Source organism: Pseudoxanthomonas dokdonensis (assembly GCF_001431405.1).
GTDB lineage: Bacteria > Pseudomonadota > Gammaproteobacteria > Xanthomonadales > Xanthomonadaceae > Pseudoxanthomonas_A > Pseudoxanthomonas_A dokdonensis.
On record NZ_LDJL01000002.1, the window covers coordinates 57,672 to 113,597 of the forward strand.

At 64.6% G+C, this 55,926-nt stretch carries 56 protein-coding genes, 1 tRNA gene and 1 pseudogene (2 of these 58 running past the window's edge); 12 read left to right on the forward strand and 46 right to left on the reverse strand.

Annotated elements, in window-relative coordinates; translation table 11 throughout:
* From fdhD to ABB29_RS01535, 6 genes are all read left to right on the forward strand, one after another.
* Positions 1–200, forward strand: the 3' end of a protein-coding gene (gene fdhD / locus ABB29_RS01510; protein WP_057656854.1) for a formate dehydrogenase accessory sulfurtransferase FdhD. Its footprint begins 610 nt before the window's first position; only the last 200 of its 810 coding nucleotides appear in the window; its start codon lies off the left edge, out of view; the stop codon is at positions 198–200.
* A 357-nt stretch (positions 201–557) separates the two neighbouring features.
* On the forward strand, positions 558–3,584 hold the full coding sequence (locus tag ABB29_RS01515; protein ID WP_057656855.1) for a TonB-dependent receptor: 3,027 nt from the start codon (positions 558–560) through the stop codon (positions 3,582–3,584).
* Between the two features lie 97 nt (positions 3,585–3,681).
* Complete coding sequence (locus tag ABB29_RS01520; RefSeq protein WP_057656856.1) at positions 3,682–5,220, forward strand: tryptophan halogenase family protein; 1,539 nt, start codon at positions 3,682–3,684, stop codon at positions 5,218–5,220.
* 3 nt (positions 5,221–5,223) lie between these two features.
* On the forward strand, positions 5,224–5,934 hold the full coding sequence (locus ABB29_RS01525; RefSeq protein ID WP_057656857.1) for a SapC family protein: 711 nt from the start codon (positions 5,224–5,226) through the stop codon (positions 5,932–5,934).
* Positions 5,921–6,934 carry a cupin-like domain-containing protein gene (locus ABB29_RS01530; protein WP_057656858.1) on the forward strand — a complete coding sequence of 338 codons (1,014 nt, stop codon included), beginning with the start codon at positions 5,921–5,923 and terminating at the stop codon, positions 6,932–6,934. Before ABB29_RS01525 ends, ABB29_RS01530 begins: the two co-directional genes overlap by 14 nt.
* Before the next feature lie 23 nt (positions 6,935–6,957).
* Positions 6,958–8,472 (forward strand): tryptophan halogenase family protein, encoded by a 1,515-nt coding sequence (locus ABB29_RS01535; RefSeq protein WP_057656859.1) that lies wholly within the window; start codon positions 6,958–6,960, stop codon positions 8,470–8,472.
* Positions 8,473–8,512: 40 nt separating this feature from the next.
* Here the strand turns inward: ABB29_RS01535 and ABB29_RS01540 are convergent, their stop codons facing one another.
* The 4 genes from ABB29_RS01540 to ABB29_RS15995 all read right to left on the reverse strand — a co-directional run bounded on the left by ABB29_RS01540 (position 8,513) and on the right by ABB29_RS15995 (position 12,214).
* Positions 8,513–8,941: a hypothetical protein gene (locus ABB29_RS01540; RefSeq protein WP_157062446.1), complete on the reverse strand. Its 429-nt coding sequence runs from the start codon at positions 8,939–8,941 to the stop codon at positions 8,513–8,515.
* 81 nt (positions 8,942–9,022) lie between these two features.
* On the reverse strand, positions 9,023–10,477 hold the full coding sequence (locus ABB29_RS01545; protein ID WP_083487338.1) for an efflux transporter outer membrane subunit: 1,455 nt from the start codon (positions 10,475–10,477) through the stop codon (positions 9,023–9,025).
* 7 nt (positions 10,478–10,484) lie between these two features.
* Positions 10,485–11,666, reverse strand: coding sequence for an HlyD family secretion protein (locus ABB29_RS01550; RefSeq protein ID WP_057656862.1), 1,182 nt, complete (start codon positions 11,664–11,666; stop codon positions 10,485–10,487).
* Positions 11,666–12,214 carry a DUF3302 domain-containing protein gene (locus tag ABB29_RS15995; protein WP_083487339.1) on the reverse strand — a complete coding sequence of 183 codons (549 nt, stop codon included), beginning with the start codon at positions 12,212–12,214 and terminating at the stop codon, positions 11,666–11,668. The genes ABB29_RS01550 and ABB29_RS15995 overlap by 1 nt, the downstream gene beginning before the upstream one ends.
* A gap of 774 nt (positions 12,215–12,988) precedes the next feature.
* Here ABB29_RS15995 and ABB29_RS01560 point away from each other — a divergent pair.
* Positions 12,989–13,345 (forward strand): DUF6694 family lipoprotein, encoded by a 357-nt coding sequence (locus ABB29_RS01560; RefSeq protein WP_157062447.1) that lies wholly within the window; start codon positions 12,989–12,991, stop codon positions 13,343–13,345.
* Here the strand turns inward: ABB29_RS01560 and ABB29_RS16630 are convergent.
* Both ABB29_RS16630 and ABB29_RS16245 read right to left on the reverse strand, forming a co-directional pair.
* A pseudogene (locus ABB29_RS16630) lies at positions 13,282–13,532 on the reverse strand (site-specific DNA-methyltransferase); the annotation flags it as partial. The gene ABB29_RS01560 and the pseudogene ABB29_RS16630 sit on opposite strands and share 64 nt — an antisense overlap.
* 75 nt (positions 13,533–13,607) lie before the next feature.
* Positions 13,608–13,841 carry a hypothetical protein gene (locus ABB29_RS16245; RefSeq protein ID WP_157062448.1) on the reverse strand — a complete coding sequence of 78 codons (234 nt, stop codon included), beginning with the start codon at positions 13,839–13,841 and terminating at the stop codon, positions 13,608–13,610.
* Positions 13,842–14,233: 392 nt separating this feature from the next.
* Here ABB29_RS16245 and ABB29_RS01565 point away from each other — a divergent pair, with 392 nt between their 5' ends.
* A complete protein-coding gene (locus ABB29_RS01565) occupies positions 14,234–14,674 on the forward strand; it encodes a hypothetical protein (protein ID WP_057656864.1) in 441 nt (146 codons plus the stop codon).
* Between the two features lie 143 nt (positions 14,675–14,817).
* On the opposite strand, the gene ABB29_RS01570 is transcribed toward ABB29_RS01565, so the two are convergent.
* From ABB29_RS01570 to ABB29_RS01645, 16 genes are all read right to left on the reverse strand, one after another.
* A tRNA-Lys gene (locus ABB29_RS01570) sits at positions 14,818–14,893 on the reverse strand.
* Positions 14,894–14,970: 77 nt separating this feature from the next.
* Positions 14,971–15,666 carry a 7-cyano-7-deazaguanine synthase QueC gene (queC, locus tag ABB29_RS01575; protein WP_057656865.1) on the reverse strand — a complete coding sequence of 232 codons (696 nt, stop codon included), beginning with the start codon at positions 15,664–15,666 and terminating at the stop codon, positions 14,971–14,973.
* Positions 15,667–15,711: 45 nt separating this feature from the next.
* Entirely contained in the window at positions 15,712–16,392 is a 681-nt protein-coding gene (gene queE, locus ABB29_RS01580) for a 7-carboxy-7-deazaguanine synthase QueE (RefSeq protein WP_057656866.1), read from the reverse strand.
* Between the two features lie 206 nt (positions 16,393–16,598).
* The gene (gene ybgF, locus ABB29_RS01585) at positions 16,599–17,444 is read right to left on the reverse strand and encodes a tol-pal system protein YbgF (protein ID WP_057656867.1); all 846 of its coding nucleotides are present in this window, start codon (positions 17,442–17,444) and stop codon (positions 16,599–16,601) included.
* A gap of 9 nt (positions 17,445–17,453) precedes the next feature.
* Positions 17,454–17,966, reverse strand: a complete 513-nt coding sequence (pal, locus tag ABB29_RS01590) for a peptidoglycan-associated lipoprotein Pal (RefSeq protein ID WP_057656868.1) — start codon at positions 17,964–17,966, stop codon at positions 17,454–17,456.
* 73 nt (positions 17,967–18,039) lie between these two features.
* Positions 18,040–19,356 carry a Tol-Pal system beta propeller repeat protein TolB gene (tolB, locus tag ABB29_RS01595; protein WP_057656869.1) on the reverse strand — a complete coding sequence of 439 codons (1,317 nt, stop codon included), beginning with the start codon at positions 19,354–19,356 and terminating at the stop codon, positions 18,040–18,042.
* 98 nt (positions 19,357–19,454) lie between these two features.
* Entirely contained in the window at positions 19,455–20,459 is a 1,005-nt protein-coding gene (gene tolA / locus ABB29_RS01600) for a cell envelope integrity protein TolA (RefSeq protein ID WP_057656870.1), read from the reverse strand.
* Positions 20,459–20,890 carry a protein TolR gene (gene tolR / locus ABB29_RS01605; protein ID WP_057656871.1) on the reverse strand — a complete coding sequence of 144 codons (432 nt, stop codon included), beginning with the start codon at positions 20,888–20,890 and terminating at the stop codon, positions 20,459–20,461. Before tolR ends, tolA begins: the two co-directional genes overlap by 1 nt.
* Before the next feature lie 12 nt (positions 20,891–20,902).
* Positions 20,903–21,670 (reverse strand): protein TolQ, encoded by a 768-nt coding sequence (tolQ, locus tag ABB29_RS01610; RefSeq protein WP_057656872.1) that lies wholly within the window; start codon positions 21,668–21,670, stop codon positions 20,903–20,905.
* Positions 21,671–21,700: 30 nt separating this feature from the next.
* A complete protein-coding gene (gene ybgC / locus ABB29_RS01615) occupies positions 21,701–22,132 on the reverse strand; it encodes a tol-pal system-associated acyl-CoA thioesterase (RefSeq protein ID WP_057656873.1) in 432 nt (143 codons plus the stop codon).
* On the reverse strand, positions 22,129–23,184 hold the full coding sequence (ruvB, locus tag ABB29_RS01620; protein WP_057656874.1) for a Holliday junction branch migration DNA helicase RuvB: 1,056 nt from the start codon (positions 23,182–23,184) through the stop codon (positions 22,129–22,131). The genes ybgC and ruvB overlap by 4 nt, the downstream gene beginning before the upstream one ends.
* A gap of 93 nt (positions 23,185–23,277) precedes the next feature.
* Positions 23,278–25,200 carry a potassium transporter Kup gene (locus ABB29_RS01625; protein ID WP_057656875.1) on the reverse strand — a complete coding sequence of 641 codons (1,923 nt, stop codon included), beginning with the start codon at positions 25,198–25,200 and terminating at the stop codon, positions 23,278–23,280.
* Between the two features lie 48 nt (positions 25,201–25,248).
* Complete coding sequence (gene ruvA / locus ABB29_RS01630; RefSeq protein WP_057656876.1) at positions 25,249–25,833, reverse strand: Holliday junction branch migration protein RuvA; 585 nt, start codon at positions 25,831–25,833, stop codon at positions 25,249–25,251.
* A gap of 10 nt (positions 25,834–25,843) precedes the next feature.
* On the reverse strand, positions 25,844–26,419 hold the full coding sequence (ruvC, locus tag ABB29_RS01635) for a crossover junction endodeoxyribonuclease RuvC (protein WP_057656877.1): 576 nt from the start codon (positions 26,417–26,419) through the stop codon (positions 25,844–25,846).
* Positions 26,420–26,479: 60 nt separating this feature from the next.
* On the reverse strand, positions 26,480–27,214 hold the full coding sequence (locus ABB29_RS01640; protein ID WP_057656878.1) for a YebC/PmpR family DNA-binding transcriptional regulator: 735 nt from the start codon (positions 27,212–27,214) through the stop codon (positions 26,480–26,482).
* 80 nt (positions 27,215–27,294) lie between these two features.
* Entirely contained in the window at positions 27,295–27,939 is a 645-nt protein-coding gene (locus ABB29_RS01645; protein WP_057656879.1) for an esterase/lipase family protein, read from the reverse strand.
* A gap of 105 nt (positions 27,940–28,044) precedes the next feature.
* Between ABB29_RS01645 and ABB29_RS01650 the strand changes: the two genes are divergently transcribed.
* Positions 28,045–29,208, forward strand: coding sequence for a metallophosphoesterase (locus ABB29_RS01650; RefSeq protein ID WP_057656880.1), 1,164 nt, complete (start codon positions 28,045–28,047; stop codon positions 29,206–29,208).
* Positions 29,209–29,406: 198 nt separating this feature from the next.
* Here ABB29_RS01650 and ABB29_RS01655 read toward each other — a convergent pair whose 3' ends face one another.
* From ABB29_RS01655 to ABB29_RS01680, 6 genes are all read right to left on the reverse strand, one after another.
* Positions 29,407–29,928: a GNAT family N-acetyltransferase gene (locus tag ABB29_RS01655; protein ID WP_057656881.1), complete on the reverse strand. Its 522-nt coding sequence runs from the start codon at positions 29,926–29,928 to the stop codon at positions 29,407–29,409.
* A 2-nt stretch (positions 29,929–29,930) separates the two neighbouring features.
* Entirely contained in the window at positions 29,931–30,218 is a 288-nt protein-coding gene (locus tag ABB29_RS01660; RefSeq protein WP_057656882.1) for a hypothetical protein, read from the reverse strand.
* Between the two features lie 502 nt (positions 30,219–30,720).
* Positions 30,721–32,469, reverse strand: coding sequence for an aspartate--tRNA ligase (gene aspS, locus ABB29_RS01665; RefSeq protein ID WP_057656883.1), 1,749 nt, complete (start codon positions 32,467–32,469; stop codon positions 30,721–30,723).
* Positions 32,470–32,640: 171 nt separating this feature from the next.
* Positions 32,641–32,967 carry an FmdB family zinc ribbon protein gene (locus ABB29_RS01670; RefSeq protein ID WP_057656884.1) on the reverse strand — a complete coding sequence of 109 codons (327 nt, stop codon included), beginning with the start codon at positions 32,965–32,967 and terminating at the stop codon, positions 32,641–32,643.
* A gap of 55 nt (positions 32,968–33,022) precedes the next feature.
* Positions 33,023–34,297: a cation:proton antiporter gene (locus ABB29_RS01675; RefSeq protein ID WP_057656885.1), complete on the reverse strand. Its 1,275-nt coding sequence runs from the start codon at positions 34,295–34,297 to the stop codon at positions 33,023–33,025.
* A 39-nt stretch (positions 34,298–34,336) separates the two neighbouring features.
* The gene (locus ABB29_RS01680) at positions 34,337–36,196 is read right to left on the reverse strand and encodes an ABC-F family ATP-binding cassette domain-containing protein (protein WP_057656886.1); all 1,860 of its coding nucleotides are present in this window, start codon (positions 36,194–36,196) and stop codon (positions 34,337–34,339) included.
* 189 nt (positions 36,197–36,385) lie between these two features.
* Between ABB29_RS01680 and ABB29_RS01685 the strand changes: the two genes are divergently transcribed.
* Positions 36,386–38,779, forward strand: coding sequence for a TonB-dependent receptor plug domain-containing protein (locus ABB29_RS01685; RefSeq protein ID WP_057656887.1), 2,394 nt, complete (start codon positions 36,386–36,388; stop codon positions 38,777–38,779).
* Between the two features lie 33 nt (positions 38,780–38,812).
* Here the strand turns inward: ABB29_RS01685 and ABB29_RS01690 are convergent, their stop codons facing one another.
* The 4 genes from ABB29_RS01690 to ABB29_RS01705 all read right to left on the reverse strand — a co-directional run bounded on the left by ABB29_RS01690 (position 38,813) and on the right by ABB29_RS01705 (position 41,799).
* A complete protein-coding gene (locus ABB29_RS01690; protein ID WP_157062449.1) occupies positions 38,813–39,958 on the reverse strand; it encodes an SGNH/GDSL hydrolase family protein in 1,146 nt (381 codons plus the stop codon).
* Between the two features lie 72 nt (positions 39,959–40,030).
* On the reverse strand, positions 40,031–40,558 hold the full coding sequence (locus ABB29_RS01695) for a hypothetical protein (protein WP_157062450.1): 528 nt from the start codon (positions 40,556–40,558) through the stop codon (positions 40,031–40,033).
* Positions 40,559–40,635: 77 nt separating this feature from the next.
* Positions 40,636–41,148, reverse strand: a complete 513-nt coding sequence (locus ABB29_RS01700) for a DUF1993 domain-containing protein (RefSeq protein WP_057656890.1) — start codon at positions 41,146–41,148, stop codon at positions 40,636–40,638.
* A gap of 213 nt (positions 41,149–41,361) precedes the next feature.
* On the reverse strand, positions 41,362–41,799 hold the full coding sequence (locus tag ABB29_RS01705; protein ID WP_057656891.1) for a hypothetical protein: 438 nt from the start codon (positions 41,797–41,799) through the stop codon (positions 41,362–41,364).
* A 192-nt stretch (positions 41,800–41,991) separates the two neighbouring features.
* Here ABB29_RS01705 and ABB29_RS01710 point away from each other — a divergent pair, with 192 nt between their 5' ends.
* Positions 41,992–42,462 carry a YehS family protein gene (locus tag ABB29_RS01710; protein ID WP_057656892.1) on the forward strand — a complete coding sequence of 157 codons (471 nt, stop codon included), beginning with the start codon at positions 41,992–41,994 and terminating at the stop codon, positions 42,460–42,462.
* A 30-nt stretch (positions 42,463–42,492) separates the two neighbouring features.
* On the opposite strand, the gene ABB29_RS01715 is transcribed toward ABB29_RS01710, so the two are convergent.
* Positions 42,493–44,217 (reverse strand): ABC1 kinase family protein, encoded by a 1,725-nt coding sequence (locus ABB29_RS01715; protein ID WP_057656893.1) that lies wholly within the window; start codon positions 44,215–44,217, stop codon positions 42,493–42,495.
* A gap of 142 nt (positions 44,218–44,359) precedes the next feature.
* Between ABB29_RS01715 and ABB29_RS01720 the strand changes: the two genes are divergently transcribed.
* Positions 44,360–44,653 (forward strand): hypothetical protein, encoded by a 294-nt coding sequence (locus ABB29_RS01720; protein WP_057656894.1) that lies wholly within the window; start codon positions 44,360–44,362, stop codon positions 44,651–44,653.
* 102 nt (positions 44,654–44,755) lie between these two features.
* Here ABB29_RS01720 and ABB29_RS01725 read toward each other — a convergent pair whose 3' ends face one another.
* From ABB29_RS01725 to ABB29_RS01785, 13 genes are all read right to left on the reverse strand, one after another.
* A complete protein-coding gene (locus ABB29_RS01725) occupies positions 44,756–45,409 on the reverse strand; it encodes a GIY-YIG nuclease family protein (RefSeq protein ID WP_057656895.1) in 654 nt (217 codons plus the stop codon).
* Positions 45,410–45,430: 21 nt separating this feature from the next.
* A complete protein-coding gene (locus ABB29_RS01730) occupies positions 45,431–46,153 on the reverse strand; it encodes a flavodoxin family protein (RefSeq protein WP_057656896.1) in 723 nt (240 codons plus the stop codon).
* A 162-nt stretch (positions 46,154–46,315) separates the two neighbouring features.
* Positions 46,316–46,732 carry a hypothetical protein gene (locus tag ABB29_RS01735; protein WP_057656897.1) on the reverse strand — a complete coding sequence of 139 codons (417 nt, stop codon included), beginning with the start codon at positions 46,730–46,732 and terminating at the stop codon, positions 46,316–46,318.
* 14 nt (positions 46,733–46,746) lie between these two features.
* A complete protein-coding gene (locus ABB29_RS01740; protein WP_157062452.1) occupies positions 46,747–47,904 on the reverse strand; it encodes a BamA/TamA family outer membrane protein in 1,158 nt (385 codons plus the stop codon).
* A gap of 94 nt (positions 47,905–47,998) precedes the next feature.
* Positions 47,999–49,297, reverse strand: coding sequence for a glycoside hydrolase family 2 TIM barrel-domain containing protein (locus tag ABB29_RS01745; protein WP_057656899.1), 1,299 nt, complete (start codon positions 49,295–49,297; stop codon positions 47,999–48,001).
* 82 nt (positions 49,298–49,379) lie between these two features.
* Positions 49,380–49,994: a cytochrome c3 family protein gene (locus tag ABB29_RS01750; RefSeq protein WP_057656900.1), complete on the reverse strand. Its 615-nt coding sequence runs from the start codon at positions 49,992–49,994 to the stop codon at positions 49,380–49,382.
* Positions 49,995–49,998: 4 nt separating this feature from the next.
* Positions 49,999–50,577, reverse strand: a complete 579-nt coding sequence (locus ABB29_RS01755) for a nitrate reductase cytochrome c-type subunit (protein WP_057656901.1) — start codon at positions 50,575–50,577, stop codon at positions 49,999–50,001.
* 60 nt (positions 50,578–50,637) lie between these two features.
* The gene (napA, locus tag ABB29_RS01760) at positions 50,638–53,130 is read right to left on the reverse strand and encodes a periplasmic nitrate reductase subunit alpha (RefSeq protein WP_057656902.1); all 2,493 of its coding nucleotides are present in this window, start codon (positions 53,128–53,130) and stop codon (positions 50,638–50,640) included.
* Positions 53,127–53,435: a chaperone NapD gene (locus ABB29_RS01765; protein WP_057656903.1), complete on the reverse strand. Its 309-nt coding sequence runs from the start codon at positions 53,433–53,435 to the stop codon at positions 53,127–53,129. Before ABB29_RS01765 ends, napA begins: the two co-directional genes overlap by 4 nt.
* Positions 53,432–53,935 carry a ferredoxin-type protein NapF gene (gene napF, locus ABB29_RS01770; protein ID WP_057656904.1) on the reverse strand — a complete coding sequence of 168 codons (504 nt, stop codon included), beginning with the start codon at positions 53,933–53,935 and terminating at the stop codon, positions 53,432–53,434. The genes ABB29_RS01765 and napF overlap by 4 nt, the downstream gene beginning before the upstream one ends.
* A 3-nt stretch (positions 53,936–53,938) precedes the next feature.
* Positions 53,939–54,100 (reverse strand): periplasmic nitrate reductase, NapE protein, encoded by a 162-nt coding sequence (gene napE, locus ABB29_RS01775; protein WP_057656905.1) that lies wholly within the window; start codon positions 54,098–54,100, stop codon positions 53,939–53,941.
* Between the two features lie 126 nt (positions 54,101–54,226).
* Positions 54,227–54,787: a molybdenum cofactor guanylyltransferase gene (gene mobA, locus ABB29_RS01780; RefSeq protein WP_057656906.1), complete on the reverse strand. Its 561-nt coding sequence runs from the start codon at positions 54,785–54,787 to the stop codon at positions 54,227–54,229.
* Positions 54,775–55,926: the 3' portion of a molybdopterin molybdotransferase MoeA gene (locus ABB29_RS01785; RefSeq protein ID WP_057656907.1), read on the reverse strand. The gene runs 117 nt beyond the window's last position; the window shows 1,152 of its 1,269 coding nt (coding positions 118–1,269); the start codon falls outside the window, past its right edge; its stop codon occupies positions 54,775–54,777. Before ABB29_RS01785 ends, mobA begins: the two co-directional genes overlap by 13 nt.

Here is a 55,926-nt window from a genome sequence, read left to right on the forward strand (position 1 = left end):
GCGGCTTTGCCCTGGTCAGCAGCCGGGCCAGTTACGAGATGGTGACCAAAGCAGCACTGGCCGGCATCGGACTGCTGGCCGCGATCTCGGCGCCGACCGCACTGGCGGTGCAACTGGCGGCGGATTGCCGGCTCACCCTGCTCGGCTTCGTGCGACCGTCACGCATGGTCATCTACAGCCACCCGCAACGGCTGCGATAAGCCGGCGCCGCTTGCCCTGCCGCCGATTACCCGGCGGCGGCAGCGAGCCGGCTCCGCCCGCGCAAGCGACGGTTCCGTTCAGTTTCGAGCGGGCTCAATGCCGCTGCCAGCATCCCGCTGCCTGCTGCCGGGCTCGCCCGTGGGCAGCGTCCGGCGGCCGCCACGATGGCTTGCGTTCGCTGCGATGCAACAAATATTTAACGGCTAAAAACCTTTCAAATCAATCATATACGGCATTGTCGCATTCAAGTTGACAACGCTGTCAATTGGGCGTCAAATGCCGCAGCACGATGGCTGTCCTGCGGACAACCAGTTCCACACAACTCAGATTTCGCGAATTCCGGGGAGGGAAGTTCCATGAACAAGCTGCACCACGTACCCAAGAAGCGCCTGCTGACCAGCGCCCTGATGATGGCCCTGGCCGGTCCGGCCTTTGCCCAGTCGGCCGATCCGTTGCAGGCCACGTCCACTGCCGAAACCGATGCGACCACGCTGGACACGGTGACCGTCACCGGTATCCGCGCCAGCCTGTCGCAGTCGATGAACCTCAAGCGCGACTCGCAGGGTGTCGTCGACGGCATCGTCGCCGAAGACATCGGCAAGTTTCCCGACACCAACCTGGCCGAGTCGCTGCAGCGCATCTCCGGCGTCTCGATCGACCGCGTCAATGGCGAAGGCTCCAAGGTCACCGTCCGCGGCATCGGCCCGGACTTCAATCTGGTGCTGTTGAACGGCCGGCAGATGCCGGCATCGACGATCATGGACGCCGGTCCGTCCAACTCGCGCGCCTTTGATTTCGCCAACCTGGCGTCCGAATCGATTTCCGAAGTCGACGTCTACAAGACCAGCCGCGCCAGCATCCCGACCGGCGGCATCGGTGCCACCATCGACATCCGCACCGCACGTCCGCTGGACACCCCCGGCATGCGCGCCAACATCGGCGTCAAGGGCGTCTGGGACACCTCCGACGACAACCTGCCCAATTCGCTGCAGGGCGAGGACGTGACCCCGGAAGTGTCCGGCATCTTCAGCAACACCTATGCCGACGGCAAGTTCGGCGTGGCGCTGTCGGGCAGCTACCAGGAGCGCGACTACGGTTTCAGCCAGGTCTCGGTCGGCAACGGCTGGAAGACCTTCCGTGGCGATGAGAACAACTGGGGTGCGATTCCGCAGCCGGGCGCACCGGGTTCGGAGAACATCACCAACCGCCCCGACCCGGATGATGTCTATTCGGTACCGCAGAACCTCAACTACAACATCAACGGCGTCCAGCGCCAGCGCACCAACGGCCTGTTGACGCTGCAGTTCGCGCCGACCGACACCCTGACCGCGACCCTGGATTACGCCTACTCGGAAAACAAGATCCAGACCCAGCGCAACGAAATGTCGGTGTGGTTCAACTTCGGTCCGTCGGTCAGCTCCTGGACCGATGGCCCGGTCGCCGGCCCCAACCTGTATTCGGAAATCATCGACGCCGCCAACAGCGACGCCGCGTACGGTGGCGGGCAGAATGCGACCAAGACCGAAGGCAAGTCGCTGGCGTTCAACCTCGAGTGGCGCCCCAGCGACAACCTCAACCTGTACTTCGACTACCACAACTCCAGCTCCGAGACCGGCGCCGACAGTCCGCTGGGTTCCAGCGGCGTGCTCGGCACCGCCGGCTTCTTCCGCGGCACCACCTCGGTCGATTTCTCCGGTGACCTGCCGTTGTTGAACATGGGCCTGCCGGCCGGCACCACCGCCATCGACGCGTCGAAGATGATGGTCAGCGGTTCCTCGTTCCGCAACAGCTACATGAAGTCGGAAGTCGAACAGAGCCAGTTCGGTGGCGATCTGTACTTCGAGGGCGGATCCAAGCTCGACTTCGGCGTCGGCTATACCGAAGTCAACAACCGTTCGGCCTACTCCAACGTGCAGCTCGATACCTGGGGCGGCGCGACCAATCCGGGCGACTATCCGGATGAAGTCTGGCAGCTGGATCACATGGGCCAGTACTTCGATCAGTTCTCCGGCCACAACGATCCGTTCTTCACCGATTCGTTCTTCATCTGGGACTTCGACACCGTCCGCCAGCTGGCCGAGGATGCCTGGGTCCGCGCCGGCAACGACGCCGCCGACTATCGCGCCTCGTCCGAGTTCACCACCGATCGCCGGGTCACCGAAAAGTCGAAGAGCGCCTTCGCCCAGTGGAGCAACACCTGGGACTGGAGCATGCCGTTCAGTGCCGCGGTCGGCGTGCGTTACGAAAAGACCAGCGTCAGCGCCGAAGCGCTGGTGCCGACCGCTACCGCCATCTCCTGGGGTTCGGCCAACGAGCTCAACCTGGTGCTGTCGGATCCGCAGTTCAGCCACCTGAGCGGCGAATACAGCTACATCCTGCCCAGCGTGGACCTGGCGCTGGACGTCACCGACACGGTCAAGCTGCGCGGCAGCTACAGCGAAACCATCGGTCGTCCGGGCTGGGGTGACATCCAGGGCGGCCAGACCCTGGACAGCATCGTCCGCGTCGATGGCGGCACCGGTTCGCTCGGCAACCCGCAACTGGAACCGCTGCTGTCGCACAACTTCGACCTGTCGCTGGAGTGGTACTACGGTGAATCCAGCTATATCTCGGCCGGCTTCTTCCGCAAGAACATCGACAACTACATCGGCACCACCCAGGTCATCGATGTCGGCGGCAGCGACGGCGCCACCCCGTTCAACCTGCACACGCCGGTCGGCGGCGCCTACTGGAACGAGGCGCTGGCCTCGGGTTGCGGCACTACCGACAACGTCTGCATCCGCAACTACATCTTCGACAACCACAACGGCGATCCGGGCGTGACCCAGACCGGCACCGACGATACCGGCGCACGTACCGGCACCATCGTCGGCCAGCCGGGCGATCCGCTGGCGGATTTCCGCATCAGCACCCCGGCCAACCAGAAGTCGGCGTCGCTGGATGGCTGGGAATTCAACCTGCAGCACGTGTTCGGCCAGAGTGGTTTCGGCTTTGCCGCCAACTACACCATCGTCGATTCCGGCCTGACCTACGACAACCGGATCATCGGCCAGCAGTTCGCGCTGGAAGGGCTGAGCGATTCGGCCAACTTCGTCGGCTTCTACGACAAGGGTCCGTGGCAGATCCGCGCCGCGTACAACTGGCGTGACGAGTTCCTGTCCGGCCGCTTCGACGGCGGTGGCCCGAACCCGAACTACACCGAGCCCTACGGCCAGTTGGACATGAACGTCAGCTACACGTTCAACGAGCGCCTGACCCTGTCGGTCGAAGGCATCAACATCACCGACGAGACCCAGCGCATCCACGGCCGCAACAAGAACCAGGTGCTGTACGCCACCCAGACCGGCGCGCGTTATATGCTGGGCCTGCGCTACAAGTTCTGACGGCAGGCAACAACCGTGCCCTGCGCGCGAGCGCATGGCACAAGGAGCCGCTGGAGGTTGCAGCGGCTCTTTTTTTGGTGGGTCGGGAGTTCGGCAAGTGGATGCAGTACGTTCTATCGTGATCGTCGGCGGCGGTACCGCCGGCTGGCTGACCGCCGCGGTGCTGGCCGCGCGGCATGGTCCGGCCGGCATCGGCGTGACCGTGGTCGAATCGCCGGACGTGGCCACAATTGGCGTCGGCGAAGGTACCTGGCCGACGATGCGCGACACGCTGCACAGCATCGGCGTGTCGGAAACCGATTTCCTGCGCCAGTGCGATGCCTCGTTCAAGCAGGGCTCGCTGTTCCGTGGCTGGGTCGATGGCCAGCCCGGCGATCAGTATCTGCATCCGTTCGTGCTGCCGCACGGACATACCGAAACCAACCTGGTTGACGGCTGGCTGGCCAGCGGTGGCGATGTCGCATTCGCGGATCTGGTCAGCTTCCAGCCGCATCTGTGCGCGCGCGGCAAAGCGCCCAAGCAGGCGTCGACGCCGGAATTCGCGGCGGTCGCCAATTACGCCTACCACCTGGATGCCGGCAGGTTCGCCACCTTCCTGCGCCAGCACTGCACCGACAAGCTGGGCGTGAGCCACGTCGCCGACCACGTGCTGGCGATCCACGCCGCCGACAACGGCGACATCGATGCGTTGCAGCTGAAATCCGGCGGCGCGCTGCACGGTGATCTGTTCATCGACTGCACCGGCATGCAGTCGCTGCTGCTCGGCCAGCACTACGGCGTGGCACTGATCGAACAGAAGCATGTGCTGTTCAACGACCGCGCGCTGGCGGTGCAGGTGCCCTACCGCGACCCCGGCCAGGAAATCGCCTCGCAGACCATCTCGACCGCCCGGCAAAGCGGCTGGATCTGGGACATCGGCCTGCCCAGCCGGCGCGGCATTGGCCATGTTTATTCCAGCGCCCATTGCGACGACGCCGCGGCCGAGCAGGCGCTGCTGCGCTATCTGCACGAGCACGGCGCGCCGGATGACCTGCCGACACCGCGCAAGCTGTCGTTCCAGCCCGGCTACCGGCAACGCTTCTGGCACCGCAACTGCGTCGCCATCGGCTTGTCGGCCGGTTTCATCGAACCGCTGGAAGCATCGGCGATTGCGCTGGTGGAACTGTCGGCGGCCATGCTCGCCGATCGCCTGCCGGCCGACCGCGCGGAGATGGATCTGCTGGCGCGGCGCTTCAATGACTGCTTCGAGTATCGCTGGCAGCGGGTCATCGAATTCCTCAAGCTGCATTACCTGCTCAGCCGACGCCAGGACAGCGATTTCTGGCGTGAAAATCGCCGGCCGGAGGGCATCCCGCCACGGCTGCAGGAGCAACTGCTGCTGTGGCGTCACCATCCGCCATCGCGACATGACTTCAACCAGGTCGAGGAAGTCTTTCCTTCGGCCAGCTACCAGTACATCCTGTACGGCATGGGATTCATGCCGCAGACCAAGGTCGATGCCTCATCGGCGGCGGTGCGCAAGGCGCAGGACTACTTCCGTGAAGCCGCGGCACTGGCCGCGCGCATGATCCCGGCCCTGCCGGGCAATCGCGCGCTGCTCGAGCACGTGCAACAGCAACGACTACCCAGGATCTGACCCATGCCCAACAGCGTTCTGCTCAACAACATCGATCACAAGGATCTGCGCGTGGTGACCCGCCACGGTGCTGGCCTGGGTGATGCGGTGATGTCCTCGATCACCTTTCCCGGCGAATTCCGCAGCGTGCAGACCCACTACCCGATCGTGTTCGCCAAGCAGGCCGACGGCAGCTTCCAGGCGCTGGCATTGTTCGGCTTCGAGCAGGGCCAGAACCTGTTCCTGCAGGGCGACCGCTGGGATGCCAGCTACCTGCCGATGGCGGTGGAGCGGCAGCCCTTCATGATCGGCCGCAACGGCGAGGCCCTGCAGGTGCACGTGGACATCGATCATCCGCGCATCCGCCAGGCCGATGGCGACGGCGAGGCGGTGTTCCGCGAACACGGCGGCACCAGCGAATACCTGGAACACATCAACTCCCTGTTGCTGGCGCTGCACCAGGGCCTGCAGGATTCAAGCGCGTTCGTCGCCAGCCTGCTGCAGCACGATCTGCTGGAATCGTTCGTGCTGGACGTGCAGCTGGATGACGGTTCCGATCATCGCCTGGCCGGTTTCTACACCATCAATGAAGAAAAGCTGGCGGCGCTGGAAGCGCAGGTGCTGGCCGAGCTGCATCGCGCCGGTCACCTGCAGGCGATCTACATGGTGATGGCGTCGCTGTCCAACTTCCGCCTGCTGATCGACCGCATGAACCATCGCCGTGCCAGCCATTGAGTCGCCAATAGCGGAAGTCCACGGCGTCGATGCCGCGGCGCTGCCGGACAGCGTGCTGACCTCGCCCACCCCGCTGGTGTTGCGCGGCGTGGTCAGGCACTGGCCGATCGTGCAGGCTTCGCTGCGCTCGCCCGGCGATGGTGTCGATTACATCCGCCGCTTCGCCCGTGATGCACCGATCGTGGCGATGGTGGCCAAGCCCGGGACCGGCGGCCGCTTCTTCTACAACGAAGATCTCAGCGGCTTCAATTTCCACATGGAAAAGCCGAAGCTGGTGGCGGTGCTGGAAGCGATGCTGCGGCATCTGCACGACGCCAATCCGCCAACCATCTACATGGGCTCGACCACGGTCGATACCTACCTGCCCGGACTGCGCGCCGAGAACGATGTCGTCCTCGGCCAGCGGGATCCACTTTTCAGTGTCTGGATCGGCAACCGCACCCGCATCGCCGCGCATCAGGACGTGCCGGACAACCTGGCCTGCGTCGCCGCCGGTCGCCGCCGCTTCACCCTGTTCCCGCCACAGCAGCTGGAAAACCTCTACATCGGGCCGCTCGACTTCACCCCGGCCGGACAGGCGATCAGCCTGGTCGATTTCCATGATCCCGATTACGACCGTTTCCCGCGCTTTGCCGAGGCGCTCAAGCACGCCCAGATGGCCGAACTGGAACCGGGCGACGCCATCTTCATTCCCAGCCTGTGGTGGCACCACATCGAAGCGCTGGAAGGTTTCAACGTGCTGCTCAACTACTGGTGGCGGCAGACGCCGGCGCACATGGATTCGCCGATGAACGCGCTGATGCTGGCGATCATGAGCGTGCGTGACCTGCCAGCGGAACAACGCGCGGCCTGGCAGGACATGTTCCGCCACTACGTGTTCGAAGCCGGCGACGACACCGCCGCGCATATCCCCGACGCCGCCCGCCGCGTGCTCGGCCCCATCGATGCCGATGCCGCCCGCAGCCTGCGCCTGCGCCTGCTGCAACGCCTCAACCGCTGATCCACCGAACGAGATCTACCGCCATGCCCGAGACCACCGACAGCAACGCTTGCAACCGCCCGATCCGACGCGTGGTCATCGCCGGTGGCGGTACCGCCGGCTGGATGGCGGCGGCGGCGCTGTCGCGCACGCTGGGCAAGGTACTGGACATCAAACTGATCGAATCCGACGAGATTTCCACCGTCGGCGTCGGCGAAGCGACGATTCCGACCCTGGTGACGTTCCATCGCCTGCTCGACATCAACGAGCAGGAATTCATGGCCGCCACCCAGGCCACGTTCAAGCTCGGCATCAGCTTCGAGAACTGGCGCGACGTCGGCCAGGACTACATCCATTCGTTCGGCATCACCGGCAAGGATCACTGGAGCGCCGGCTTCCAGCATTTCTGGCTGAAAGGCCGCGAGCGCCAACTGGCCAGTGACTACGGCGACTATTGCCTGGAGCTCAAGGCCTCGCAGCAGAACCGCTTCGCCCACCTGCCCAAGGGCGGCATGAACTATGCGTTCCACATGGACGCCGGCCTGTATGCGCGCTACCTGCGCCGTTTCAGCGAGGGCTTCGGCGCGCAGCGCATCGAAGGCAAGATTGTCGAGGTATGCAAGGACGACGCCAGCGGCCACATCCGCTCGCTGATGATGGACTCGGGCGAGGAGATCGAAGGCGATCTGTTCATCGACTGCACCGGCTTCCGCGGCCTGTTGATCGGGCAGACACTGGGTGCCCACTACCAGGACTGGTCGCAATGGCTGCATTGCGACAGCGCGATCGCGTTGCAGACCCGCTCGGTCGGCGAGGCGATACCGTTGACCCGTTCGATTGCACGCGAAGCCGGCTGGCAGTGGCGGATCCCGCTGCAACACCGGGTCGGCAACGGCATCGTCTTCAGCAGCCAGCATTGGGACGACGAACAGGCCCTACGGACCCTGCGCGACAACATCGAAGGCGAGGTGCTGACCGAGCCACGGGTGATCCGCTTCAAGCCCGGCCAGCGCAGCGAGACCTGGATTGGCAACTGTGTCGCGCTGGGCCTGTCCAGCGGCTTCCTGGAGCCGATTGAATCGACCAGCATCCACCTCATCCAGCGCGGCATCGTGCGCCTGCTGCAGATGTTCCCGGCCAGCGGCATCAGCCCGGCCGACGTGGCCGAATACAACCAGCAGACCCGCAACGAAATCGAACACATCCGCGATTTCATCATCCTGCATTACCACGTCACCCAGCGCCGCGACAGCGCGTTCTGGCGCGGCTGCCGCGAGATGGAGATTCCAGCATCGCTGCAACACCGCATCGATCTGTTCCGGCAGACCGGTCGCGTGTTCCGGGTGCCGAATGAACTGTTCGCGGAAAATTCCTGGGTCCAGGTCATGCTCGGCCAGGGCCTGGTGCCGGAGCAGCGGCATCCGGTCGCCGACCTGATGGACGACGGCGAGCTGGCCCGCTTCCTCGACGGCATCCGCGACCGGGTCAACAAGACCGTCGCGCAGCTGCCAGCGCACCAGACTTACGTGCAGACCTACTGCCCCGGCGAGCGCATCTAATCCGGCGTGGCCGACGCACTGGCCGGCACCACGCACGGCGCTAGGGCGCGTCCGCGGGCGCGGTACCGGCTGGCCTCGCACAGCCAGCAATCGCCTGGCCATCGTCGAAGGCAAGCTTGCCGGTGTATGGGAAATCGGCGCCGGACATGCTGTCCTGGCATGGCCTGGGGGTGATCCGCAGCATCACCCGACCGCTGGCATCGTGCGCGTTGACCAGGCGCCCGTCGGGCAGCAACTGGTTTTCGTCCACGCTCAGCGAGCGCTCGCCATCCAGCCCGCGCAACAACACCCGCCCGCCTTCCACGCTGCCCTGCCAGAACGGCTCATTGGTCGACAGCACGAAGTTGGCCGGCAGATCCGCGCCGGCCGTGTAAAGCGGCGCTGGCGGGTCGCTGGCGATGCGGTGTGGTGCCGCGGCGCACGCCGTCAAGCCGAGCAGCAAGATCGTGACGACAATGGATTGGCGCATGATCATGTTTCCTCCAGGCAATCCAGATGGCTGACGAGTATCACCAGCGCTCACCATCGCAGCGTGAACGCGTTGACATCCTCAGCGCGTAGCAGAAACATCCGCGGTGGCTATCGGCGCTGTCGTGGCCAGATCGAAATCACCGCCCAATGCCAGATGCAGACCCACGCGCCGGCTCAATCGTTCGCGCTGTACCTGCAGCAACACCACCTGCGCGGCGTACACGGCCAGTCCGCTCTGGGCCACGGCACGCATATCGATCTTGCCAACGCCGAATGCGCTCTGTTGCAGTTCCAGCGTGCGCTGGTTGTCTACCAAGGCGGCCCGCAGGATCCGTTCGCGTTCGGCCAGTACCTGCTCGGCGTCCAGCGCGTCTTCAACTTCCTGCACCGCCTGCAACGCCAGTCGCGCATAGTCGGCCAGTGCCTGCTCCTGCTCGGCATTGCGCAACTGTACCTGTGCCGACAGCGTGCCGCCGAGGAAGATCGGCGCGACCAGACTGCCGCCGGCACTCTCGATGCTGCGATCGCGGCCATTCTCCAGACCATTCAGATCGTCGGCGATACGACCGGCGTTGGCGCCCAGGGTCAGACCTGGCAGGCGCGCGGCCTTGGCTTCGCCAACCCGGTTGAATGCCGCCGCTACCCGGTGTTCGGCTGCAATCAGGTCCGGGCGCCGCTCCAATACCTGCGCCGGTATACCCGCGGGTACCGGGTCGGGCATGGTCGGTAGCGCGCCGGCTTCCAGCTCAGCGCGGGGGAATCGCCCTAACAGCACTTCCAGCGCCCGTGATGCCTGCCGATGGGCCAGGTCAATCTGCTGCACCGAGTCCTGGTACAGGGCCAGATTCGCTCTCGCCAGCGTCACGTCCTGCTCGCTGCCGGCGCCCACCTTCCAGCGTTGTTGGCTCAGCGTCACCAGCTGTTGGCCGCTATCGGCCATCGCCATTGCGATCTCGCGCTGCTGCGCGGTTTCGGCGACTAGGAACCAAGCGCGTGCCGTGGCCGCGGCAATCGATTGGCGGGCGAAGCGATAGTCGGCGCTGCTCGCATCCCGGCTGGCGACGGCGGCGTTGCGCGCATAGCGCAAGCGGCCCCACAAATCGATCTCCCACCAGACTTTCAAGACCGCGCCGCTGACCACCGCGACCAGATCGTCAATCGGCTTGCTGCTGGCACGTGCCAGTACTCCAATCGCCGGATACAACTGGCCTTGGGCAACATCAACCGCGGCATCGGCCTGTTGCACCCTGGTCGCGGCGATCCGCAGATCAGTGTTGTGGGCAATCGCTTCGGCGACCAGCGCATCAAGGCGCCGGTCGCCGAAGCTGGCGATCCAGGCGTCACTGACCTCGCCGGTGGCCGCAACGCTGGCCCACTGCGCCGGCGGCTGCGCGCCGCCGAGCGCCTGTGCCTGGATCTGCTGGTGATCCGGTGGCGACAGCGTCGCACAGCCACCGGCCAGCCACAGCCAAGCCAGCGCCAAGCCCAGCGAATGCTGCGAGGGTGCCACTGCTGGAGTGCCGGAGCGCGCCATCACCGCCTCAATGCAGCTTGAGCACAAGCCAGTCGAGCTTGGTGCCGACCCGCAGGATGACCCTGCGCACCATGTGCAGGATGGTGCCGTGATTGGTGTAGATCGCCCCCTGCCCCTGCGCGCCCATCGGAATGAACTGGTCGCTGTCCTTGCCGACCGGACGCAGGCGCACCGCGAAACGTCCTTCCGCTATCGGCGTGGCGCCCAATTCGGGCAAACGTCCACCAATGGGCAACTGTCCGGTGCCGGATGACCACACGATCGAATCGACCTTGCACTTGATGATGCGATTGGGATGCGTACGCAGGGCGATCTCGGCCTCGTTGCCAGGCTCGATGTTGGCCAGCTCGTTCTGGCTGAACATCGCCAGCACCCACTGCTCGTTCTCGACGAAACTCATCGCCGGAGCCAACGGCACCGCCACCGCGTACGAACCTTTGCGCAGCTGCAGGTTGACCACGGTGCCATCGGCCGGCGCATGGACCACTGTCTGCTGCAGCCGCCAGCGCGCTTCTGCGATCTGCGCCTGCAACTGGACCAGCGCCGCGCGCGCCTGCGCGACTTCGGACAGGTCGCCCTCCTCGGTCAGCGCCGACAACTTCTGTTCAACCTGCGCGCCCGCCGCGGAAATCGACGCCAGATCCGATTGCAGGTTCTCGACTTCGGTTTGGGCCTGTTCGAAATCGAATCGGGAGCCGGCACCGGTCGCGGCCAGTTCGCGGGTCTGCTCAAGCCGCTTGCGTGCCAGTTTCAACTTGCTGGCGACGGTCGCACGCTGCGAACGCGCACCGCCCAGTTGCTGGTCCAGTTCGCGCTGGTAGGCATGCGCACTGGCCAGTTTGGCCTCCAGTTCCGGCAGCTTGGCTTCCAGTGCCAGCGCCTGTTGCCGGTACGGCGTCGGGTCGATCCGGAACAGCACGTCACCTTTCCTGACCGGTCGGTTGGCCTCGACCGGGACTTCAATCACCCGGCCGGCAACGTTGGGTACGATCTGCACCACGTAGTTGGTCACCCTTACATCCGACGACGACGGCGCGACCACGTTCAGCATCAGGATCATCGCCACCATGCTGATGATCGGCAGCGTGATCACGATGACTTGGCTCACGATGTTCCAAGGCAGCCACTTGAGCTTGAAGAACACCAGCCAGACGAAGAACGAATATATCAACAGCAGCAGGATTTCCATCAGGCATCGCCTCCGACAGGCCCGCGCTGGCTGGCCAGCTGCGACTCAAGCGCCTGCAAGCGCAGGCGCAGCCGTTGCATCTCGGCTGCGGTATCGATCGCGCTGGCATTGGTGGCCAGCGCCACCGGCGCGGTTGCCGGTGGCGCTGCATCGGTAACCGTCAACGAGTCATCCGCAGGGTGTTCGGGTTCGACCTCGTCGGTTCCGTAGGCGAGCTTGTACAACACCGGCTTGCTGTAGGCCCACAGGAACGCGAACGGCCATAGCAGGCCGCCAAAGAACAGCGACATGATGCATAGCGCTTGGATGGCCTTGGCCTGCGGATGGCGCCGCTTCTCGGCGATCTTCTCCGGCATGATGTGCAGCAGCCAGAACGCGACAATCAACGCAGTCGGCGCGATGAACAACGCAATCCAGGAAATGACGTTGGCGATCGCGTCGGCGGTTTCACCACTGAACAACGATGCCTGCGCCGGCAGCGGCGCCACCGCCGCAATCAAGGCGCTGCTGGAGGCCACTGCCAGCAAAATCGCACGTCGATACCTCATGGAGCGGCCCATCTGCTCAACTATTACCGGCCATCGACGCCTCTCCGCGTCGCTTGCAGTTTCGCCGGACATCTTCGGAGAACGCATATCGCCCCCTTGCCAACGACCTCGATTCACGGAGTGGACTTCGCACCCAGGCGCGACGTCGCTTCAGTTCGCTCGACTGTTCCAGTTCGTCCCGCCGCTGTCACATTTGCCAGCGAAGTAAATACCCTTTGCCGTTAACTTTTGTTACGTATTTGTTAAATTCCGTGCTTCAGCTTGTGTCGTGCCGTCGCGCCAATACAGCACCAACGCAGCTCTTTTGTGTTGACTCATAACGCATCATCCGCCGGCCAGCGGACAGCGATTGCCGCTGACCGAAGAGCAGCTACCAACAGCCGCAGCGTCCTTGACGACGACAGCGTGCCGACTATCGACCAAGAATTCGAAACGGAGGGAGATGTAACAGGATGGTGGAGCGCGAAGAGTTCGAGCCTTCAGTAAAGAGATGGAACGCCACGCAAATTGTGCCTTTTCAACAAGCAGCCAGGGTCCCGGATTTCTCGGGTCGATTGCTTGGAACCGCGATAGCGGTGCACCAGTTTTCTATCTTTCCGACTCTGGCGCAGGGTGAGATGTGTCCATATAACCAGCACGGGGCCTTCGTTGGTCCGCTTATACCTCCGTTTGTTAGTCGCATCCGGGGATAACAGGCCATGCGTTACGCTATGGATACGTCGTATCACCAGACCCCTCTATTGATAGTTGGACCTCTACCTCAAGGAGTACGGGATGCTGAAAGAACCACTGCTTGCTGTTTGTTTGGCTTTCGCTGTGACCGCATGCGCAACGTCGGAAAACCCAGCCAGTCAGATTCGCCTCGATGCAACATCGGATGCGACAGCCATGAGCAGCTTTTCAGCAATGGCCGAAGCGCTTACGTCTGAGAATCGTCAAGAGCTGTTGGTCGCAATGCTCAAGCTTAATATGACTGGCGTAAACAGCGTCTATGAAGTTATTCAGAATCCTGATCTGCAATCACCTTCCATTGCACGCATAAAGGACAAAGTCGATGGGATGACTGCTCAGCAGATCATTGACCTGGCCAACCGCACATCTTCAGTTGAGGCTGAAGTAACGGCCGAGTGAGGCCTAATAACCGCCACCAGCGTGGTGCCCGAGCAGCGAACGGGTCGAGGATTCGGCCGCCCTCCTCGCAGATCCGCACCGATTCGCGAATAATCGCCGGGAAGCACCGGCGCCCTGCGTTGCAGCGGCATGTTGCCCTGCCCCACACCACGTGTTTGCGCACACGTCCTAGCCGAGGACTCCGCCCTCAGTCTCATACAGTGCGGGGACGAACTCAATCCGAGAAGAGAATCACCAGCGCCACCACAGTAGTTCGTACTACCTACCTGGAGCGTGCTACAAAAAAATTGAAAAGCCAGCGCCAACCATTCGGTGCACACACAATCGCAACGGAAGAACATGCCAGCGTGCCCAGCACCATCCAAATCGAAACGGATTTTTCGCCTCCCTCAGCACCGAGTCCGGGAAGAATTACACCAAGAATGATAGCTCCGCTCAGACTAATAGCGAAGAGAACGAACCAATAGGCCTTTGGCAAACTGTTGTTCGCGCTCATACTTGACTGGTTGTCCTGATTTGATTGGTGGGCCGTGAAGGATTCGAACCTTCGACCAAAAGATTAAAAGTCACGTGGATTTAGCCGTGGCAGCAAGCACTTAGCACCGACTATTTTACCGGTTTGATGCCGTGAAACCCGCAACTCATGGTGCACCAGCCTCCTAGTTTTACCGGGCCGAGATCCAGCTTCAGTGTCGGCCATCATTCGAGGACAGGCCACATCGTGTAACCGGTTGTGCATCAGCTTGTTAGTCGGACCCAGCCGCCATAAGATTGAGCTGCATCATGGGGATGGCGCACTGTATGCTGCACTTTGGGATAAGTCGTTTAAATGGATCCCGGGGTCTAGCTATCAGGTCGTTAGACCGCTATCAATTTGCAGGGGGAGCTGTGACATTCATCTCGTACATCATCGTGCTTGTTGGCGGGCCAATCGTTCTGACAATCAGCACGCTCATACTTGGTTTCCTAATCGCCTTGCTCTTGGCGTGGACATCTATCCGTTTCCGCGTGGCAGTTGCAGGCTTTGCATCTGGCGTTTTAGGGGTTGTATGCGTTTGGCTGTTCGGTAACTGGATCTTTGAGGGCTTCGCTCATGAGCCACGGGCTTCGCTACATCCAAGCATCGCTGTGGCTATAGCAATTGCCATCCCATTCTTCAATGACCTCAATCACACCAAGAAGGTCAAGGAAGCTACGAGCATGCTCCCAGCTCACCTCGATGAAGCTCATGCTCATGCTCAGGTCACAGGTCGCTATGCGCAATTGCTTGGGTACGTCGTTGGCGCTGTTATCACTTTCGGCTGGCTCGCGTCTCGTGTCGCGGCCTAACAGCGGACACCGCCTCGCGGCGCCGTTTAACTCGGGCGTTTGCGTGGAACATCCACTGCGTCTTCGAATACCTAAACGGGCTGTTTCGGTAAAATTCGCCGCAGCGAGGCGACGCAAAGAAGCCCACAAGGTGTTGATTTGATTGGTGGGCCGTGAAGGATTCGAACCTTCGACCAAAAGATTAAAAGTCTTCTGCTCTACCGACTGAGCTAACGGCCCACTGAAAACCCCGACGTTGCGTCGGGGTTGGCTATTCTACCCCAAGCCGTGGCCGGGGTGAAATGCGACTGGCTGAATCAGGGTACGTAGCGGGTCGGGTCGGCGACGCCGGCCTGGACGAAGCCGTCGGCGCGCAGGCGGCAGGCATCGCAGTGGCCGCAGGCGCGACCAGCGTCGTCGGCCTGATAGCAGGAGACGGTCTGCGAGAAATCCACGCCCAGGCGCACGCCTTCGCGGACGATGTCGGCCTTGCTGAGCATCTGCAGCGGCGCGTGGATGCGCAGTCCCGCGCCTTCGACGCCGGCCTTGGTCGCCAGGTTGGCCAGCTGCTCGAAGGCCTGGATGAAGGCCGGGCGGCAGTCCGGATAGCCGGAGTAGTCGACCGCGTTGACGCCACAGAAGATATCGGTCGCGCCCAGCACTTCGGCCCAGCCCAGCGCCACCGACAGCATGATGGTGTTGCGCGCCGGCACGTAGGTGACCGGGATGTGCTCGACGCCGGGGTCGGCATCCGGATTGGCCTGGGTATCCAGCGGCACGTCGATATCGGCGGTCAGCGCCGAGCCGCCGATGCTGCGCAGATCGACGTGCACGGTCTTGTGCTCGACCGCGCCCAGCGCCGTGGCGACGCGATCGGCGGCTTCCAGCTCGGAGGTATGCCGCTGGCCGTAACGCACGCTCAGGGCATGCACGGCAAAGCCCTGCTCGCGGGCCATGGCGACGACGACGGCGGAATCCATGCCACCGGACAACAGGACGACAGCTTTTTTCATGGGGTTTCTGACTTTACAGCGATAAAAGACGGTGGCCGCGGCGGTTCAGCGGCCGGGCTCATCATTCCACAGCAGCTTGTGCAATTGCATCTGGAAGCGCACCGGCAGCCGGTCGGCGACAATCCAGTCAGCCAGTTCGCGCGGCGACAGCTCGCTCTTGCTTGGCGAAAACAGCACGTCGCAGCGCTGCGGCAGCTGGTGTTGCTGCAGCATCTGCTTGGCCCATTCGTAATCGCCACGGCTGCAGAGCACGAATTTGACCTGATCGTGCGGGGTCAGCTGGGCGATGTTGTCGAGCAGGTTGCGATGCATCTCCAGCGAATCCGGGGTCTTCAGGTCAACGACCCGCGATACCCGCGTATCGACCTCGCTGATATCCAGCGCGCCGGAGGTTTCCAGCGAGACCTGGTAGCCGGCATCGCACAGCTTCTGCAGCAGCTGGATGCAGCGCTTCTGCGCCAGCGGCTCGCCGCCGGTCACGCAGACATGGCGCACACCGTGGCGGGCGACCTCGGCCAGGATGTCGTCGATATTCCACCATTGGCCGCCCTGGAAGGCATAGGCGGTATCGCAGTACTGGCAGCGCAGCGGGCAGCCGGTCAGGCGCACGAACACGGTCGGCCAGCCAGCGGTATTGGCTTCGCCCTGCAGCGACAGGAAGATTTCGGTCAGCTTGAGGCGATCAGCGGCCGGCGTGGCGACGGCGGGGGGGGCGACGGCATTCATGGGGGCAGCATTATGAGGCGCGCCACACCTGCCTGCCAGCATTCATTGCCACGCGGTTACCGCCGCGACAGGCGACGCAGGGGCAGAAATGGCGTTGGCAAGTGCGCCGGGGCTTCAGCGCCCGGGTTGCTGCGGCCAGGGCAGCGGAGCAAGCTCCGCTCTACCGGTCAGGGGTAGCGGAGCAAGCTCCGCTCTACGGGTCAGGGTCAGCGCACCTGTCCGAGTTGGATGGCCTTCAGGCGGTCGTCGGCGGTGCGGGCGATATCGCTGCCCGGATACTGGCTGATGACCTGGCCCAGGGTCTGTTGCGCGGCATCGACCTGGCCCAGTCCGTATTCGGACAGGCCCAGCTTGAGCATGGCGCCGGCAGCCTTGTCGTGGGTCGGATAGCGGTCCAGCAGGGTCTGGAACTGCTGCCCGGCCAACTGGTAGTTCTGGGTCACGTAATAGCTTTCGCCCAGCCAGTACAGCGCGTTGGGCGCATAGACACCGTTGGGGTACAGCTCGAGGAAACTGGTGAACAGCTGCGCCGAATCGGCGTAGTTGCCGGCCTTGAGCTGGTCGAAGGCCACGTTGTAGGCACTGCGTTCGTCGCCGGCCTGGGCAATGGCGCCGACATCGCCGTGGACGCTGGGCGCGGCCTCGCCAGCGGTGGCCGCCGCAGTGGCGCCAGCCGCGGCAGGTGCCACGACCGCGGCGGTCGGGGCAACGCTGCCATCGGTGGTGCCGGTGGTGCCGGCGGGAACATCCGGCAGTGCCGGGGCACCGCCTTCCAGACGATTCAGGCGGCTGTCCAGATCGATGTACTGATCCTTGCCACGCTGCTGCATCTGCTGCAGCTGGTGCTGCAGTTCCTCGACCTGCGCACGCAGGTTGCGCAGCTCATCCTGCTGCTGGTTGAGCTTGTCCAGCATCTGCAGGTTGGCGGCATTGCCGGTGCTGGCCTGGGCTTCCAGGGCGGTCACCCGGTCGGCCAGGCTGACTCGCGCCTGCGCGGGAGCGGCGGCCACCAGGGCCGCCGCCAGTACCACATGTAACGTCTTGAACTTCATGACGGCCGCTTACTTGGCGGTGTACACGATCTCGACGCGACGGTTCTGCGCCCAGCAGGATTCGCTGGATTCGGTGCAGACCGGGCGTTCTTCGCCGTAGCTGACCACCGACTGCTGGGTGCCGGAGCCGCCATTGGCCTGGATGGCCGACGACACGGCATTGCCACGGCGCTCGCCCAGGCCCTGGTTGTAGGCGCGGCTGCCGCGCTCGTCAGCGTGACCTTCCAGGGTCATGCGCGAGGACGGACGGTCACGCAGGTACTTGGCGTGGCAACCGACGATGGCCTGGAATTCCGGCTTCAGCGAATCCTGGTCCAGATCGAAGTAGACGACGCGCTGGCGCAGGCAGGCATCGGTATCCAGATCTTCCGGACCGTAGGCACCGGCGGTGGTGGTTTCGGTCGGGGTGGTCGGAACGGTGGTGGTGTCGGTCGGCGGGGTTTCCTTGACGGTCTTCTTACAGCCGGCCAGCACGGCCACGGACAACATGGAGAGCATCAAAACGCGGGTGGTGGTGTTCATGATCGTTCCTTGGTGAATACAACGGGGTTGATGACGTTAAGCGATGCACACGTAGTGAATTGTAGACAGTTTTTTAACGTTTGGCGCGATACGGCGACCAGGCCGGCTCGCGGACGTCGCCATCGGCCAGCACCAGTCGCTGGCGGACCCGCGCGTCAGCCGAAACCGCATACAGGACTCCCCGTCCGCCTTCGCGCGCAGCGTACAACACCATGCTGGCGTTGGGGGCGAAACTCGGGGTTTCGTCCAGCGAACCCGGCGACAGCGTCGACCAGCGCGGCGAACCCAGGCTGCGGTCCATCAGGGCGATGCGGTAGGTGTTGCCACTGCCCTGGGCGACGACGATCTTCTTGCCGTCGTAGGACACGTTGGCGGTGGCGTTGTAGCTGCCCTCGAAGGTCACCCGCGAGGCCGAGCCACCGCTCGCCGCCACCTGGTAGATCTGCGGCCGGCCGCCGCGATCGGAGGTGAAGTAGATGGTGCCGCCGTCGGGGCTCCAGGTCGGCTCTGTGTCGATGCTGGACTGGCTGGTCAGCTGGCGCAGCTGGCGGCTGCCGAGGTCCATCACGTAGATCTCCGGATTGCCACTGCGCGACAGGGTCATCGCCAGCTTGCTGCCGTCGGGCGAGAACGACGGCGAGCCGTTGATGCCGCGAAAGCCGGCAATCTTCTCGCGCGCGCCGGTGGTGATGTTCTGCACATAGATCGCCGAGTTGCCGCTTTCGAAGCTGACATAGGCCAGCTTGTTGCCATCCGGGCTCCACGACGGCGACAGCAGCGGTTCGGCCGAACGCACCACCACCTGCGGATTGAAGCCGTCGGAGTCGGCGATCATCAGCGCATAGCGCATGTTCTTGCCGCTGCCACTGGCGGTGATGTAGGCGATGCGGGTCCAGAACGCGCCGCGGACGCCGAGGATCTTCTCGTAGATGGCGTCGGCCATCTGGTGGGCGACGTCGCGCAGCGCGGTCGAACGGGCGGTCATCGCCAGGCCCAGCAGGCGCTCCTGCTTGGCGACATCGAACAATTCGTACTCGACCCGGTAGCTGCCCTCGCCGGCGTCAACCACGCGGCCGACGACGATGTAATCCTGGCGCAGGGTGCGCCAGGTCGGGTAGTTGATCTCGCTGCCGCGGACCGGGCGCTCGACGATATTGGCTTCCGGCAGGGTGCGGAAGGCGCCGGAGCGCTCGAGGTCGGCGCGCACCACCTGCGACACGTCGGTCGGCGGGGCGGTGCTCGATCCCTGGTAGGGCATCGGCACGATGGTGATCGGCAGGGCCGAGGCGTTGCCGCCGACGATGTCGATTTCCAGCCCCTGCTGGGCGCTGGCTGCCAGTGGCAGCAGCAGGAGGCACAGGAAGGCGAACCAGGTGCTGAGTTTGTTCATGGGCAAGCGGACACCAGTTGATGAAGTGAATAGGGATAACAGGATCAACGTGAACGTTTTCGCAAAAGTGAACGAAAGATCGCGTGAACCAGTGCCGATCAGCGGTCCTGAGCGGTGAAATTGAGGATCAGGGTGCGCGCGAACACCGGCTCGAAACCTTGATACGGCAAGGGCTGCGCCATCAATACCGCGCGCTCGACCGAGCGTTTGCCGGCCTCATCGAACGGACAGCCGCCCTGCACCTGCGCGTCGATGACCTCACCGCCGGGAATCTGGCGGATGACGATGCGGCAGCGGGTACCCAGCGGCACCGAATCCGGCCGCGTCCACTTGCTGAGGATGGCGGTCTGCAACGCCGACTGGTACTTGGCCAGCAGGTCATTGGCATTGCCGCCCTGCCCCGGCGTGGCATTGGCCTGGGCCGGCGAGGCGGTCGCCGCGGCCTGCGAACTGGCGGCCGCGGCGCGGGCCTGGGCCAGCTGGCGCAGCTTCTGTTCGGCCAGCTCGGCCTGGCGCGACGCCTGTTCGCGCTGGCGGCGGATGTCGGCCAGCTTCTTCTGCCGTTCTTCTTCCTGCTGCTTGGCCAGCCGTTGCTTCTGCTCGGCTTCCTGCTGGCGCTTGCGTTCGGTCAGGTCGATCTGTTCCTGGCGGCGCTTTTCTTCCTGTTCCTTCAGCGCTTTTTCCTGCGATACCGCCAGCGCATCGGCGGCATCCTGGTCTTCGCTGTCGGGAATGGCGATGCGTTCCTGCGCCTGCTGTTGCTGCGGCACCGGCGCGACCTGCGGCCGGGTTTCCGGAATCGGCTGCGGCGGCGGCACGGTTTCCTGCTCGGCGACTTCGGGCACCGGCTCGGGCAGCGGCTCGGGCTTGGGTGCGTCCTTCATCGCCTGCTCGGCCGAGCGGATGTCGGCGCTGGAAATCATCAGCGCGGCTTCGATCATCGGCGAACCGGCGGCCGACTCGATATGCCGTTCCGGCGACCACCACCAGGCCATGAAGAACAGCAGCGCGACCAGCAGGTGCACGGCCACGGCCAGGGCAATGGCAACCCCCAGGTTGCCATCCTCGCGCTCGGGCTGGCGATGGAAGACGTCCGCGTGCATCAATTACCCGGTTGGCTCATCAGGCCCACTTTCTTCACCCCGGCCTGCTGCAGCATGACCATGGTGTCCATGACCCGCTGGTAGTCCGAGGTGCCGGGCGCGGCGACGAACACCGGGGTGTCCTTGTTTTCGCTGACAAACGCTTTCAGCTTGGCCTCCAGCGTGGTGGCGTCGATCTGCTCGGGTTTGCCATCCTGCAGGGTCAGCGTGTAGCGGCCTTCGCCGTCAACGGTGACGATCACCGGGTCCTTCTTGCTTTCCAGCGATCGGGCCCTGGAATTGGGCAGATCGACGTCGACGCTGAGGGTCAGCAACGGCGCGGTGACCATGAAGATGATCAGCAGCACCAGCATCACGTCGATGTAGGGCACCACGTTGATCTCGGACTTGAGTTTGCGGCGCTTGCGGTTGCGCGAAATGGCGGCGGTCATGGTGGCCTCCGATTACTCGTCGGCCGAGGTCTGGCGCTGCAGGATCGAGCTGAATTCCTCGGCAAAGGTTTCGTAGCGCACCGAAATGCGTTCGACCCGGGTGGTGAAGCGGTTGTAGGCCCACACCGCCGGAATCGCCACGAACAGGCCGATGGCGGTGGCGAACAGCGCTTCGGAAATACCCGGTGCGACCGAGGCGATACCGGCCTGCTCGCCACTGTTGAGCATGTCGTGCATGGTCACCATGATCCCGAATACGGTACCGACCAGGCCGACATACGGGGCGGTCGAGCCGATGTTGGCCAGCAGTTCGAGGTTGCGTTCGAGCTGGTCGACTTCGCGGGCATAGGTCGCGCGCATGGCGCGCTGGGCGCCTTCCAGCTGGGCGCGGCCATCAAGCTTGCGCTTGTCGCGCAGGCGGGCGAACTCGCGGAAACCCGCTTCGAAAATCGCTTCCAGGCCATTGACCACGCGGTTGCGGTCGGTGGCGCCGGCGTACAGCTTGCTGAGATCGGTGCCGGACCAGAACCGTGACTCGAACTCGTCGGCATCGCGGTTGGCGCGCTTGAACACCGCCGCCTTGCGGAAAATAATCACCCAGCTGATCAGCGAACCGACCAGCAGCAGCAGCACGATTACCTTGACCGGCAGGCTGGCCTTGATCAGCAGCTCAAGGTAGTTGATGCCATTGTGGCTGGTGTTGGCGGCGGCTTCGACCACGGCGCCGGCCGCGTCTGGCGGCAGGGCTTCCACAACGGTCGCCAGTAGCGATGCAATCATCCGGTGTTCCTCAAAAAGATGCTGATTAGGTCAATGGTCGGGTTGCAGCTGCGTGAACTGTCGATACAACGGTTCAGGTAGCGGTTTGGGTTTGAACAGGCTCGCGCCGAGGCAGGCCACCTTGACCTGGGCGCTGACCAGCAACTGGCCCTCGCGCAGGATCCGTTGCCCGAACACCACGCTGGCACGCTTGCATGACTGGATGCCCACCTGCACCTGCAACAGGTCGTCCAGCCGTGCCGGCGCCACGAAGTCCAGCTGCATGGCGCGCACCGCGAATACCAGGTCATGGGCCTGCCGCAGGTCTTCCTGGGCATGGCCCATCGCCCGCAACCACTCGGTGCGCGCACGTTCCAGGAACGCCACGTACCGGGCATGGTAGACGACGCCACCGGCGTCGGTATCTTCCCAGTAAATGCGTGTCGGCCAACTGAATAGAACGCCGTTGTCGCCGTCGCTCATGCGCTGCTGCTCTCGATGCCGGGAACCGGCTCGAACAGACCGGCCGCATGCGGTTGCCGCGGTCGCAGTCCCAGGTGCAGATAGGCTTTTGGCGAAGCGATGCGGCCACGTGCGGTGCGGACCAGGAAGCCCTGCTGGATCAGATACGGTTCGATCACGTCTTCCAGGGTGCCGCGTTCCTCCGACAGCGCCGCCGCCAGCGACTCGACCCCGACCGGACCGCCATCGAAATTGTCGATGATGGTGCGCAGCATGCGCCGATCGAGTTCGTCGAAGCCTTCCGGATCGACCTTGAGCATTTCCATCGCGTCACGGGCGACCTGGTGGTCGATGTGGCCCTGTGCACGGACCTGGGCGAAATCGCGGACCCGGCGCAACAGGCGGTTGGCGATGCGTGGCGTACCGCGCGCACGGCGGGCGATCTCGGCCGCACCTTCGCCGACACAGTCGATGCCGAGGATGCGCGAGGAGCGCTGGACGATGCGGGTCAGCTCGTCGGGAGTATAGAACTCCAGCCGCTGGACGATGCCGAAGCGGTCCCGCAGCGGAGCGGTCAGCAGGCCGGCGCGGGTGGTGGCGCCAATCAGGGTGAATGGCGGCAGGTCCAGCTTGATCGAACGCGCGGCAGGGCCTTCGCCGATCATGATGTCGATCTGGAAATCTTCCATCGCCGGGTACAGCACTTCCTCGACCACCGGCGACAGGCGATGGATTTCATCGACGAACAGCACGTCATGCGGTTGCAGATTGGTCAGCAGCGCGGCCAGGTCGCCGGCCTTCTCGATCACCGGACCCGAAGTCACCCGCATGTTGACGCCGAGTTCGTTGGCGATGACATGGCTGAGGGTGGTCTTGCCCAGCCCCGGCGGACCGAAGATCAGGACATGATCAAGCGCCTCGCCGCGGCCCTTGGCGGCCTCGATGTAGATCGACAGCTGGTCGCGGACCGGCTTCTGGCCCAGGTATTCGTCCAGCCGCTTGGGCCGGATGCTGGCTTCGACAGCGTCGTCTTCGCCGGTGGCACTGGACGCAATGATGCGGTCTTGGGTCATGCCCGCATTATGCGTGAACGCCGCCGACAACACAGCCTCCGGCGCTTCAGCCGGCCAGCCGAGTTCAGGACCAGGCCAGCTGCGCTGGCCGGGCTAGATCTCGACCTGCGCGCCGAGCTCGACCAGGCGGTTGCCGGGAATGCGGAAGAAGCTGGTCGCCGGCACCGCATTGCGATGCATCAGCGCAAACAGCTTGTCGCGCCAGACCGGCATGCCGCGATGGGCGATGGCGACGATGGTTTCGCGGCTGGCGAAATAGGTCGTCTCCATCGGGTCGAAATAGATGCCGCCCTTGTCGCACGAGCGCATCAGCGCCTGTGGCACGTCCGGCGTCTCCATGAAACCGTACTTGACGATGACCCGGTAGAACTCGTCGCCGATCGAGGTGATCTTGAGCCGCTTCTCGGCGGCCACGAACGGCACCGGCATCGTATCCACGGTCAGGAACACATTGCGCTCGTGCAACACCTTGTTGTGCTTGAGGTTGTGCAGCAGCGCGTGCGGCACCATCCCGGTCTGCGCCGTCAGGAACACCGCCGTGCCCGGCACCCGCACCGGTGGCGCCAGCATCAGCCCGGGCAGGAACACGTCCAGCTGCAGGCCTTCCTTGCGGATTTCGGCGCCGAGCAGCTCACGGCCGCGACGCCAGGTGCGCAGCAGGGTGAATACCACCAGCCCCAGCACCACCGGGAACCACGCACCCTGGAAGAACTTGGCGCCATTGGCGATGACGAAGCCGACATCGACGACGAAGAACACCACGCACAATGGCAGCACCCAGCGCCGCCACTGCGGCCACAGCGCGTTGGCGACCAGCGCCAGCAGCAGGGTGTCGATCAGCATGGTCGCCGACACCGAGATGCCGTAGGCGGTGGCCAGGTTGGTCGAGCTGCCGAAGGCCAGTACCACCCCCAGCACGGCGATCATCAGGATCCAGTTGATGCCGGGGATGTAGATCTGGCCGATGGTGTCGGTCGAGGTGTGGACGATGCGCATGCGCGGGATGTAGCCCAGCTGCATGGCCTGGCGGGCGACCGAGAAGGCACCGGTGATCACCGCCTGCGAGGCGATGATGGCGGCCATCGTGGCCAGGATGATCATCGGGTACAGCGCCCACTCCGGCACCGATTCATAGAACGGATTGCTGACCGCCTCCGGATGCTTGAGCACCAGCGCGCCCTGGCCGAGGTAATTGAGCATCAGGCAGGGCAGCACCACCAGGTACCAGGCATAGCGGATCGGGCGCGGGCCGAAATGGCCCATGTCCGCATACAGTGCCTCGCCGCCGGTCACCGCCAGCACCACCGCGCCGAGGATGAACACCGAATGCCAGCCATGGGTGACGAAGAAATTGAAGGCCCACCACGGGTTGAAGGCCTTCAGCACTTCCGGATCATGCTGGATGTTCCAGATGCCGATGGCGGCCAGCGAGATGAACCACATCAGCGTGATCGGGCCGAACACCTTGCCGACTTTTTCGGTACCGAAGCGCTGGGCCATGAACACCCCGAGCAGGATCACCACGGTGATCGGCACGATGAACTGGTGCAGGCCGGGTGCCGCCACTTCCAGGCCTTCGACCGCGCCCAGCACCGAGATGGCCGGGGTGATCACGCCATCGCCGAAGAACAGCGAGGCGCCGAAGATGCCGAGGATGCCGACCACGTAGGCCGAGCGCGAGCCCTTCTTCAGGGTACGCTGAGCCAGCGCCATCAGCGCCATGATGCCGCCTTCGCCATCATTGTCGGCGCGCATGATGATCGCTACGTATTTGGTCGAAACCACGATGACCAGCGCCCAGAACACCAGTGACAGGATGCCGAGAATGGTGTCGTGGTTGCCCTGCAGGCCGAAATGCGGCGAAAAGGCTTCCTTCAGCGTGTACAGCGGGCTGGTGCCGATGTCGCCGAAGACCACGCCGATGGCACCGATCACCAGCCCCTTCAGGCCTTTGTTGCCGTGGCCGTGCGCGTCCTGCGGACCGATGCTGGAATGATTGGAATGTGGGGTGGCCATGGGCTGCCTTGGTGTTGCCAACAGGAATGCGTTGCCGGTGCGGAAGCGTCAGCGCAGGGCTGATTGCAGGGCTTTGCGGATGATGGTGGCGGCGTCATCGCCGCTGCTGGCCGAATCGCGCGCCATCCGGGCTGCGTCAGCGGGCTTGTAACCCAGCTGCTGCAGGGCGATGGTGGCTTCGGATTGCGGATCATAGGCCTGTGGGCCGGGTCCGGTTGGACCGCCAGTTAAACTGGCGGCGCGATCCCGCAGTTCCACGACCATGCGTTCAGCGGTTTTCTTGCCGATGCCGGGGATGCGGGTCAGCGCGGTGACGTCGCTGGACTGCACCATCCGCGCGAATTCGTCGACGCTGACCCCGGACAGCACCGCCAGCGCGATCTTGGCGCCGATGCCGCTGACCTTCTGCACGTCGCGGAACAGCCTGCGCTCGCTCTCGCGCAGGAAGCCGTACAGCGAGACGCTGTCTTCCTTCTGCGCATAGTGGGTAAACAACGAGACTTCGCGACCGACCTCGGGCAGATCGTAGAAGGTGCTCATCGGCGCTTCCAGCTCGTAGCCGACGCCACCGACATCAATCACCAGCCACGGCGGCGACTTGAACGCCAGCACGCCCCGCAAACGACCAATCATGGACACATCCTCACTTACGGCTCCAGGCCTGGCGCACGTCGATGCCCATCCGCGCCGCGGTTGCCCGCACGTGGCCATGGGTGATGGCGATGGCCAGGGCATCGGCGGCGTCGGACTGCAGTTTGCCGTGCAGCCCCAGCATCATCCCGACCATGTGTTGAACCTGTTGTTTTTCGGCGCCGCCCTTGCCGACGACCGCCAGCTTGACTTCCTTGGCTGCATATTCGTGGACCGGCAGATCACGCATGACCACCGCGCAGATCGCCGCGCCGCGCGCCTGTCCCAGCTTCAGCGCCGAATCCGGATTGCGGGCCATGAACACCCTTTCGATGGCGACTTCCTGCGGTTTCCATGTTTCGATGACTTCGGCCAGGCCAGCCAGCAAGCGCTTGAGCCGCTGCGGGAAGTCATCCGCCCCCAGTAGAACCAGCGGCGCATGGTACACGTAGCTGGGCCTGCCCGCCGCATCGACGTCGATGATGCCGACGCCGGTGCGCTGCGAACCCGGGTCGATGCCAAGGATACGGGTGGCGACGGGACCGGAGACCGGTGAGCGGGGACCGCTGGAGGCTGTCTTGAAAGTCACGGTTGCTCAGCTACGGACGCACGCCGACAACGTACTGGCATATGGCCCCGGGTCACGGACTCAGCCAGCGTAGGCATCGGCGCCCAGCGCTGCGTTGGAATAGACGTTCTGCACGTCGTCCAGGTCTTCCATCATGTCCAGCAGCTTGACCACCTGCCTCGCGGTGTCGCCTTCGACCGCGATGTCGTTGTCGGCACGGAAGGTCACTTCGGCCTGGTCGGCGGTGATGCCGGCGGCTTCCATCGCCTGCTTGACCTGCTGGAAATCCTCGACGCTGGTGACCACGTCGATCGAACCATCATCCGGATAGACGACGATGTCGTCGGCACCGGCCTCGATCGCCGCCTCGGTGATCTTTTCCTCGTCGGCGCCGGAGCCGAAGCTCAGCACGCCAAGCTTCTTGAACATGAAAGCCACCGAGCCTTCGGTGCCCATGTTGCCGCCGCACTTGCTGAAGGCATGGCGCACTTCGGCCACCGTGCGCACGCGGTTCTCGGTCAGGCAGTCGACGATCACCGCGACCCCGCCGGGAGCATAGCCTTCGTAACGGATTTCCTCGTATTCCACCCCTTCCAGCTCACCGGTCGCCTTCTTGATGGCACGCTCGATGACGTCCTTCGACATGTTGGCCGACAGGCCCTTGTCGACCGCCACCCGCAGCCGCGGGTTGTTGGCCGGGTCACCGCCTCCGGCGCGCGCGGCCACCCCGATCTCGCGGATGATCTTGGTGAAAATCTTGCCGCGCTTGGCATCGGATGCGTTCTTGCGGGCTTCGATGGAAGGGCCTCTACCCATGGCGTTTCCGGAACAGTGCTGTGGAGATCCAGCGATTTTACCCGCATTGCCCGGCGCCTGCCGCTGGCCGGCGTGCCGGCTCAGGCGGGCGGCGCAAAGCGGCCATGGCGGAGGAAGTGCGCCGCCTGCACCGCCGCCGGGCGCGAGAACACCAGCCCGGTGTGACTGGCGGCGACCACGCAATGGTCGGCCAGCCCCGGCAGCCGGGTTTCCCGCAACGCCACGGTGCCATCGGACGGGCCGTCGAAACGGGCCATCAGCCGGCCCATGCCGCGGGCGACATTGCCGGCGACCATGCCAACCTGCACGGGGCCCTGCCAGGGCGGGCAGCCGTCCTGCAGCAGCCGGCCACTGCGGCCAAGCAACGACGCCGACCATGATTGCCGGCCCAGATTGCGCGCCGCCTGGCTGCCACACAGTGGCGTGCCCAGGCATACCACCCGCGCCACCGGCAACTGCGGCTGCTGGCGCAATGCCTCCAGAGCCACCAGACCGCCCAGACTGTGGCCGACCAGGTGTAGCGGCGCCTGCTGCCCGCGCAGGTGTTCGATCAGGCGTGGCACCGCGATCTCCGGGCCGCCGACGATGCTGGGATAGCCAAACACCGACACCCTGAAACCCTGCGCGCGCAGCAGCCGCGCCAAAGGCGTCAGCCAGGCCTTGGCGTTCCAGATGCCGTGCAACAGCAGTATCGGGGTGTCGGTGTCATGCGGATGATCGTCCATGCCCCGTCATAGCATGGTCGCCCACGCCGGAAAACCCTGACCGCCCACACAGGCCACGGCGAGGCAATCGGGCGACAATGGCAATCTGTCATCCGGAGAATCACCATGCGATCCCACTCCTGTCGCCTGCTGCTGTTATTCATCTGCTGGGCCGGCTTCAGTACCGCCGCGGCGGCGCAGACAACGGCGGCGACCGACCCCAGCAGCGGCGAACCGGGCATCAGCGCGACACTGGATGACGGTCCATATGTGACATATGGCAACGATGAACTGATCGCGCGCTGGGTCTGCGACGGCAAGCCGATCAAACAGCGTTATCCGGCCACGCAATGGCCAGTCACCATTCCGGCACGCTGCGGCTATCCGCGCGATCTGCGGATCCGTGCACCGGCCAGCGCCGACGACCGGCTGCCGATCAGCGGCGTCGACACCGTGGTCGCGGTATCCGATATCCATGGCCAGTACGAGTTGCTGCTGCGACTGCTGCAGGCCAACCAGGTGGTCGATGCGCAGGGCAACTGGAAGATGGGCAAGGCCCATCTGGTCATCAATGGCGATGTGTTCGACCGCGGGCCGAAGGTCACCGAAGCCTTCTGGCTGTTGTACGCCCTGCAGCAGCAGGCCGCCGATGCCGGGGGTGGCGTGCACTTCCTGATCGGCAATCACGAAACCATGACCCTGTACGACGATCTGCGCTATCTCAACGACAAGTACTGGCGGGTGGCGCAGTTGCTCGGCACCAGCTATCCGGCGTTGTATGGCCAGGACACGGTGCTCGGCCAGTGGCTGCACAGTGCGCCGCAGCAGGGCCAGGTCAATGACATGCTGTTCCTGCACGGGGGCATTTCGCCCCAGTACCTGCAGCTGGGCCTGAGCCGGCAGCAGAACAATGATCGCTACCGTGCCTCGCTGGGGCTACCGCGTTACCGGGTCAAGAGCGATCCGCTGTATGCGCCGCTGTACGACGGCAAGACCAGTCCGATCTGGTACCGCGGCTACTTCCATCCCGGTGAACTGAGTCAGGCCGATGTCGATGCGATTGCCAGACAGTCGGGAGTCGAACACATCGTTGTCGGCCACACCTCGATGAACCATATCGGCAGCTATTTCAACGGCCGCGTGATCGCTGTCGACAGCAGCATCAAGCACGGCATCAACGGCGAACTGCTGTTTGTCGAACACGGCAGGATGAGCCGCGGCCTGCTCGATGGCAGCCGTGCCGTGCTGGAAGACCGCGAGTTGCCCGACAGCGACAGCCACGACGATTGATGTCGATTTGGCTGCACCGCCCCGCGCGTAGAGCGGAGCTTGCTCCGCTGCTTCCAAAGCGGAGTTCGCGCCACTACTTCCAAAGCAAAGCTTGCTCCGCTGCTTCGATTGATATCGCTGGATTCCATGACCGGGCCATGCCATCGCGGACAGCCGGGCAATAGCAACGGGGCAACAGGCAGCGGAGCGAGCTCCGCTCTACGGTTGCGTGATTGCCGGTCGGCGCAGGATGAATTCATCATCCAGGGTATTGCCGACCGGGAATTTATATTCGCCGACTTTCTCGAAGCCATGGCGGGCGTAGAAGCGTTGCGCGCCGTGGTTCTGCGACCACACGCCAATCCACAGGGTGCGCGGCCCGGCCTGCTGCAGCCAGTCGATGGCGGCCGTGAACAGGCGACTGCCGTGGCCGCCGTTCTGGTGTGATTGCAGCACGTACAGCCGCTTCAGTTCACCATCCCCATCACCGACCTGCGGATGCGGCAAGCCGCACGGGCCGGCGGCGGCATGGCCAACCGCCACGCCCTGGTCCTCCAGCAGCCATACCGCGTAATCGGGATGGCCGAGAATGGTCCGCTGCTTGTCCAGCGCGTAGGCATCGGCGAGGAAATCAGCCAGATCCTGCGCTGGGTACAGATGGCCGAAGGTCTCGCTGAAGGTGCGCGCCGCCAGCGTCGACAGCACCTCGGCATCGGCCACGCTGGCGCGCCGCAGCTGCATGCTTACTCCTCCTCGTCGTCGGCGTCGTCTTCCTCGCCGTCGTCGTCCTCGTATTCTTCGTCGTCCTCTTCGCCGTCTTCTTCGTCGTACTCGTAATCGTCTTCGCCGAAGTCCTCGCCATCCCAGCGGCCCTCGCCGTCCGGGACGAATGCCAGCGTCATCGCGGTTTGCGCCACGCCGACCCGGACCAGCCAGCCGCCGAAGACGCGGGCGCGCTCGGTGATCAGGTTGGCATCGCTGCCTTCATTGCCCAGGCGTTCCCATTCCAGGTTGAATGCGTGTTCGGTCATTGTGCTTGGATCTCGTGGTTGCAGGTTGAATGGGTTGGGGCGGGATGCCCCCATCCCAACCCTTCCCCCGCAAGCGGGGGAAGGGCTTTGCTTGCTGCGGGTGGATGGACTGAAGTTGGCAGCTATCCCAGCCCTTCCTGCGCAGGCGGGAGGAGGGTTTGATTATCGTGCTCGGAAAGGTTGAGGTGATGTCCTTACTTAATCCACTGGCAACAAGAGATGACTCTGGGCTTTCGCCAGATGACGAAAAAGATAGAGAACTATCCAACATCGTCATCCCGGCGAACGCCGGGACCCAGCCTTTTCTGGTTTGCTGAAAACCAGCATCTGCACCGACCTTTTTGCCACTCTTCTCTCCCGGACGAAGGAGGCTCTGACGGTTGGCCCTGGGGTGGCCCCCATCCCGTTCCCTTCCCCCGCTTGCGGGGGAAGGGCGTTGGTGCCAGGCGGATTCGCATGGATGACGTACGCCGTGGCCGGGTTGTTGCGGAATCTCTATTTTCTATTTTCTGGGGCGCACCTGGATGTGTACTTCGGCCAGTTGTTCGTCGGCGATCGGTGACGGCGCGCCGGTCATCAGGCACTGGGCGCTGGTGGTCTTGGGGAAGGGGATGACGTCACGGATCGAGTCGGTGCCGGCCATCAGCGCGGCGATGCGGTCAATGCCAAAGGCGATGCCGCCATGCGGTGGTGCGCCGTACTTCAGTGCGTCCAGCAGGAAGCCGAATTTGGCTTCGGCTTCTTCGGCACCGATGCCCAGCAGTTCGAACACGGTGCTCTGCATGTCCGGGCGGTGGATACGGATGGAACCGCCGCCGATTTCATTGCCATTGAGGACCATGTCGTAACCGCGCGATACCGCCGTCTTCGCGTTGGCGCGCAGGTCGGCGATGTCGTCGACCGCCGGGGCGGTGAACGGATGGTGCAGGGCCACGTAACGCTGTGCATCTTCATCCCATTCGAACATCGGGAAATCGGTGACCCACAACGGTGCCCAGCCAGCGGCGACGCGGCCGGTGTCCTTGCCGACCTTCAACCGCAACGCGCCCATGAAGTCGCTGACCACGTTGTACTTGCCGGCACCGAAGAAAACGAGGTCGCCATTCTGCAGGCCAATGGCCTTGATCAAGGCGGCGAAGGCGTCTTCGCTGAAGAACTTGGCGATCGGCGAGTTGACCGCGCCATCGTCGCCAATCTTGATGTAGGCCAGGCCCTTGGCGCCGTACTTGGCGGCATGCGCGGCGTAATCGTCGATCTGCTTGCGCGAGAAGGCGGCACCCGCCGGTACCCGCAACGCGGCGATGCGGCCTTCCGGATGCTCGGCCCAGTCGCTGAAGACCTTGAATTCGCTGCCCTTGACCAGCTCGGCCACGTCCTGCAGTTCCAGGTCGATGCGCAGATCCGGCTTGTCCGAACCAAAGCGGCGCATTGCCTCGGCCCAGGTCATGCGCGGGAACTGCGCGGCGAGATCAACATCCACCACCTCCTTGAAGATGTCGCGGATCATCGCTTCCACGGTGTCCTGGACATCGCGCTCCTCGACGAAGGCGAACTCCATGTCGAGCTGGGTGAACTCGAGCTGGCGGTCGGCACGCAGGGCTTCGTCGCGGAAGCAGCGGGCAATCTGGTAGTAACGGTCGAAGCCGGCGACCATCAGGATCTGCTTGAACAGCTGCGGTGACTGCGGCAGCGCGTAGAACTCACCCGGGTGCATCCGCGCCGGAACCAGGAAGTCGCGTGCGCCTTCGGGCGTGGCCTTGGTCAGGATCGGGGTTTCGATGTCCTGGAAACCGCGCCCGTCCAGCCAGCGGCGCAGTGCCTGCACCAGCTTGATCCGGGTGCGCTGCTTGCGCTGCATGTCCGGGGTGCGCAGATCCAGGTAACGGTATTGCAGGCGGATGTCTTCGCCAGGATTTTCGTGGGCGTGGAACGGCAGCGGCGCGGCCTTGTTGAGCACAGTGATGCGGCTGGCGATCACTTCGACCTTGCCGGTGCGGATCTTGTCGTTGACGCTGTGGCGGGCACGGACCACGCCTTCGACCTGCAGCACGTCCTCGTAGCCCAGTTGCTCGGCGACGGCATAGACCTCGGCCGCGTCGGGCTCGACCGTGACCTGGACAATGCCCTCGTGGTCACGCAGATCAATGAAGCAGACGCCGCCCAGGTTACGGGCGACGTCGGTCCAGCCGCACAGGGTGACGGTCTGGCCAATCAAGGCCTCATCGACAAGACCACAGAAATGGGTACGCATGGGGGCAAACTCCGCAGGGGGCAGCCGGCAAGGGCCGGAAAAAAGGACAAACCGGCGGCAACCGGTCAAGCCCGGTAGTTTAACCGGCAGCGGCCCTTCGCCCCAGTGGCTGGCCGTCGCCCGCCCCGCTTTGGCGCCCGGCGATCACGCCGGGCGAGGTGATCAACCGCCTCAGTCGGCGCTGGCCGCCGGTTTGGCCGCGGCCGGCGCGGTCGCCGCTGGCGTGGACGGCTTGGCATCGGCGGCGGGCTTGCTGTCGGCCGCCGGCTTGCCTGCGCCATCGCCGCTGTCGGCCAGGTTGCGCTTCTTGTCGCCGTCCTTCTTGAAATCGGTCTCGTACCAGCCGCTGCCCGCCAGCCGGAACGACGGCGCTGTCAGCTGCCGCTTGACCGCCTGCGCCTGGCAGGCCGGGCACGTGTCGGGGTCCGGGTCGGAGAGCTTCTGCAGGCGGTCGAACTGATGACCGCACTGTTTGCATTCAAAGGCGTAGATGGGCATGGGTGACGATCGAAGTCAGTGGGTTGGCGCAGACATGGGGATTGCCGGAGCGGCTTCAAGTCCGCGCCGGCGGTGATTCGGCGATGGGATCGCTGCTGCTGGCCTCGGCCGCCACCGGCACCACGCTGGCGCTGGCGCCGGTCGGCGTCGGTGCCGACGGCGGTGGCAGCGCCAGTTGTTCATCGGCAATCAGCGGGTCCACATCGAACGGGGTACGGAACACCAGCGACGGCAGCAGCGTGTTGAGCGCGGCATACAGCAGCAGCGCGCCAAACAGCACGTCCGGGATCGAGAAACGGTCACGCAGGATGCCGGCCAGCACCAGGGTGAAGATCAGGGTCGGCGCCAGCGCCAGCGACACCCGCATGCTGCTGCGGAAATCCTCGCCGAACATCAGCCGTCGCTGCAGCCAGACCACGCCGACCCGCAGCGGCAACACCACCAGCGTGATCAGGATGCCCAGTCCCAGCGCTTCCCAGCTCAACGCGTCCGACGGCACCTTGGTGCCGGCGTAGAAAAAGTAGAACGGCACGAAGAAGGTCGCGAACAGGCGCACCGCGTGCAGGTTCTCGTGCGAAGCCAGCTTGGGCATCCGTTGCCGCAGCAGCCGTGCCACCAACCCGGCGATGAACGCACCGACCAGGTAATACACGCCGAGCTTGTAGGTGATGAACGCGGCGATCAGCCCGACCATCACCAGCAGCGAGAATTCCGAGCCCGGCGCCTGCGGCACCACCCAGCGGCCCAGCGCCACGAACAGCAGCGGCAAGCCGATCAACATCGCCACCAGGATCGCCGAAGCGACCATCATCTGTTCGCGGTCCGATGACTGCAGCACCACGAACAGCGCCACCAGCGCCAGCAGTTCGCCGGCGATCGCCTTGCTGGTGACCCAGAACTGTTCTTCTTCATCCAGCCCCAGCCGTCCCAGGGTATCGATGATGAAACCGGTCGATGGGGTCAGCAGGGCCAGCGCCAGCAGCGCCGCCGCCTGCCAGGACACGCCGTAGTCGGCACCGTAATGCCAGCCCAGCCAGGTGACCCCGGCGAGGGTCAGGGTCCGGATCAGCAGATGAGTCAGCAGTGGCCACAGCCCGCGCCGCAGCGCATGCAGATCCACTTCCAGACCGGCAAACAGGAACAGCGACGAAATGCCGAACGTGGCCAGCCACATCAGCAATGAATCGTGGGTGCGGTCGCTGAAGAACAGCATCGCGATGATGCCGAACAGCAGGCAGGTCAGCGGTGCCGGAATCTTGAACCGTTGCAGCGCGCGCGGGATCACCAGCAATCCGAAGATCAGGCTGAGATAGATGATTTCTTGGCTCATTTGCTTCCTTGTGGGTACCGCGCCTTGGACGCGTATGACTTACGCGACTGCCTCGTACAACGCAAGCCAGTCTTGTTCAGCCTGCTGCAATTGTGACTGCAGCACGACGCGCTCCTGTCCTAGTGCCGCAACCGATTCCGGGTTGGCGAAGACTTCTGGCCGGGCCAGCTCGCCATCGACCTGGGCGATCCGCCCTTCCAGCTCGGCGACCCGTTTTTCGGCCGCCGCCAGCTTGACCGGGTTGACCTTGCGCGCCGGCGGCAACGGCGGGGTCGGCGCTGCGGGTGCCGGTTGCGCCGCCCGCGCCTGCTTGGTGCCCTGCGCCGACGGACGGGTGCGCAGCCAGGCCGCGTATTCGTCCAGGTCACCGGCAAATGGCTCGACCACGCCATCGGCCACGCGCCAGAAACTGTCGCAGACCAGGCCGATCAGATGGCGATCATGCGAGACCATGACGATGGCACCGTCGAAATCGCTGAGCGCTTCGGCCAGCGCTTCACGCATTTCCAGATCCAGGTGGTTGGTCGGTTCGTCCAGCAACAGCACGTTGGGCTGTTGCCATGCAATCAATGCCAGTGCCAGCCGCGCCCGCTCGCCACCGGAAAACCCGTCCACCACTTCAAACGCACGGTCGCCGGGGAAATTCCATTTGCCGAGGAAGTCACGGAACGCCTGGGTCGGCGAATCCGGCGACAGCTCGCGGAAGTGATCGATTGGCGACTGCCCTTCGTGCAGCGACTCGACCGTGTGCTGGGCGAAGTAGCCGATGCGCAGGTCCGGGTGCGCGCTGCGTTCGCCGGCCACCAGCGGCAAGTCGCCAACCAGGGTCCGCACCAGCGTGGTCTTGCCGGCGCCGTTGGGACCGAGCAAGCCGATGCGATCGCCGGCTTCAAGACCAAACCCAACCTCACTCAGGATGACAGTGTCGGCAGCGTAACCAGCCTGGCCGTGATTGATCCGGATCAGCGAATACGGCAATCGATTGGGTTGGGCGAATTCGATACGGAATTCGCGCTCCATCCGCACCGCCTCGGTACCGGACAGCTTGGCCAGCCGCTTCATCCGCGATTGCGCCTGCGCCGCCTTGCTGGCCTTGGCCTTGAAGCGGTCGATAAAGGATTGCAGATGGGCGCGTTCGGCCTGTTCTTTTTCGTGAGCAATCTGTTGCTGGCGCAGCTGCTCGGCACGCTGGCGCTCAAAGTCGGTGTAACCACCCACGTACAACCTGGCGCCACCGTTGTGCAGGTGCAAGGTATGGGTGGCAACGTTGTCGAGGAACTCGCGATCATGCGAAATCAGCAACAGCGTACCCGGATATTTCAACAACCATTGCTCCAGCCACAGCACCGCATCCATGTCGAGGTGGTTGGTCGGTTCGTCCAGCAGCAGCAGATCACTGGGCATCATCAGCGCACGAGCCAAATTCAATCGCACCCGCCAACCACCAGAAAACGCCGACACTGCACGCTGATGGGTTTCAGCCGGAAAACCCAGGCCATGCAGCAGTTTGCCGGCACGCGCTGAGGCGTCGTAGCCATTGACCTCTTCCAGCCGGTGATGAGCGTTGGCCACCGCCTCCCAGTCCTCGGCCGCCAGTGCGTCGGCTTCGGCCTTGAGCGCGGCGGCGACGTCGACATCGCCACCGAGGACGAAGTCGATGGCCGCATCCGGCAGCGACGGGGTTTCCTGGGCAACGCTGGCGATGCGGACCTTGCCGGGCAGATCGATGTCGCCCTTGTCGGCTTCCACCTCGTTGCGGATGGCGGCGAACAGACTGGACTTGCCGGTACCGTTGCGGCCGACCACACCGACCCGGTAACCGGCATGCATGGTCAGGTCAACGTTGGACAGCAGCAGGCGCTCGCCCCGGCGCAGGGCGAAATTACGAAGGGAAATCACGACAGGACCCGATGGAATTGGAGTTCGACAACCGCCTAGTTTATCTGTATGCGGCGCAGCGGCGTTTGTTAAAGATTCATTGACAGGCGCGTCCTGGCGGGGTACTTCGGGTAGGTACCCCCGTTAAAAATCCTTTCAATTGAAACAATTAGCCTCGGCCTGAGGCGTCTTCACCTGCAGGAGTCCCCCATGAACCGTTCGCTTTTCCCACTCACATTCTCGATTCTCGCGGCACTGGCGGCCAGCGCCGGCGCGCAGGAACCGGCCCGCCAGGCGAGTACCCTGGATACCGTCATCGTCACCGGTACCCGGGTGGTGGACCGGACGGTGGCCGAATCGCAGTCGCCGATCGACATCATTTCGCCGGAATCGTTGCAGGCCACCGGCAGCACCGAACTGGCCACCGCGCTGGCGCGGGCGCTGCCGTCGCTGAACTTCCCGCGGCCGGCGATCACCGATGGCACCAGCGGCATCCGCCCGGCGCAACTACGCGGACTGTCGCCTGACCAGGTACTGGTGCTGGTCAACGGCAAGCGCCGCCATACCTCGGCGCTGGTCAACGTCAATGGCACCATCGGTCGCGGCTCGTCGGCAGTGGATCTGAACGCGATCCCGGTCGCGGCGGTGGCGCGGGTCGAAGTGCTGCGCGATGGTGCCTCCGCGCAGTATGGTTCCGACGCCATCGCCGGGGTGGTCAACATCGTGCTCAAGGGCGACACCGGCGGCGGCAGCCTGTCGGTCGACGCCGGCAAGTATTCGGCCGGTGACGGCTCGCAGTTCCAGCTGTCCGGCGACAGCGCGATCGACTTCGCCGCTGGCCGCGGCTATGTCCATGTCGCCGGCCAGGTCGGGCAGCAGGACCGTACCGACCGCGCCGGCCCGTACCAGGGCACCTCGCCCAACACCGGCAACAATCCCGATGTCGGCGAGGTCGCCTACATCTACGGCGATCCCGAGGTCGACCAGGCCGCGCTGTCGCTCAACAGCGGTTTTGAACTCAGCGACACCGCCGAGTTGTACGCCACCGGCATGGCCAGCAATCGCGACATCACTTCGTTCGCGTTCTATCGCTCGCCCAACCACAGCGGCCAGGGCGCATTGCTGGCGCAGATCTACCCGGACGGCTACGTGCCGCAGATCGTGCAGCTGTCGCAGGACCGTTCGCTGGTGGCGGGCGCCAAGGGCTTCACCGGCAACGGCTGGAACTGGGATCTGAGCTACAACTACGGTTACAACCATCTCGGCTTCAGCACCGCCAACACCATCAACTACAGTCTTGGCGCCGACAGCCCGCGCCGCTTCTACGATGGCGCGCTGGAGTACACCCAGAACGTGTTCAACGCCGACTTCAACAAGGCGCTGGACATGGGCCTGGCCTACCCGGCGACGTTGTCGCTGGGTGCCGAATACCGCGAGGAGAAATGGAACCAGTCGCCGGGCGCGGCCAATTCCTACCTCAACGGCGGCGCACAGGGCTTTGGTGGCTTCACCCCGACCAACGCCGTGCATGCCGACCGCCACAACGTCGCCGTCTACGCCGGGCTGGAAGCCGACATCAGCGAAAGGTTCTCGGCCGGCATCGCCGGACGTTACGAGGACTATTCGGATTTCGGCAGCGAAACCTCCGGCAAGCTGTCGGCACGCTATGCGTTCACCGATACCTTCGCACTGCGCGGTACCGTCGCCAGCGGTTTCCGCGCGCCGTCGCTGGCCCAGCAGTACTACCAGGTGGTGACCTCGCAGTACAACACCAGTGTCGATCGCTTCTTCGAGTCGGGTACCTTCCCGGCCACCAGCGCGGTCGCGCAGGCACTGGGCGCGGATCCGCTGCAGGCGGAAACCTCACTGTCCTACAGCCTGGGCCTGGTGATGCAGCCGGCCGACGGCCTGTACGTTACCGTCGATGCCTACCAGATCGATATCGATGATCGCATCGTGCTGTCTTCCAACCTGTTGCTGGCCGACAACACCGCTGCCCAGGACCTGCTGGCCGGGCTCGGCATCAACGGTGTCACCAGCGCGCGTTACTTCACCAACGCCGCCGATACCCGTTCGCGCGGCGTCGATGTGGTTGGCAGCTACGACATGCCGCTGGCCAGCGGCAACCTCAACCTGACCGCCGGTTACAACTACAACGAGACCGAGATCCAGAAGATCGCACCCAACCCGCCGGAGCTGGACGCGCTGGGCACCGAGTTGCGGCGCATCGGCCGTGATGAAGAGGCACGCATCGAGGAAGGCTATCCGAAGGACAAGCTCAACCTGACCGCGACCTGGGATCTGGCGCGCTGGGCCTTGAATGCCGGCCTGACCCGCTATGGCAGCTTCACCACCCGGGTCAGCGAAACCGGCAACCCGGCCAACGACCAGACCTATGGCGCCGAGTGGGTGCTGGACATGGCCGCCAGCTACAAGCCGAGCCGGAACTGGAAGCTGACCCTGGGCGCCGACAACCTGCTCGACGCCTATCCGGACAGGACCATCATGCCGAACTCGAACAGCGGCCAGTTCCCCTACAGCAGCCAGTCGCCATTCGGCTTCAATGGCACCTACGTCTACGGGCGGGCGACGTTCACCTGGTAAGCATTGCCGAAGCCGCGGCCGCCGATGGCAGGGTCAATCGGCGGCCGGTCGCAGCAGGGTGGCGATTTCATCGCCGGTCACCGGCCTCAGGCCGGCGTTGAAGTCGTCGTTCAATGCCTGCACCAGTGCCTGTGCCCACAAGCCGTTCCAGATCGTGCCGGCATGGCCATCGGCCAGGGTCGCGTTGGTCGGCGCATCGCCCTGGCTGTTGTCGACCCGCAAGCGGCCCAGCCGGACCGGGTGGTAGGCAGGCAGGCCGCGTTGGTCGCGGCCACCCCAATGCCGGGCGAACCAGTCGCGATCACTGAAGAATGCGATGTGCGGGTCACTGCCGGCCAGTGACTTCAATCCGTCGTCGAAGCGATCCAGGCCACGGTCGATGTTGCCGATGGCCTGCGCCGATTGCCATTGATCGGTATACGCGGCCCAGTGCGCGTTGTTGAAGATGCCGACCAGCAGGATGTCCAGCCGTGGTCGCTGCCCGCGCAGCATCGCCACACCCTGGCCGATGACCTGCAGGCACTGGTCGATATCGGCGAGCACCTGAGGATCGGCCGGGTCCTGCGCCAGTCGCTGCAGATCGTCCTGCAGGCCGAACGTATTGACGCCGAGGCGGATCACCACGATGCCATCCGCCCAGCGCGCGGGGTCGCCATCCATCAGCCGGGCCAGCGCCGGGAACTCGCGCTGCGGCGCACCGATCACATCGTCGCAGCCATAACCGGAAATAGCGAAGTTGTAGCGGTAATCCTGTTTGCGCGGGCTGCGCACGTCCTCTTCACCCAGTGCAGATTGCGTGCGCGCCAGCAGTCCGGCCTCGCCCCAGGTGCCCCATTCACCGAGATCCAGCTGGTCGCCGCGCAGCCGGCCCAGCACCTCGGTCCATTGCCAGGTGGTGGCATGGTAGCGACCACCACGGCCATCGCTGCCCTGCCCCAGCAGAATCCCATCGTGGTAGGAATGACTGTCGGAGTCGCCGATCACCGCCAATGCACGGCGCCCGTCGGATGCGACCGCTGGCGCCATCGCATCGCCGCTCTGGCTGGCCGCTGCGTTGGCCACGGTGGTGGTCGCGGCATCGATACCATCGGCGGCGCGGCAGCCCGCGCCCATTGCGCTGCCGGCCATTACCAGCAGCATCGCCAACCAGCGTTGGTATCGGATCCCCTCGCGCGTCATTGCTTGCTTCCCCTGTCGCGGCTGTCGCCTTCTGTTGCCGACAACGCGGCCAGCAGCCGGCAACGGCCGTGGCTAGCGCATCGGCATGTGTCCGCGCGGCGAGCCATACGGACCGTAATGGTCGTACGGTCCGCCGATGAACGGGCCGTCGCCCTGTTCCACGTGCAGGTTGAAGTTCATCGTCCGCGGTTTGCCTTCGTCGTTGACGGTGGTCCTGCAGTAGTTGATCTGGGCGGCGTTGTAATGGCTGGTGCCATAGCCCTCGCTGTAGCCGATGCCGGTGCTGACGGCGCCGGTCAGGCCACTGTCGTTGTCCGGATTGACCGGCTGCGGGCAGGCCACCCGGGTCACCACGCGGGTCTGCTTGCGGCCGCTGGTGTCGCCGTAGAAGGTGCCGGGTGGATCGGCCTGGTAAGCGGTCTCGGTCGTGGCCAGCGCCGCATCCCTGGGCAGGCTCAGATCCAGTTCGGCGGCGTGCCTGGCCGCCGCCGGCGATACCGGCTGCCCCGCCGATGCCAACGGACTGGCCAGCAGCAGCAACAGCGGCGCCAGCATCCGCAGCCGGGAGGTGAACGCAGGCGAATCAGGCGGGCAATGCATGACTGTCACTCGTAAGGGCCGTCAGCCCAAGCTATCAGTCACACATTGAACCACGGCTGCATCCACCGGGTCCGCGCTCAGCGCGCGCCCAGATAGTCCAGCTTGCCCACCGGCACGCCGTTGTGGCGCAGCAGGGCGTAGGCGATGCTGGTGTGGAAATGCAGGTTGGGCAGGACGAAGCCGAGCAGGTAGCTGCGGCCATCGAAGGTCCGCTCGCCACTGCGCGAGGGCACCACCACCTTGCGCGCCTCACTGCCGTCGATCTGCCCGGCATTGAACGTGCCCAGATAGGCGATGACCGCGTCCAGCCGCGCATGCAGCTGTTCGAAGCTGGTCTCGTTGTCCTCGAACCGGCGTGATTCGGTGCCGGCCAGTCGCTCGGCGGCAAATTTGGCGGTATCGCAGGCAATCTGGACCTGCCGCAGCAGCGGGAACATGTCCGGATACAGCCGCGCCTGCAACAGCACGTCGGCGTCATAGCCACTGGCCTGTGCATGCGCCTGGGCCTGGCGCAGGAGGCCCTGCAGGTTGCCCAGGCCGCGGCTCAACACCGGCACCGAGGCCTGGTACATCGAAAGCGAATCGCTCATGGTCGTTTGTTCGTCGGGGAATGAGCCGCCAGCTTAGAACCTGGCGGCCGCCGTGATTAGCCCCCGCCGGTGGGAGACAGCATCCCGCCGCGCCAGCGCTCTTCCGCCATCGCTGCACTGTCGCCGTGGCGGCGGCAGCGACCGCAGGGTGCCGGCAACAGCCGCTTGCCAGCCCACACCGCGCGCGGCCTGCACAGCACCGGCACGCCGCGCTCAGCCGCTGCGCGCGAACGGTTTGGTGGTCAGTACGTTGACGAACGGCTGCGCATTGACGTGGTGGAACAGGTAAGTCTTGCGCGAGCCGCTGGCCGGATGCTGGCGGATGTACTCGGACAACGCATGCAGCAATGCCGTGTCACCGGCCTCGATCGCGTATGGCCATTGCGGGTAGAACGCGGCGATGTCCGCTTCGCATTCGTCCAGCAGTTCAAGCTGCTCGTAGAAAAAACCGTCGTCCTCGTTGTCGTAGGCCAGGCGTGCGGCTTCGGACAGCGACGCGCCCTCGTTCAATGCATACGCATACACGCCCAGGAACGGCACCAGCTCGCCATCGCGATAGGTGGTGTCGACCACCATGTCGACCAGTGTCGACTCGGGTTGCTGGCGGATCAGATCCGCGATGCATGAAGGGAGCGTGGAATCGGCGAGCATCTTGCAGGGCTGGGGGAGCAGTTGCGTGCATCGTAGTAAGCACGACCGGTCGGTTCAAGCATTTTCTGCGCTCTTCGCCCGGCCTGCACGCGACCGGCCAGCGGCGGCGAGCGCGGCCGCCGCGCAACGGCCTGCTGGCGACGAGGGGCTACAATGGCGCTTTGCCGGGCAGGCGCCCGCTGGAAGCCGATCATGATCAACAACGACGTCCTGCGCAGCGTGCGCTACATGCTGGACCTGAGCGATGCACGGGTGGCGGAGATCGCACAGCTGGCCGGTCCGGACCTGGCTATCGACAAGGAACAGGTGGTCGGTTACCTGAAGAAGGACGACGAGCCCGGTTTCGTCGCCTGCAGCGACCGCGTGCTGGCGCACTTCCTCGATGGCCTGATCGTGCTCAACCGTGGCCGCGACGAAAGTCTGCCGCAACGTCCGCTCGAGGAACGCATCAGCAACAACATCGTGCTGAAGAAACTGCGGGTGGCGTTCATGCTGAAGGACGTCGACATGCACCAGATTTTCGACGATGCCGGTTTCCCGCTCTCCAAGCCCGAGCTGAGCGCGCTGTTCCGGCAACCGGATCACAAGAATTACCGTCCCTGCGGCGATCAGATCCTGCGCAACTTCCTCAAGGGACTGACGATGCGGCTGCGCGCGGCCTGAGCGCGGCGCCTGGCCGCCACGGCGGGCAGCTCAACGGGTGGGACGCTCCTCGCGGCGCTTGGCGCGGTGATCGAACAACATCGCGCTGACCACGATGCTCAGGCCCAGGCCAACGCCGAGCAGGAACAACAGCAAGGCGACCGTCGGATAGCCCCACAGCGTGCTGCTGGTCGGTATCCGCATCATCATCGACGAGGCCATGATCAGCGCGGCGGTGACGATGCCGGCGGCGATGCGGTTGGCGATCTTCTGCAGGTTTTCCATCAACCGGGATTCCTCCAGCCCGGTCAGGCGCACCTTCATGCGGTTGTCGGCCAGCAGTGACAGCACATCGGACAGCTTGCGCGGTCCATCGCGCAACAGTGCCTGCACCTCCATCATCTCGGCCGCCAGATTGGGCGAGGACAGCGATTTGCGCAGGCGCGCACGCATCACGTGTTGCAGATGGTCTTCAACCAGTGCGCGGGTGTCGAGCTCCGGCGCCAGGCTGTGGCGCACCGCGTCCAGGTTGAGCAGGGTCTTGCCCAGCAGGCTCAGTTCCGGTGGCGTGCGCAGGCCGCAGGCACTGGCGATGGCGACCAGTTCCAGCACCATCCGGCCTTCGCTGGTCGATTGCGAATGCGCGGCATAGCGGCTGATGAGCTGGCCCACGTCACGGGTGAAGCGCGCATCGTCGTAGTCTTCCAGCCGGATGCCCAGCCCGATCGCTTCTTCCGCGACCTGCTCGCCGCGACCATCGACCGCGGCAAACAGCAGTTTCATCAGACGGTCGCGCTGGCGCGGCGGGATGTTGACGACCATGCCCAGATCGAAAATCGCCAGCCGCCCTTCCGGTGTCACCCGCAGATTGCCCGGATGTGGGTCGGCATGGATTTCGCCATGTACGAACACCTGGTCCAGATAGGCGCGTACCAGCGCCGAGGCCAGCGGCGCCATCGACTGCTCGGTGCGGGCCAGGCCGGAGATGCGGTTGACCTGGCTGCCGCCAACCAGCTCCATGGTCAGCACCTTGCGGCGGGTGAAATCCCAGTACGGCCGCGGCACCTGCAATTCTTCGAACGGCGCCAGGTGTTCGCCGAAGCGCTCGAGATTCTCGGCTTCGGCCACATAGTCGAGTTCGGCCATCAGCGTGCGGCGGAACTCCTGCAGCCAGTCACTGAAGCGCAGGTTGCGTCCGGCCTCGGTCAGGTGGTCGGCGGCGCCGGCAATTTCGTCCAGCAGATCCAGATCGGTCACCAGCTGCTGCGCCACGTTCGGCTTCTGCACCTTGACCGCGACCTCGGTGCCGTCGCGCAGCAGCGCACGGTGGACCTGTGCCAGTGACGCCGAACCCAGCGGCTCTTCATCGAATTCGGGAAACACCCGGCTCAGGCGCACGCCCAGCTGCTGCTCGATGACTTCCTTGATCTGATCGAACGGCACCGGCGCCACCCCTTCCTGCATCCGCTCCAGCGCAGTGGCATAGCGGGGCGGCACGAAGTCGGGACGGGTCGACAGCATCTGTCCCAGCTTGATGAAGGTCGGTCCCAGTTGCTCGAGATCAGCGCTGAACTGTTCCGGTGTACCTTCCTCGGCCACGTCCTGCACCTGTTCCTCGTCCAGCGCCAGGCCGGTGAATATGCCGGAGTTGCGGTATTTGAACAGGAAGCGCAACAGTTGCGCGCGACGCGACATGCCCTTGACCACGGCGTCGGGGGCCGGCTTGTCCGCCTGCAGCTGTTGATCGTTGTCGTTGTCGTTGTCCTGCATCGTCATCGCTTCCCCCACTGAGTCCGGTCTTGATTGTTGATGGCGCCAGGTAACGGACAGGTGAAGCGGGCGGGACGGCGTCTCTTCACGTGGTCTTTAAGCCGGCTCAGGTGAAGTGGAGGTCGATTTGAAGAAAGGAGCACGGTGCATGAGCCTGATCAGGATGCGCTTGACCGGCAGCAGCGATGACGCCAACGCGCTCATCACCGCGTTGCACGGCCTGGACGACGTCGACCGCGCCGAGGAAATCGCCGATCTGATGCCGCATCTCGACGATGCGGATTCCAGTTCCGCCGGCCTGCCCGACGACATCGGCCCTGGCACCCACCTGCTGGAAGTCGACACCACCAGCGACGATGCCGACCGGCGCGTGCGTGAAATTGCCCGACGCACCACTGAAAACCTGGGGTGTGCACTGGAATTCGTCGACGACGATCTTTGACAGGCTGATGCCTGCGGCCAGCTGCTGCGGTATCAGCAATGGATCAAGCCGGCAATGGCTCAAGCCGGCAATGCGAGGGAGAAAATGCGTGGCGTGCAGTCGCTATCCACGCGCATACCAGCGCAGCACCTGATCGGGCAGCTCGCCATCCAGCGTCACCTGCAGGGCGGCAAACCCGTCGAGCACGTTGCGTACCTGCCGCCATAGTGGCCAGCGTGGATCGCTGATCGCGTCCAGCGCGGTGCCATCACCCAGGGGGTTGTCCGCCATGCCCGCATCCAGTGCGTCGAACAGGCCCGCCGACAGCAGCGACTCCAGCCACGGTCGCAACTGTTGCTTCTCCAGCCGCAGCCGCGTCGCCAGCCAGTCGGCCAACGGTGCATGCAGCCGGTAACCCTGTGCATCGAGACGGCGGGCTTCCTGATCCAGCAGCTGCTGCGCACCGCGGAACCATTCGCCATGGCCGGCCGCCCGGCGCGGCACCAGCAGCGGTGCCGGCGCATTGAGCTCGCGCAGCTGGCGCTTGATCCGGGTTTCGTGCGCACGCGCCTCGCCTACGCTGTCGGTCTGCAGCAGCCAGCCATGGGCCAGATCGAAGAATTCGTAATAGCGCGGCGCCAGTTCGTTGATGCGGCGGTAGGGATCGCGTGACATGCCGACTTTCAGCAGATCCTCGTAGGCGCACGGCAACACGTACAGGTAGCAATGACCTTCACTGGCCGCGCGGCGATGTCCGGCTGCAACGATACGGGCCATGACCAGCGTCGCGCTGCGCGCTCAGCGGTATTCCGGGTTGGGGTGATCGAAGCGGCAGCCGGCATCCCACTCACGGCGCTGGTTGCCATGGGCGGGAATGCCACCGGCGTCCTTCAGTAGACGCGCCATGTGCATCAGGTTCCAGGCCATGAAGGTGGTGTTGCGCTGGGTGAAGTCATTGTCGTAACCGGCGCCGTCGTCACCGTACGATGGGCCGGGACCGGCTTCGCCAATCCAACCGGCGTCGGCCTGGGGCGGAATCAGGTAGCCGATGTGCTGCAAGGCATACAACAGGCTCATCGAACAGTGCTTGATGCCATCTTCGTTGCCGGTCACCACACAGCCCGCCACCCGTCCGTAGTACACATACTGGCCGGCATCGTTCAACTTGCCGGACTCGGCATACAGGCGTTCGATGACCCGGCGGCAGACCGAGCTTTCCTCGCCCAGCCAGATCGGGGTGGCCAGGACCAGGATATCGGCGGCCATGACTTTCCTGCACAAGCCCGGCCAATCGTCGCGTTCGAAGCCGTGTTCGGTCATGTCCGGCTGCACGCCCGGCGCCAGTTGCAGATCCACCGGACGCACGATCTCGACCTGCACGCCCTGCGCGCGCATCACCCCGGCGCTGACTTGCAGCAGGCGTTCGGTATGCGAGGTCTGGCCGCTGGGTTTCAGCGTGCAGTTGAGCAGCAGGGCCTTGAGGTCGTCGTATTTTGCAGCGGCGGAAGATCCTGCAGTCATGCGCGGTTCCTTGGTGGCGGGTGCGATGGCGCCGGGCGGATGCTGCGCGTCCGGCGACCGGTAGCGGTGCCCGCCAGTCTGCCGCCCCAGCCGTTAAACCGATGCCTGCAAGACGCACATTGATCGGGTCATCAGCATGCCCCGGCGCAACGGCGTCACGGATCACAGGCCCGCAGCCTTCCAGGGCGCTGGCGGGTGCCGGGACCGTGGCCACAGCCAACGCCGCAGGCACAGCGCCTGCAGCGGCATCCCCAGCAGCAATCCGATCACAAACCAGACGGGCCAGTCATCGCGCATCTGCCAGCTGGCCGCGAGCGCCAGCCCCAGCAACAGGGCCAGCCAGGCGAACAGGTGCCAGCGACGGGGTCGCGCTGGCAAGCTGGTGAAGACGAGCGCGGCGATCAATCCGGACAACAGATAACAGCCCAGGTCGAACAGCAGCCGTGCATTGCCCTGGCCCCAGCCAGCCTGATCGGCCGGCCATGCGGCCGCCAGGTTGACCGCCACCATCACCGCCATCGCCAGTGCGAAGCAGGCCACGGTTCGCGCACTCAACCACAGCCAGCGTATCGGGCTCATCGCAGTGTCGCGAGTCAGAACGCCTCCCCGATGGCGAAATACAGTCCGTCCGAATCCTTGCCGCGCGCGTAGTCGACACGCACGTTGACGTCGTACGCCAGTGACGCCTTGAAGCGCAGGCCGACGCCGGCGGCCGGCAGCAGGTCGTTCATGCGGTAGTCGCCCAGGTCATGGCCAACCCCGCCGACACCGGCAAACGCCACCGCGCCCCAGCGCGGAGTGAACTGGAAGCGGTACTCGCCCTGCGTCGCCAGCAGCGTGCGATCACGGTACTGGCCGGCCTCGTAGCCACGCAGATCACTGTTGGCGCCAAACTGGCACAACTGGAAGAACGGCGCGCGGCTGGAAGTGCCGCAGGCCGATGCGCGCAAGGCCAGCACGCTGCGTTCGCCGAGCGTGCGGTAATGGTTGTAGTGGAGCTTGAGCTGGCCGTATTCGCGATCAGCACCAAATGCATCCAGGCTCCAGCGCAGGCTGGCACTGGCATAGCTGCCCCGGCTGGGCCATTGCTCGTTGTCGCGGGTGTCGAACTCGTAGGCCAGCCCGGGACCGAGCAGCCGGGTCTCCAGATCCAGCGGCGGCAGCTCCAGGCCATCGGGCGCGGCGCGGTCGAAGCGCGGACGCACGCTGCTGTCCATCTGCCACAACACCAGGCCGGCATACTGGTTGGCGGCTGCCTTGCGCAGCAGCTCGGCATAGATGACGTTGGCCTGCTGGTTGAACTTGATCGCGCGGTCGTTGTCGCCCTGCGCGCTGCCGATGCCGTAGAAGCGCAGGTTGAAATCGGCACGACCGACGCCGGCGGTGAGCCTGTAGCTGTCCTGCCGCAGATAGGCTTTCTGGAACACCCCGGCGCCGCGACTGCCGTTGTCGGTCCACAGTGCACCGGCGCCGCTGATCCAGGGCCGTTCGCTGCCCTGCGGGCGGTAGAACAGGACCGCCGACAGCACCAGCCCACTGCCAAGCGACGGGTTGCTCAACGGAATCGGCATCACCACGAAACTGCGCTGTTTGCCGGCATTGCCATCGCCCAGCGCCTCGGCCTGTTCGTGGCCGGGCACCTGGCTGTCACGGCCGGCCTCGCCGGCGGTCACGACGGCGGCCGCCAGCCACAGGCCGGCGATGGCCAGCCAGCGACACAACAGGCAAGCAGTCAACGAAGACGATCGCATCATCGGCCTGCGGCGGCGGAAACAGTGCCCAACATACGCCTGTACGGGACCGCTTCAAACCGGCATGGCCATGGCTGCCGGCAACGGCTACGGCTCATCTGCTGACCTGGAACGGAAAATTGGCGTGGGCCGCGTGCCCGTGGCCGTCGCGCACTTCGACAAACAAACGGTAGTTGCCAGCGCTGGCGGGCGCCTGCAGTTCGACCACGCCTTCGCCGCGTTCACGCAATGGCACGTCAACCGCTGCCGGGACCTGCTCATGATCGCCACCGATCGATTTGGCGGTGCTTTCCTGCAGCACGTACCAGCGATATGCCAGCGGATCGCCATCGCCATCGCGCGCCTGCACCACGGCACGGTAGGGCTTGCCGGCGGCCAGCACCACGCTGTCGATGGCGGCCCTGCCATCCAGCTGGATCGGTCGCAGCGCCGGCGCGCGATTGGCTGGCCAATGGCCGGTCCACAGGTACTGCATGGTGTCGACCCCGGGGGTGGCCTCGCCCGACGCCAGGAACAGGCCATACCAGGTCGGCGTGCGTTCCTGCTTGTTGCCCCACAGGAACACGTACGAACCCAGTCCCTGTCGCTGGTCACTGGCGACGTAGTCCTGGTAGCGCTGCTGCAGCGCCTGCGCCTTTTCGGTGCTGGTGGCTTCGATTGGCGCTCCCCAGCTGGTCAGCGGGCTTTCCCAATGCCCGGTCGGGCCCCACTCGGTGACGATGTAGGGGCCGGTCCAATCGCTGTCGACGAGCTTGCGTGGCAGCTGATCGATATCCCCGTACAGCTGGATGCCGATCAGGTCCAGCGACGGCGCCCGCGCCTTCAGCAGAGCGATGAGTCCGGCATCGAAGCCGGCCAGGGTGGTCATCACCGGATGTCGCGGGTCGATCTGGTGGATGGCATCGGCCATCTGGCCGACCGCGTTCCAGACTGCCGGGTTGCTGTATTCGAGGTTCAACTCGTTGCCGACCACCCACATCAGTACCGCCGGATGATCCTTGTAGCGTGCGACCTCGGCACGTACCCGCTGCAGTTGCTGCGCGACCGCCTGCCCATCGTCGTAATCGAAACCATGGCGCTCCCTGGCGACTTCAATGCCCAACGCCACCCGCAGGCCGTTGTCGCGGGCACGATCCAGCATCGCCAGGGTCTTGTCGACGTCACCGCTTTGCCAGGTACGGAAGGAATTGCCACCGGCAGCGACCAGCGCTTCCTGGCTGCCCCCGCCGAGGCCGGCACCGTTGACATGGAACGGCTGGCCGTCGACCAGCAGCTGGTAGCGGCCCTGTTGCTGGACGATGCGCACCTCGGCCGGCCGTTCCGGCAACGGTGAGGCCTGCGCACGACAGCAGCAGGCGGCAAGCAGGCAGGCGATGAAGACGGCAATGCGCATGGGCAGCGGTTCAAGGTGGCAGGGTCGCCACCTTAGCGCGAGCGGCCGCGTGCGAACAGCGGCCAGGCCGGTTCGCGCGCCCTCAGCCCTGCGGTACTCCGGTCATGTCCGGCAGATGATGGGCGACGCCCTTGTGGCAGTCGATGCAGGTCTTCTCACCGCTGCCAAGCCACAGCTTGTGGATCTGTGCCGCCCGCGATCCCTGGCGGGTCAGGTCCATCGAATCATAGTCATGGCAGTTGCGGCATTCCAGCGAATCATTGGCCTTCAAACGCGCCCATTCGTGCTGGGCCAGTTCCAGCCGGTGATCGAGGAATTTCTCGCGGTTGTCGATGGTGCCCGCCAGCTTGCCCCACACTTCCTTCGAGGCCTGCATCTTGCGTGCGATCTTGTCGGTCCAGTTATGCGGTACGTGGCAGTCCGGGCAGGTCGCGCGCACGCCGGATCGGTTGCTGTAGTGGATGGTGGTCTTCAATTCCTGGAACACGTTGTCGTTCATCTCGTGACAACCGGTGCAGAAGGTCTCGGTGTTGGTCGCTTCCAGCGCGGTGTTGAACGCGCCCCAGAACACGATGCCGGCAACAAACCCGGCCACGGTCAGGAAGCCCAGGCTGTAGTGCACGCTGGGCCGGCGCAGCGTCATCCAGAGGCCGTGGAGACGGGAATCGCGGAACGTCCAGTCGCGTAACCTGCGCATGCTGCTACTCCTTGCCGACGGCGATGACCGAATCGATGTCCCTGAAGCCGTTGGCGACCAGCTGCGGCGCGTTGGTCTGGACCACGTGGCACTGGTTGCAGAAGTAGCGACGCGGCGAAATCGTCGCCAGGAACTGATCATCGCGATCCATGTAATGGGTCACGCTGACCGGCGGTGCCTGGAACGTCGCGGCGTTGGCGCGGGCATGGCACAACATGCAGCGGTTGCTGTTCTTGTCGATCTGGTAGCTGTCGATGGCATGTGGAATCGTCGGCGGCTGCATCGGATAGGCGCGGGTGCGTTTGATGTCGGCGTTCTCGACCGACGCCAGCCGCGGCGGCAGGGCCTCCCGGTCAATCGGCACGCCGCGACGGATGGCATCGATCTGCTGGCCCGGCACGAACGCGACCATCCCCGCCGGCGCGGCCTGCGTGCTGCTGGCCGGCGCCTGTGCGCTGGCCGGCGTGTCGCGCTGTGCCAGCCAGCGCCCCACCATCCAGCCGGCCAGGAACAGCAGCGCGCCCAGCGCCAGCGTCACCACGACGGCGGTCAACAATTGTCTGTTGCGTTTGCTGCTATCCATGGCACTCCTCCCGGGCGCGTGTCATCTGTCGGTTGCGCTGTGAACCGGATCGCCTGACGCTCATGCGGCCACTACCTTGACCGCGCATTTCTTGTAGTCGGTCTGCTTGGAAATCGGATCGGTGGCGTCCAGGGTGACCTTGTTGATCAACTGGCCGGCGTCGAACCACGGCACGAACACCACCCCCGGCGGCATCCGGTTGCGGCCACGGGTTTCCACCCGTGACAGCATCTCGCCACGCCGCGACTGCACCCTGACGCCATCGCCGCGCTTGAGCCCGCGCGCGCGCGCGTCATCCGGATTCATGAACACCACGGCCTCGGGGAAGGCGCGATACAGCTCCGGCACGCGCATGGTCATCGAACCCGAATGCCAGTGCTCCAGCACCCGCCCGGTGACCAGCCACATGTCGAATTCCTGATCCGGTGACTCGGCCGGTGGTTCATAGGGCAATGCCCAGATCACCGCCTTGCCATCGGGATTGCCGTAGAACTGGAAGCCGGTGCCCGGCTTGACGTAGGGGTCGCTGCCCTCGCGGTAACGCCAGCGGGTTTCCTTGCCGTCGACCACTGGCCAGCGCAGGCCGCGTGTCTGGTGGTAGGCATCAAACGGCGCCAGGTCATGGCCATGGCCGCGACCGAAGGCGGCGTACTCCTCGAACAGGCCTTTCTGCACGTAGAAACCAAACGCAGCGTTCTCATCATTGGCAAAACCGTCGGCGAGATCAGTGACCGGATACCTGTCGACATTGCCGTTGCGGTACAGCACGTCGAACAGGGTCTTGCCCTTGTACTGCGGGTTGGCCGCCAGCACCTGCGGTTCCCAGCATTCGTCGGTGGTGAAGCGCTTGGAGAATTCCATCAGCTGCCACAGATCCGAACGCGCCTGGCCGGGGGCGCTGACCAGTTGGTGCCAGAACTGGGTGCGGCGCTCGGCATTGCCGTAGGCGCCCTCCTTCTCGACCCACATCGCCGCCGGCAGGATCAGATCCGCGGCCTGCGCGGTGACGGTCGGATAGGCATCGGAGACAACGATGAAATTGTCCGGGTTGCGATAGCCGGGCCAGGTTTCCTCGCGCAGATTGGCCGCCGCCTGCATGTTGTTGTTGACCATCACCCAGTAGGCGTTGAGCTTGCCGTCCTTGAGCATGCGGTTCTGTTCGACCGCGTGGTAACCTGGTTTGGGATTGATGGTGCCAGCGGGTATTTTCCAGATCTGCTCGGCATGTTTGCGATGTTCCGGGTTGCTGACCACCATGTCGGCCGGCAACCGGTGCGAGAAAGTACCCACTTCGCGCGCGGTGCCGCAGGCCGAAGGCTGCCCGGTCAGCGAGAACGGGCTGTTGCCGGGAGTGGAAATCTTGCCGGTCAGCAGATGGATGTTGTAGACCATGTTGTTGGCCCACACGCCACGGGTGTGCTGGTTGAAACCCATGGTCCAGAATGACGTGACCTTGATCTGCGGGTTGGCATACAGCTCGGCCAGCTGCTTCAGCCAGCCGGCCTCGGTGCCGGTCATCTCGACGGTCTTTTCCAGCGTGTAGGGGGCAACGAAGCGGGCGAACGCATCGAAGTCGATCGGCTTGCCGCCATTGGCATCCTTGGCGTTCCTGGCCTTCAGTTCCAGCGGATTGTCCGGCCGCAGGCCATAGCCGATGTCATCGTTGCCGAGCTTGAAGGTGGTGTGCTTGTCGACGAAATCGCGGTTGACATTGCCGCTCTGGATGATGTGGTTGGCGATGTAGTTGAGGATGACCAGATCGGTCTGCGGCTTGAAGATGATCGGAATGTCGGCCAGCTCGAAACTGCGGTGCTCGAAGGTCGACAGCACTGCCACCTTGACCTCTGGATGGGACAACCGGCGGTCGGTCACCCGGGTCCACAGGATCGGGTGCATCTCGGCCATGTTGGAGCCCCACAGCACGAAGGCGTCGGCGGCTTCCATGTCGTCGTAGCAGCCCATCGGTTCGTCCATGCCGAAGGTGCGCATGAAGCCCATCACCGCCGAGGCCATGCAATGGCGTGCGTTGGGATCGATATGGTTGCTGCGGAAGCCGGCCTTCATCAGCTTGTTGGCGGCGTAGCCTTCGAAAATCGTCCACTGGCCGGAACCGAACATGCCGATTGCGCCCGGCCCTTTTTCCTTCAGCACCTGCTTGAACTGCGCGGCCATCACGTCGAAGGCTTCGTCCCAGCTGACTTCGGTGAAGTCGCCCTGCTTGTCGTAGACGCCGTTCTTCTTGCGCAGCAGCGGCATGGTCAGGCGGTCCTGGCCATAGAGGATCTTGGACAGGAAGTACCCTTTGACGCAGTTGATGCCGCGGTTGACCTCGGCATGGACGTCGCCATGGGTCGCCACCACCCGGCCGTTGCGGACCGCGACATTGACGCCGCAGCCGGTACCGCAGAACCGGCAGGGCGCCTTGTCCCACTTCAGTTGGGTCAGGTCGCCTTCGGTGACCACGTTGGTGCCGTGGCTGCCGGTGGGCAGGCCGATGGCCGCGGCCGCGGTGGCCACGGCACTGTTGCGGATGAAATCCCTGCGCGTCGTCATGTCGGTGCTCCTGCAGCGGTTGAATCGCCGAGCGACTGCGACAATGCCTGCTCGGGTTCGGCATGGTGGTAGACCAGCAACACGTTGAGTACACCTGGCAGCAGGCGCAGTGCTTCCATGCTGTCCATCAACGCGTACTGGTCGGCGGATTCGCACAGCACGATGCTGCGGTGCTCGCCGGGCACGGCCATCTCAAGCGCCGGCTGCGCAGCCAGGTAGGCAAGCATCGCGTCCATCGCATCGGCGCGGTGCTGGACCACGAAACTGGCGATATGCACGTCGGCGAGACTGGCATCGCGGCTCATGCGATGGCCTCCTGCACCTGCGCCCGCACGCTCAGCGCGGCGCTGGGGCAGACTGAAACGCAGGCACCGCAGCCACTGCAACGATCGGCATCGACCCGCGGCGCGGCGATCCTGCCGCGTTCGAAGTGCAGTGCTGATTCGGGACAGATTTCGCGGCAGCTGCCACAGACCACGCCGGAGCGGCACAGGCAAGCCTCACCGACCTCGGCAATCTGTTGCCAGGCCGGTTGTCCGTTGCGCATCTGCAACGCACCGCTTTGGCAGGCGTCGACGCAATCACCACAGAAGGTGCATTCGCCAGCAACCGGGTCAAAGCGTGGATAGCCATCGCGGTGCAGCACCAGCACCTGTTGCGGGCAGCGTTCGACACAGGCACGGCATTGCGTGCAGGCGGCCAGGAATGCGCGTTCATCCAACGCCCACGGCGGGCGCAATGCAGGGGTCCCGGGCTGGCCGCCAAACAACAGCTGGCGGCGCGACAGTGGACGGGCAACGGGCATCACTCAGGCGCCCGTGGGTGGACCGGCGAACATCTGCCAGATCCAGACCGCGAAACCGTAACTGGCGACCAGCATGACCGTCAGCAGCGGAAACACCACCACGGTCAGCAACAGGAAGGCCAGTCGTTCCCTTCCCTTTCCTTTGCCGGCGTCTTGCTGTTCCATTCATCACCTCGGTGACTAGCGGTGTGGCTACCACGCTTCCTGATGCCGATGATGGCAGATCAACCCACCGGCGTTGTTAAGAAAGTCACTCTTTCCGCTTGCCTGACAGGCTGCTTCCAGCACCGCTCAAGGCTGCATGTCGCGCCATTGCGCCGGAGTGTTGCAGGCGGCCAGTCCGGCCTGCGCGTCTGCCGGCAATGGCAGCATCTGTACCGACAAGGCGTGTTGCAGCGCACGCAGCGAACGCTGGCGCGGCGGCAATGCCATCAGCTGCGGCAACAACGCCCGCAACGATGCATCCACCTGCAATCGCATCGGCAATACCTGATCCTGGAAACAGACACAGGCCGCGGCCGGCGCCTGCCGCAAGCGTGTCAGCAGCTGCGGATCCAGCCGCGGCATGTCGACCGGCACCAGCAGCCAGTGGCCGTCGGCCATCCGTGGCAACAACGTGGCCAGACCGCCGAGCGGGCCCATTCCCGGATCCTGGTCGGCGATGCCCGAATATTGCGGATAATCGCCGCTGATCAGGATCGGCGTGCAGCCGGCCTGTTGCAGCAATGCCTGCATGTGCAGCAGCAGCGGCTGCCCCCGCCAGTCCAGCATCGCCTTGTCGCGGCCCATGCGGCTGGATTGGCCACCAGCCAGGATCAGCCCGCCGCAGCCTTCGCTGCTCAATCCGCGCATGCCGGCAGCGCCTGCATGCCTTGCTCGCCGGCCATGCCGTGCCCGAACACCGGCACCGGCTGGCCCGCGCGCAGGCGCCCGCCTGCGGCCAGCATGACCCAGGCATTGGCCTGCACCAGCGGCAGCAGCCGCGACGATGCCTGCTCGGCCAGCAGCCGTACCGCCAGTCCGGCATCCGCGTTCGCTTCGATGCGTGCCGACAGGAAGTGGCATGGCCCCTCACGCAGGTCGACGTCGTGCGCCAATGGCAGCAGCCACGGCTGTTCCTGCGACTGGCCCTGCATCGCCCGCAACAGCGGCAACACGAAAAAGCGCATGCCGACCGCGCAGGCGGCCGGATTGCCGGACAGTCCCAGATACAAGGTGCCGTCGGCCAACCGCGCCAGCAGCAGCGGCTTGCCGGGCCGGATCGCGACCTTGTGGAACAGGATCCCGGCGCCGGCTTCGCGCAGCGCCGCGGGGATGAAATCGAGCGCGCCCATCGATACCGCACCGGTGCTGATCACCAGTTGCGCACCAGCGGCCAGCGCGGTATCCAGATGCTGCCGCCATTGCCGCGGGTCATCGGCGACCGTGCTGGCGTGCACACACTCGGCGCCAGCGGCGCGCAGACTCGCCTGCAGGTAACCGCGGTTGCTGTCGCGGATCTGGCCACTGTCCAGCGCCTGGCATGGCGATGACACCAGTTCGCCGCCGGTGCAGATCACCGCGCATCGTGGCGCAGCGCGCACCCGCAGTTGTCCGATGCCCATCGCGTGCAACACCATCAGCTGCTCGGGCCCCAGCCGGGTACCTGATTGCAGTAACAGCTGTCCGGCACGGATGTCGCTGCCGGCGGACCGCATGTGCTGGCCCTGGACCACTGGCTGCAGCAGGCAGATGCGGGCGCTGCCGGATCCCGCGCCGTGATCGGACGCTGCCAGGGTCTGCACCTGTTCCACCGGCACCACGCTGACCAGCCCATCAGGCATCCGCGCGCCGGTGGTGATCTCCCAGGCTGCCCCCGCCGACGCCGGGCGCCGGCCATGGCCGGCATACTGCGCCGCTTCCACCGGCCATTCGCTGCCGGCGTCGAAATCACCGGCAGGCAAGGCGTAACCGTCCATCGCCGCGGCATCGAACGGCGGCAGCGATTCGCT

What these genes read in the sequence shown, in the direction of transcription:
- ABB29_RS01645 (WP_057656879.1), bottom strand. Translation starts at nt 27,939, where the DNA reads ATGGACGATCATCCGCATGACACCGACACCCCGATACTGCTGTTGCAC.
- ybgF (WP_057656867.1), bottom strand. Translation starts at nt 17,444, where the DNA reads ATGAAGTTCAAGACGTTACATGTGGTACTGGCGGCGGCCCTGGTGGCC.
- ABB29_RS01685 (WP_057656887.1), top strand. Translation starts at nt 36,386, where the DNA reads ATGAACCGTTCGCTTTTCCCACTCACATTCTCGATTCTCGCGGCACTG.
- ABB29_RS01765 (WP_057656903.1), bottom strand. Translation starts at nt 53,435, where the DNA reads ATGAGCCGCGATGCCAGTCTCGCCGACGTGCATATCGCCAGTTTCGTG.
- tolR (WP_057656871.1), bottom strand. Translation starts at nt 20,890, where the DNA reads ATGACCGCCGCCATTTCGCGCAACCGCAAGCGCCGCAAACTCAAGTCC.
- ABB29_RS01735 (WP_057656897.1), bottom strand. Translation starts at nt 46,732, where the DNA reads ATGAGCCCGATACGCTGGCTGTGGTTGAGTGCGCGAACCGTGGCCTGC.
- ABB29_RS01745 (WP_057656899.1), bottom strand. Translation starts at nt 49,297, where the DNA reads ATGCGCATTGCCGTCTTCATCGCCTGCCTGCTTGCCGCCTGCTGCTGT.
- napA (WP_057656902.1), bottom strand. Translation starts at nt 53,130, where the DNA reads ATGACGACGCGCAGGGATTTCATCCGCAACAGTGCCGTGGCCACCGCG.
- ruvB (WP_057656874.1), bottom strand. Translation starts at nt 23,184, where the DNA reads ATGACCCAAGACCGCATCATTGCGTCCAGTGCCACCGGCGAAGACGAC.
- ybgC (WP_057656873.1), bottom strand. Translation starts at nt 22,132, where the DNA reads ATGAGCGACGGCGACAACGGCGTTCTATTCAGTTGGCCGACACGCATT.
- ABB29_RS01705 (WP_057656891.1), bottom strand. Translation starts at nt 41,799, where the DNA reads ATGCTCGCCGATTCCACGCTCCCTTCATGCATCGCGGATCTGATCCGC.
- ABB29_RS01540 (WP_157062446.1), bottom strand. Translation starts at nt 8,941, where the DNA reads ATGCGCCAATCCATTGTCGTCACGATCTTGCTGCTCGGCTTGACGGCG.
- ABB29_RS01715 (WP_057656893.1), bottom strand. Translation starts at nt 44,217, where the DNA reads ATGACGATGCAGGACAACGACAACGACAACGATCAACAGCTGCAGGCG.
- queC (WP_057656865.1), bottom strand. Translation starts at nt 15,666, where the DNA reads ATGAAAAAAGCTGTCGTCCTGTTGTCCGGTGGCATGGATTCCGCCGTC.
- ABB29_RS01560 (WP_157062447.1), top strand. Translation starts at nt 12,989, where the DNA reads ATGCTGAAAGAACCACTGCTTGCTGTTTGTTTGGCTTTCGCTGTGACC.
- pal (WP_057656868.1), bottom strand. Translation starts at nt 17,966, where the DNA reads ATGAACACCACCACCCGCGTTTTGATGCTCTCCATGTTGTCCGTGGCC.
- queE (WP_057656866.1), bottom strand. Translation starts at nt 16,392, where the DNA reads ATGAATGCCGTCGCCCCCCCCGCCGTCGCCACGCCGGCCGCTGATCGC.
- ABB29_RS01515 (WP_057656855.1), top strand. Translation starts at nt 558, where the DNA reads ATGAACAAGCTGCACCACGTACCCAAGAAGCGCCTGCTGACCAGCGCC.
- napF (WP_057656904.1), bottom strand. Translation starts at nt 53,935, where the DNA reads ATGCCCGTTGCCCGTCCACTGTCGCGCCGCCAGCTGTTGTTTGGCGGC.
- ABB29_RS01710 (WP_057656892.1), top strand. Translation starts at nt 41,992, where the DNA reads ATGATCAACAACGACGTCCTGCGCAGCGTGCGCTACATGCTGGACCTG.
- ruvA (WP_057656876.1), bottom strand. Translation starts at nt 25,833, where the DNA reads ATGATTGGTCGTTTGCGGGGCGTGCTGGCGTTCAAGTCGCCGCCGTGG.
- ABB29_RS01545 (WP_083487338.1), bottom strand. Translation starts at nt 10,477, where the DNA reads ATGGCGCGCTCCGGCACTCCAGCAGTGGCACCCTCGCAGCATTCGCTG.
- tolB (WP_057656869.1), bottom strand. Translation starts at nt 19,356, where the DNA reads ATGAACAAACTCAGCACCTGGTTCGCCTTCCTGTGCCTCCTGCTGCTG.
- ABB29_RS01720 (WP_057656894.1), top strand. Translation starts at nt 44,360, where the DNA reads ATGAGCCTGATCAGGATGCGCTTGACCGGCAGCAGCGATGACGCCAAC.
- ABB29_RS01525 (WP_057656857.1), top strand. Translation starts at nt 5,224, where the DNA reads ATGCCCAACAGCGTTCTGCTCAACAACATCGATCACAAGGATCTGCGC.
- tolA (WP_057656870.1), bottom strand. Translation starts at nt 20,459, where the DNA reads ATGCACGCGGACGTCTTCCATCGCCAGCCCGAGCGCGAGGATGGCAAC.
- ABB29_RS01640 (WP_057656878.1), bottom strand. Translation starts at nt 27,214, where the DNA reads ATGGGTAGAGGCCCTTCCATCGAAGCCCGCAAGAACGCATCCGATGCC.
- ABB29_RS16245 (WP_157062448.1), bottom strand. Translation starts at nt 13,841, where the DNA reads ATGAGCGCGAACAACAGTTTGCCAAAGGCCTATTGGTTCGTTCTCTTC.
- ABB29_RS01725 (WP_057656895.1), bottom strand. Translation starts at nt 45,409, where the DNA reads ATGGCCCGTATCGTTGCAGCCGGACATCGCCGCGCGGCCAGTGAAGGT.
- ABB29_RS01660 (WP_057656882.1), bottom strand. Translation starts at nt 30,218, where the DNA reads ATGACCGAACACGCATTCAACCTGGAATGGGAACGCCTGGGCAATGAA.
- ABB29_RS01750 (WP_057656900.1), bottom strand. Translation starts at nt 49,994, where the DNA reads ATGCGCAGGTTACGCGACTGGACGTTCCGCGATTCCCGTCTCCACGGC.
- ABB29_RS15995 (WP_083487339.1), bottom strand. Translation starts at nt 12,214, where the DNA reads ATGAGGTATCGACGTGCGATTTTGCTGGCAGTGGCCTCCAGCAGCGCC.
- ABB29_RS01650 (WP_057656880.1), top strand. Translation starts at nt 28,045, where the DNA reads ATGCGATCCCACTCCTGTCGCCTGCTGCTGTTATTCATCTGCTGGGCC.
- ABB29_RS01655 (WP_057656881.1), bottom strand. Translation starts at nt 29,928, where the DNA reads ATGCAGCTGCGGCGCGCCAGCGTGGCCGATGCCGAGGTGCTGTCGACG.
- ABB29_RS01625 (WP_057656875.1), bottom strand. Translation starts at nt 25,200, where the DNA reads ATGGCCACCCCACATTCCAATCATTCCAGCATCGGTCCGCAGGACGCG.
- ABB29_RS01730 (WP_057656896.1), bottom strand. Translation starts at nt 46,153, where the DNA reads ATGACTGCAGGATCTTCCGCCGCTGCAAAATACGACGACCTCAAGGCC.
- ABB29_RS01755 (WP_057656901.1), bottom strand. Translation starts at nt 50,577, where the DNA reads ATGGATAGCAGCAAACGCAACAGACAATTGTTGACCGCCGTCGTGGTG.
- ABB29_RS01740 (WP_157062452.1), bottom strand. Translation starts at nt 47,904, where the DNA reads ATGCGATCGTCTTCGTTGACTGCTTGCCTGTTGTGTCGCTGGCTGGCC.
- ABB29_RS01695 (WP_157062450.1), bottom strand. Translation starts at nt 40,558, where the DNA reads ATGCATTGCCCGCCTGATTCGCCTGCGTTCACCTCCCGGCTGCGGATG.
- ABB29_RS01690 (WP_157062449.1), bottom strand. Translation starts at nt 39,958, where the DNA reads ATGACGCGCGAGGGGATCCGATACCAACGCTGGTTGGCGATGCTGCTG.
- mobA (WP_057656906.1), bottom strand. Translation starts at nt 54,787, where the DNA reads ATGCGCGGATTGAGCAGCGAAGGCTGCGGCGGGCTGATCCTGGCTGGT.
- tolQ (WP_057656872.1), bottom strand. Translation starts at nt 21,670, where the DNA reads ATGATTGCATCGCTACTGGCGACCGTTGTGGAAGCCCTGCCGCCAGAC.
- ABB29_RS01675 (WP_057656885.1), bottom strand. Translation starts at nt 34,297, where the DNA reads ATGAGCCAAGAAATCATCTATCTCAGCCTGATCTTCGGATTGCTGGTG.
- aspS (WP_057656883.1), bottom strand. Translation starts at nt 32,469, where the DNA reads ATGCGTACCCATTTCTGTGGTCTTGTCGATGAGGCCTTGATTGGCCAG.
- ABB29_RS01670 (WP_057656884.1), bottom strand. Translation starts at nt 32,967, where the DNA reads ATGCCCATCTACGCCTTTGAATGCAAACAGTGCGGTCATCAGTTCGAC.
- ABB29_RS01535 (WP_057656859.1), top strand. Translation starts at nt 6,958, where the DNA reads ATGCCCGAGACCACCGACAGCAACGCTTGCAACCGCCCGATCCGACGC.
- napE (WP_057656905.1), bottom strand. Translation starts at nt 54,100, where the DNA reads ATGGAACAGCAAGACGCCGGCAAAGGAAAGGGAAGGGAACGACTGGCC.
- ABB29_RS01700 (WP_057656890.1), bottom strand. Translation starts at nt 41,148, where the DNA reads ATGAGCGATTCGCTTTCGATGTACCAGGCCTCGGTGCCGGTGTTGAGC.
- ABB29_RS01550 (WP_057656862.1), bottom strand. Translation starts at nt 11,666, where the DNA reads ATGGAAATCCTGCTGCTGTTGATATATTCGTTCTTCGTCTGGCTGGTG.